The sequence below is a fragment of the Bradyrhizobium ingae genome (assembly GCF_055791185.1).
The window spans coordinates 1-56,413 of the sequence record NZ_JBVUBB010000042.1 but is presented as its reverse complement, the minus strand read 5'-3'; the positions used below and the strand labels follow the sequence as shown (position 1 = coordinate 56,413).

Below are 56,413 nucleotides of genomic sequence, written 5' to 3'. Positions count from 1 at the left end.
GCAGGTAGAGACCCGCAGTCTGTGAGGCAAAGGCGCTTTCGGCCCAGGTCTTGAGGTTCGGGGCGACGAAGCCGCCGAGCGCTCCGAGCGAGTTGATCAGCGCGATGCCACCGGCCGCAGCAGTGCCGCCGAGATAGCTTGTCGGAAACGTCCAGAAGATCGGCTGCACCGCGATGAAGCCGGCGGCGGCGAAGCACAGAGCGAGCAAGGCAAGTGCGGGCGACGAACTCGCGACCGAAGCGCCAATACCGATGCCTGCGACCGCCAGCGTCACCGCGCCGACCAGGCAGCGCTCACCGGTGGCGTCCGACAGGCGCGGGATGAACCAGGCGGCGACCAGCGCGCAGACCCACGGAATGGCCGCCACGAAGCCGACGGTGAGGCCGACGTTTCGACCGAGAAGGCCTGCGACCTGCGTCGGAAGATAGAAGACGACGCCATAGACGCTCATCTGAATGATGAAATAGATCAGGCAGAGGTAAAGCACGCGACTATTGCCGAAAGCTGCCATTACGCTGGCGGGACCGTGTGTGTGCTTGTGGTTCTCCTCGGCATAGATCGCCGCGCCGAGCTCGCGCTTTTCACTCTCCGACAGCCAGCGCGCATTCGCCGGACGATCGTCGAGGTAGAAGTAGGCCCAGACTCCGACGATGGAGGCAAGAAGGCCTTCGACGAGGAACATCCACTGCCAACCCCGGAGGCCTGCGATACCGTCGAATTCCAGCAACAGGCCGGAGAGCGGGCTACCGAAAATGAAGGCGAGCGGGGCGCCGAAGTAGAACAGCCCCATGGCGCGGGCGCGGGCCTGCGAGGGAAACCAGTAGGTGAGATAGAGGATCACGCCGGGGAAGAATCCAGCCTCCGCGATGCCGAGCAGAACGCGCAGGACGTAGAACGTCGTCTCGCCGCGGGCGAACATCATCGCCGCCGAGATGATCCCCCACGTCACCATGATGCGCGCCATCCACAGCTTGGCGCCCACGCGATGCATGATGAGGTTCGAGGGGATCTCGAACAGCGCATAGCCGACGAAGAAGATCGAGGCGCCGAACGCGTAAGCGGCGTTGCTGATGCCGACGTCGGCCTGGAAAGCCGCCTTGGCAAAGCCGATATTGGCCCGGTCCAGGAAGGCCAGGACATACATCAGCAAAAGGAATGGAAGCAACCGCGCCGTCACCTTGGCGTTGATGGCCGTATTCGCGGCAGGCGATCCTGTAGAGGCATCGATCGATATCTGTGAACTCATGGGGTCCTCCTTGTGGTTTTCCTTGTGGTTTTTCTTGGCGTTTTCCCTGGGGTTGCACTTGCGCATGCCGCCTTGTCGGGCGCGCTGGGCAGCACGTCCGGCGGTCTTTGGTCTTGTGAACGGAGCCTTGCTGTGAACCGAGCCTTGGTGTGAACCAAGCCTTGCGGCTGCCTCAGTAGGTGGCCCGTCCGCCGGAGAGGTCGAACGTCGCCCCGGTCGAAAAGGCGCAATCTTCCGATGACAGCCAGGCGATCAGCGCGGCGGCTTCGTCGACCTGGAGGAAGCGGTTCATCGGAATCTTCGACAGCATGTAGTCGATGTGTTCCTGCTTCATCTGATCGAATATCTCGGTCTTCGCGGCCGCGGGCGTCACGCAGTTGACGAGGATGTTCGACGTGGCGAGCTCCTTGCCCAGCGACTTCGTGAGGCCGATCAGGCCGGCCTTCGACGCGGAATAGTGCGAGGCGTTGGGATTGCCTTCCTTGCCGGCGACCGATGCGATGTTGACGATGCGGCCCCAGCCGCCTTTGAGCATCTCCGGCACCGCGGCCCGACAGGTGAGATAGGGCGCGATCAAGTTGACCTCGATCACGCGCCGCCAGACCTCGGGGTCGAGCTGCCAGAGCGGACCATTGCCACCGGTGATGCCGGCATTGTTGACGAGGATGTCGAGCCTGCCGTGTCGGGCGACGGTGGCGCGCACCGCATCGTTGACCGCCACCTCGCTGGTGAGGTCGAGCGCATGGCTGGACACGGCGCCGAATGTCGAAAGCTCTTTCTCGGCATCCTTCAGACGTTCGGCATCAACGTCCCAGAGCGCCACGCGGGCGCCGGACTGCAGCATGCGCCGGGCGGCGGCAAAACCGATGCCGCGGGCGCCGCCGGTGATGACGGCTACGCGGCCGCCCAGATCGATCTTGTTCATGGCTGCCTCACTTGCCTGCGGAAACGGTTGTCTGCGTCTGCTCGCCGAGCCCGGCGATCCCGAGACGCATCACCTGTCCGGCCCTGAGGTAGACGGGCGGCTTCTGCCCGAGGCCGACGCCGGGCGGCGTGCCGGTGGAAATGACGTCGCCTGGCTGAAGGCTCATGAACTGGCTGATATAGGCGACGAGATGCGCGACGCCGAAAACCATGGTGCGGGTCGAGCCGTCCTGATAGCGGCGGCCGTCGACGTCGAGCCACATCGAAAGATCCTGCGGGTCGCGAACCTCATCCGTGGTGACGAGCCATGGGCCGATCGGGCCAAAGGTGTCGCAGCCCTTGCCTTTGGACCACTGGCCGCCACGCTCGAGCTGGAAGGCGCGCTCGGAGAGATCGTTGACGACGCAATAGCCGGCGACATGGGACAGCGCGTCCTTTTCGCTGACATGTTTTGCGGGCTTGCCGATCACGACGCCGAGCTCGACCTCCCAATCGGTCTTTTCGGAGCCGCGCGGAATTTCGACGTTGTCGTTCGGACCGCAGATCGAGCTGGTCGCTTTCATGAACAAGACGGGCTCGCTCGGCACGGCCATTCCGGACTCGGCGGCGTGGTCGGAGTAGTTGAGGCCAACGCAGACGAACTTGCCGACGCGTCCGACGCACGGGCCGATCCGCGGCGAGCCCTCGACACGGGGCAAGGACGCCGGATCGATGGCGCGCAGCCTGGCAAGGCTGTCGGGAAGAAGCGCCTCGCCGGCAATATCCGGCACGACGCCGGACAGGTCGCGAAGCACGCCGCTATTGTCGAGGAGAGCTGGTTTCTCTTGCCCGGCCTGGCCGTAGCGCAACAATTTCATCTGGTTTCCCCCTATCGATTTGTATTTGCGGTGCCGAAGGCGCCGCACTCTTGGGAAACAGACTAGGAGAAGGCGTGATTACCGGATAATGAAAATAAGTGCTCGTCCAATTCCAAACGGTGATCGCATGACGTTGCCGCCCACTGCCCTGCTCGCGCGGATGCGCTTCACGCATCTGCGGCTGCTGGACGTGGTCGCGCGCACCGGCAACATGCATCGCGCCGCCGAGGAAATGCACCTGACCCAGCCGGCGACGACCAAGATCCTGCACCAGATCGAGGACATCCTCGGCGTCGCGCTCTTCGTGCGGACGCCGCGGGGCATGACGGCGACGGAGATCGGCCACGCCGTCGTCGCCTATGCACGCCGCGCATTGAGCGACGGCGAGCGCTTTGCGGTCGGTCTCGACAATCTCAAGCGCGGCGGCTACGGCGCACTGTCGGTCGGTGTCATCCTGTCGACCGCATCGGACCTGCTGCCCAAGGCGGTCGCCGAATTGAAGCGCCGCCGTCCGCTGATGACGATCCGCCTGCTGGCCGCGACGAGCGACCTGCTGATGACGGCACTCGAACGGCGCGAGCTCGAACTCGTCATCGGCCGGCTGACCAACGTCAGGTATGCCGCCGACTTTGCCTTCGAACCGCTGTCGCGCGAGGAGGTTTGGCTGTTCGCTGCCGATACGCATCCCTTTGCGCGGCGCAGGCGCCTTCCGATCGAGGAACTCGCCGCCGCGGCTTGGGTTCGCCAGCCGTCGCCCAGTCCGGCACGCAACCTGCTCGACGCCATGTTCGTCAAGGCGAGCACAAACGTCCCCGATAATGTGATCGAAACAACGTCGGTGTTCGCGACGATCCAGCTCGTGCGTCACGCCGGAATGATCGCCGTGTTGCCGAAATCCATCGTCAAGGAGGAGGTACAACGCGGCGGCCTGATCCGGCTGCCGCTGCCGCTCGATACCGAGCTCGATCCCTATGGGATCATTACGCCGAAGGGCGGCGATCTCAGCGACAACGCCGTTGAATTCCTCGCCATCGTGCGTGCCTTGATTGCCGGCAGAGAAGCATCTTCCTCGCGAACGAGGTGATCGGCCGCGCGCCGACGGTACCCGCGCCGGCGTCCGCATCGCGTCATGCCCTATGCCCGGCCCTTGACCTCATAGTGACCCGACACGCATTTGTAGCGTTCGATCCGCCAGTTCGAATGATACAGCGGATGTTCACCCATCCATTTCGCGAGCGGCGCCTGCGCCCCCTTCATGCAGTCCTGAAACGTGATGTCGGGCGTCATGTTGCTGTCGGTCACGATCTCCTCGACGCAACTGCCCGCGGCGGCGCCGCTGAGGTGGCAGAGAACTGCAACGACGGTCACGAACATGCATCGCATCCCTTCCGGTTCCGCCGGGCCGTCAGCGTGCACGTTTGCCGCGTCTGCGCCCTTCAGCGAACCCGATCTTACCGAGGGCTATCGACGCGTCATCCTACTTAGGTCCTGATCCTACTTTGGTCCTGAATCCACGGGGAATTACGGTGACGTGCCGGACTGCATCAAGCTCCCGCAGGCGCACTATGAAGTCTGCCAAGTCCTGCCCAAGCGGGCAAGTCCTGCCCAAGCGCGGCAATAGCTCCTATTTTCAGCGTGTCGGTCGGCTGCGAAAGCGCGCCCCTAGCCGGCGGCACGGTACTCGCGACGTTTTCGCTGCCCCGACTTTCGAGTTCGCCTAAGCCGACGACGATAGCTGAGCCCTCGGCAGCTCCGCACCAGCTTTGGTCGTTCCGCGGAGGCGTCGGCCCAAAAGGTGACGAGAGAGAAAATCGACTTCGTCGGCAATCACAGCCTCGTGCGACGGGCCATCATAGATGTCGAAATGATCGACGCCCGGATAAATGCGGAGTTCACCTTTCGGCGCTCGCCGTGCTGCGTCAATTGCTGGACCTGGCTTGGCAACCTGATCGTCCGCACCAACACAGACCAGCCAGGGACAGTGAAGCGAGGCGGCATGTTGAATCGGCCGATATGGCGGCCCCAGGAGCCAAGCCGTTGAAACCCGGTTTCGCCACCTAGATTCGTCTCCTATCGCCACGACACGGCGCCAACCGACCTCGGCTCCAGGCGCATAAATCAACGCCGCTTCATCGGGCTGGCCAACGGCAGGCAAATAGCGTCCCTCGGCCGCTGCGGCCTTTATTTCCTCCACGACCCGCTGAGGTCTATTGTACGACTGGGTGTCCCTGTCGAGCATCGGAACCTGGCTAATGGCCGCAGCCACTTTGGGATCCGCCGCCGCCGCGGCAAGCGCATGGCCTCCGCCCGACGAGGAGCCAAATGTTGCAACCTGGCCCGGATCGATATCGGGCAGAGAGCGAGCAAGCGCGATAGCAGCCCGCCAGTCATCCAATTGACGAGAGGGTTCGTAGAAATCCGGCTCGCCCGTGCTGTCGCCAAAACCTCGATAGTCAAACACCAACGCTGCGATGCCAGCGGCCGCAAACCGGTCTGCGAACGCGTTAAAGCGGTCTCGGCGTGTCCCCGTCAATCCGTGGGCCATGACGACGATAGGTCTCGTACCTCTGTCGGCTCCAGCCGGGTAGAACCATGCTGCGCATGTATCACGGCCGGAGGCGAACGTCAGTTCTTCGCGACTCATGCTCATTGGCTATATCCTTCAAGAAAGCTCGCGGGTCTGCCAGAATTCATGAGCCACAACTTTGGCTAGTCCTCGCACGTTCCTCATGAAGTCCGAGACCCTGAATTGCAGAAAGTGCGAGGCCACGGGGAACAAACGGTGCTGCGAGCGCAAAAGTCGATGCCTTGGAACATCCAAGGCGCCGCAACGGGCTCGCTGGAGTGCCTGTGACGCAATCTCGGGGGATGGGAATTAGGAGCGCACACTCATCGGAGCGCATTAGCTCGATGTGTGGGGCAGCAAGAAAGAAGCTCCCGGATGCGGGCTCTATCCTCCCTGGATATGAATATGGGAAGGTCCGCGTTCACCAGTGACGCTGGACGGTTTCAAACGACTACAGGCAGTGGTCGGCTTCACCGCAGATGATCGGCAAGCTCTCCACGATGCCGGCGAGTTGCTTACAACAGATGCTGCAACACTGCATCTGCGACAGCGTCGGGCGCCTCGCGTGTCGGAAAGTGCCCGACACCGTCGAATACGACGCGCTGATAGTGGCCCGTAAAATACTTGTCCTTGGCCTCGGTGCTCTCGGGCAGCACCGTGCCGTCAGTGCCGCCTTGGATCATCAGGGTCGGAACACCGAGATGCTCGGTGGACGCGATTCTTTCGTGCAACGCGTCGTAGCGCGGATCACGCGCTTCATCACGCCAGCGTCCTCGATAGCTACTGAGAGTGATCGCGAGCCAGTCGGGATTCTCAAAACTATGTGCAACCTGCTCGAAGGTCGCGTCGTCGAACCAGCCTCGCGGGCTCCATGTCTCCCACTGCAGGCGAGCAAAGCCCTTCGGGTCTTTGGCAACAGCCTCTGCACCACGATCGAGCGACATGAACCACTGGTACCACCAGGCGCGCGACTGCTCGAACGGTGGCACCGGAAAGGCGCCGCGAGGCGAATAGCCGAGGGAGAGGGCAGTGATCGTGTCCAATCGCTCCGGTGCGATCGCGGCAAGGGCATAAGCCACGCGAGCCCCCCAATCGTGGCCGATAACCGAGAAACGCGCGATCTCAAGCGCGTCCATCAAGTCAAGTGCATCCTGCGCCAGCGCTTCGGTGCGCCCGTCGCGGAATGTCGAATCCGATAGAAAGCGTGTCTGACCAAACCCGCGAAGCCACGGCATTATCGTTCGAATTCCGGCACGTGACAATCGATCGGCTACAGAGAGCCACGTGGTGGCGTCATCAGGCCAACCGTGAAGGAGCAAAGCAACGCTATCCTGCTCTCGCCCGCCCTCGAGCAAGGCTATATCGAGCACATCCGTGGTCGCATTTGCGGCCCGGGGAGTTGATGCAAATCGTGACATCTACAACTAATGTCGGTCAAGTTGATGAGTTCCTATCCCGTTTCGCTCGAGTTCAACTCCGGCAACTCGTAACGAATAATCGACAGCTGTCTGACATCGAGTGTGCGCGACGGCATCTGTCCAAGCAAAGGATTTGCTAAAATCGGCGGGTTCATATCGTTGGTTTTGCGTCAGATGGGGTTAGGTTAAGGAGACCATAAGGATGAGGCTACGCGGCATATTCCTTACTGCCGAAAACCCCGAGAGAACGGCACGATTCTATCAGATGGTTGCGCACCTTCCGATGGAGAGGGTCGGAACGGAAGGTGGCTGCGTCTACTGGCGGCTCGACCGCGGAGATATCCAGCTTGCGATCCACGACACTAGGGCGTTTGCCGACTACTCTTGAATGGATCCAACCTGACCCACCTATATTTCCAGGTCGGGGATAGGGCCGCCCTTCTGAACCACCTTCGAACGGAGGGGCTTGTTCCCTACGCGGCGGATGATGCGTCATCACACTAGTAGATCCGGACGGCCGGAAGGTGACGTTCGGCACAGCCTGAAGAGTCGCTTCCGCCGCTGTGCCTCGCCGATTTGCGCTACAGAGAGACTCGTTCGAACTGAACATCCTTCTCGATCAAAGGTTATACCTTCATCCAGCGTGGAGGTCGGAATGGGCAATCGAGCTGAAATGATCCGTGCCGTCGAAGCGTTCCTTGAGGGCTTGACGCTGAATAACGTTGGAATCATGCCCTTTGCGCCGGACGTCGTTCTGAAGAGTCCTCTCGACCCAGATCATCCTTCAGTTGGACGAGAGGCCGCATTCGAGTTTCTTACCAAGCGGGTATTTCCTCGCATTCCTGTTCGCAGGGCTGACGTCGAGCGTCATGTTGTCGAGGATGATACAGTTGCCACCCTGTGGACCGCCACGTTTTCAATTTCGGGACGAGACGTCGTAGTGCCGATCTTTGATTTCTTCCGTGTGAATGATGGGTTGATCAAGGAGGTCAGACCGTATTTCGATCCAAAGCCTCTGAAAGATGCGACTTAGCTCCGTCCTCGTGCACCAAATCAGCCTGGAACGTAGGCTTTCGGTCTCCTCCTCACGCTGGAGATTGCCTCAATTGAGGAACTCAAATGCTGCTCGGCCACAAAGAGAAAGAGCTGTCTCGCGTCGCTCCAAACGCCATGATTTGTGGCCATATCACCATAGGCTCGAACTGCTCAATCGGCTTCGGTTGCGTGCTGGTCGCAGAAAGTGGACCGATCTACATCGGTGATTATGGATTCCAACCGCCACTACCGTACGGACGTGTAATGATTTCGAGCAGATGCCCGTTCAGATCCTCAAAGTAGAGACAGCTCCGCCGTCGTGATCGTTGATCTCGCCTGGCTTCCGCTGTGCGGGATCAGCCCAGCAGGTTAGCTTCCGCTCCTGAATCCGAGCAAAGATCGCGTCGTGCAGCACCTAGCTGTTCAACATGCGATCGACAGGCCTGGTGCCGGCTGCCTTTCCCGGCGAAGAAAGCTGCTCGCACCAATCTTCCAGCGGAGCAAAGACGTCACGGAGCGTCCTGACGATGCGGCCCGCGCGGTCGTCGACGACGCGATAATAGACGTGCTTCGCATCTCGCCTGGTCGTGACCATGCGCGCTTCACGCAGCTCACCGAGTTGCTGCGACAAGGTCGGCTGCCGAACGCCGAGCTCCCTTTCGATCTCGGCAACCGAACGCTCGCCTTCCAGCAGCAGGCAGATGATCGACAGCCGGTTCGGGTTGGCCAGCGACTTCAGGAGATCGCTGGCCTGTTCGACGCTGCGGCAGCGCCTGGGGCCGCGCCGCCTTTTGTTGTCCGCCATCGCACTGTTCCGATTCGTGTCTTCAAGATGCAATCCAGCAAGCCATGATTTTCCGTGCATCACAACAGCACGCGCCTGGGTTCGAATACCGAAGAACGAATTTTCTTCGACGACCGCGCAATTGAAGAATGAACGTTCGCAAGGCGGCGATAGTTTGGTGCGCACCGACCATTGACGGTCCCAACATTATACAAGAATGTATAATCAAGAATGCGGCGTTCACGGGGGTGTTCAAACACATTTCCTCACGCGACAGACGCATCAAATCGGGGACGGATTCGCCTGCTCTGGCCCTCAAAGAAGTTCGTATGCCGCTCCGAATTGGCGTCCATCCCAGCAATCTCCATCTCACTCTCGCGCAGCACTGGCCAAGCGGTTTTGCTGCGCGCGATGTCGAATTCGTGCCCTATGGCGAAGGCCGGGATACTGGCCGTCAGCTTGCCGAGGGCCTCATCGACATCGGCGGCACCGGTTCGACGCCGCCGATCATCTCGCAAGTCGCGGGCCTTGATGTACTCTATGTCGCCGCATCGGCCCCTCGACCGGCCAATGGTGCCATTGTTGTCGCAAAGCATTCGGCCATCCGAAGCGTGAAGGATCTCGCCGGCAGGACGATCGCGCTGCTCGACGGCTCTTTCCATACCTACCTGCTGGCGCGTGCGCTCGAAGCCGAGCGATTGACGTTGAAGGACGTCAAGCGAATCGAACTCGCGCCGATCCCATCACGCGATGCGCTGATTGCAGGCAAGGTCGATGCCTGGATCGCGATGGCGCCGCTGCTCGATCAGTCGATCGCGGATGGCGGGGTCCGCACGCTCGTTGCCTGCGGCACCGCGATTCCCAACCGATCGGTGTTCTGGACGCTCGGGCGGCGCCAGCTTTCGGCGTCGACGATCAATGGTTTCGTGACGGAGCTCGCCCGCATCGGCAAGGCGATCGCGGCCGAGCCAGATCGGGCAGCGCAGATCCTGGCGGGCCTGAAGCTCGGCGGCGTCGATGCTGCCGGCTGGCGCCGAGCGCTGCGGCATCGCGACTGGAGCATCATCGCGGCGGATGCCGAAGTCATCGCGGAGCAGCAGGACGAAGCCGATACGCTGTTCCGCCACGCCGACATCGCCAAACGAATCGAGCTTGCCGCCGCAATGCATCTGCGGCCGGCATCGTAAGCAACAGGAACATGCAATGAATGTCCTTTGGTATATGTGCGCGCCGGACGGGCCCTATCCCTGGACGGCGGAAGGATCGCGCCCGGTCGACTACGGCTATTTCCAGCAGCTCGCCAAGGCCTATGACCGGCTCGGCTTCACCGGCGCATTGTTTGCGACCGGAGCCCACGATGTGTGGGTGCTGGCGGCCGCGCTGCTGGCGGAAACCGAGCGGCTGCGCTTTCTCGTGGCCGTTCATCCCGGCCTCGTCGCGCCGACGCTGCTCGCGAAGATGGCCGCGACCCTGCAGGAATTCTCGCGCGGGCGATTGCTGATCAATGTCGTGTCCGGTGATGCCAAGATGCTCGGTGCCTATGGCATGAAGTTGCCGCACAACGAGCGCTACGCCATGGCGGATGAATATCTGCAGGTCTGGCACCGCCTGATGGCCGGCGAGAGCGTCACCCACGAGGGAAAATACTTCTCCGTCGAAGGTGCCAAGCTCGCCCTGCCCGCCGGGTCCAGCATTCCGGCGCCGCCGCTCTGGTTCGGCGGCTCGTCGCCGCCCGCGATCGACGTCGCGGCCAAGCATGTCGATACATATTTATCATGGGGCGAGACGCCCGAGCAGATCAAGCACAAGATCGATGAGGTGAAGGAGCGCGCCAAGCATTACGGGCGCACGCTCAGCTACGGAATCCGCCTCTATGTCATCGTGCGAGACACCGATGCCGAAGCCTGGGATGCAGCCAACTGGCTCTACCAGCGGATGGACGAGACGGCGATCAGGGCCAATCAGTCGTTCGTCGGCAAGTCGGACTCGGTCGGCCAGCGCCGCATGACCGAGCTGCATGGTGGCGTGAAGCCGGCCAATCTGCGCGACCTCGAGGTGGCCCCCAATCTCTGGGCCGGCATTGGTCTGGTGCGTCCCGGCCCCGGCACGGCCATCGTCGGCTCACCGGAGACGGTCGTCAGGACGCTCGAAGCCTATCAGGCCGCCGGCGTCGAGACCTTCATCCTGTCGGGCATGCCCCTGCTCGAGGAAGCCTACCGCTTTGCCGAGAAGGTCCTGCCCCGGCTGCCGGTCAACCGGGAGGTCCCGAGCGCCAAGCAGTTCACCTGGTCGACCCTGTTCGATCGCGACCTCAAGGCGAACGCAGCCGGCGCATAGACGATCCGACACGCGCGATCCGCGCCGCATCACTTTCAAGGTCGCAAGACCTGCATCCTCTGGAGCTTCCCTTCCATGTTTCGTCGCTGTCTGCTCGTCGCCCTGTTGGCGCAATTCGTCGTCATGCCCGCATCCGCGCAGGAGAAACTGGCCGATCCGCCGATCACGCTCCGCATCGGCTATCTGAAGGGCACGACCGCTCTGACACTCGCTAAGGCCCATGGCGCCCTCGAAAAGGCCCTGGAGCCGCGCGGCGTGCGGGTGAGCTGGGCGGGTCCGTTTGCGGCCTCGGCGCCGGCCGTCGAGGCGCTCAATGCCGGCGCGGTCGATCTCGTCGGAGGAAGCTCGACCTCGTACATCACCTCGCGCGCAGGCGGCGTGAAGCTCGTGATGTTTGCCTATCAGCCGCAAACGGAAGGCAATGAAGGCATCGTCGTGCGCGCCGACTCGCCGCTGAACGGCGTCGCCGATCTGAAGGGGCGCACTGTTGCGGTGAACCGCGGCGGCACAGGCGAGTATTTGCTGGTGCGCGCACTGGAAAAAGCCGGCGTGCCGCTGGAAACCGTCAATCGCGCCTATCTGCCGCCGGCCGACTCATCAGTTGCCCTGAACAGCGGTCACGTCGATGCCTGGGCGACCTGGGATCCCTTTCTCTCGGTCGCCATCGAGAAACGCAACGCCCGCTTCCTCGCGAATGGCACGGAAGCCGGCTCGGAGAATGCGGTCGCATTCTTCATCAGCGAAGACTTCCTCACCGCGCACCGCAACGTCGTCCGGACGTTCTATGAGGTCTTGAAAGCGGAGAACGACTGGGCGCGTGAGCACAGATTGGAGGCCGGCCAGATCTGGACCAAGGAATTAGGCCTGCCGGAAGAGGTTGCCGCGCGCCTCGGCCAGAACAACACCAATCCGATCGGCCCCGTAACGACGCAAGCCAGGGAGCACATCGAGCATATCGCCGACTGGTACGTGAAGTATCAGATCATTCCCAAACGACCGGACATCGCCAATTACGTGACGGATATCACGAGCGAGCGCTGACGATCATCGCACGCACCTATCCGCCCCGCAGCATGGACGTCCGACGTGGCAAAGCCAACGTGAGCCAAACTACGCGTCGCGCAAGAATCCCACCACGGCCTCCAGAAAGGCGTCCTGCATCTCTACGTTGAGCATGTGGACGCCAGGCAGGAGAACAAGGCTCGATCCAGGAATGGATGCAGCAATCTCACGGCTGTGGTCCGCGAGAGTAACGGTGTCGTCGATGCCACCGATGACCAGCGTTGGCGTCTCTATCAGAGTGTTCGTGCGCCGGAGATCGGCATCGCGCACGACCGCAAAGCATCCCGCGAGGCCCTCAGGCTTCGTCGTTTGAATCGTGCTGCGGAAGGCTTCGACCAATTCGGGCAGGTCGCGAATGACCCGCGGCGGGAACCAGTTGCCGATGAACATGTCTGCCATCGCGGTCATGTTTCTTTCGCGGAGAACCCGACCGATGAGTTCGTCCCAACGTGGCGAGGGACCCAGATAGGGCGACGTGTTCGAAAGGATGAGCCGATCGAGTCGCTCGGGGGCGCGCAAACCCAGCCATTGGCCGACGAAACCGCCGAGGGAAAGACCGCAAAAGTGCGCTCGTTGGATGTTCAACGCGTCCATCAATTCCGTCACATCACGACCAAGGCGATCGAGCGAATATGCGCCCGCCGGCGCGTCCGAGCCTCCGTGCCCGCGCGTGTCATAGCGCAGCACGCGAAAAGACTTCGAGAGTTCGGCGATTTGCCGATCCCACATGCGGTGGTCGGTCGCGATCGAGTTCGCGAGAAGCAAAACCGGATGGTCTGTGTCGCCATCGAACCGATAGGCGATCCGGCAGCCGTCTCCGGCGGTGATGTAGGCGATATCGCTCATGCAATGTCTCGGCTTTGGGTGTCTTCCGGCCATCTAGCTCTCGTGCCGCCGGGAAAAAATTACTAAGATCAAACGATGATTGTCGAAGAAACGAACAAACCAGCCAATTTCAAACTGCATGACCTGCGCTGCTTCGACGCCGTGGCCCGCTTCGGGAGCTTCCAGGCTGCTGCAGATGCCCTTCACCGTTCCCATCCTTCGGTTTTCGCGGCCGTCGCTCGGCTAGAGCAGCATCTCGGGCTGACGCTGCTCGATCGCAGTGGTTATCGTGTGGAGCTGACCGAGGCGGGGCGGATGTTTCATGCCCGTGCAACGGTGTCGTTGCACGACATCGATGGTCTCGACGCCTATGCCCGCCAACTGGCAACTGGTGAAGAAACGATCTTGAGGATCGTGCTGGGAGATCTATGCCCGCGGCCGTTGATCCTAGGCGCCCTCTCGAACTTCTTCGCCGGCCGGCAGCGCACACGGCTGCACCTCGACTATGAAGCGGTGAGCGGTCCCTTCAAACGCCTGCGCGATGGCACCGCCGACCTGATTTTTCATCGCGCCGATCCGTCGAGTTACGATTTCGAGCAGATCGGGCTTTGCGTGATCCGGCTCCTGCCGGTCGCGGCGCCGGGTTTCCTGCCTTACGAACCGGACGTCGAGATGACGCCCCGACTCTTGCAGCCGTTTACGCAATGCGTGATTCGCGACACGGCGGGCAATGTGACCTCGGAGAATCATTTCCTGATCGACGGCGCGCCTCGCTGCTCCGTGCCCGATCATGCCATGAAAAAGGAACTCATCCTGCATCGAATGGCGTGGGGCCATTTGCCCGATTTCATGGTCGAGGACGAGCTGCGCATCGGCTCACTGATCAATCTGCAAGGGCGCTATCTTCCGGGACGGATGGAGACGCTGGCCGCGACGAGACGGAACGACCTGCCTCACGGACCTGTCGCTGAGGAGCTGTGGGAACGGCTTAAGAAAGGCGTTGGAAAGCCTTAGCGCCGCTACGAAGCCTATCCCGAGACAGACATCAGTCTAAAATGGCGCGCCCGTCGGGATAAAGCTGGGCACTCGAATAACTGGGAAATTCTGGTTGATGTATAACTGGCTCACCTGCTTGGGCCGCGCAAGCTTCCTCCATTTCATCAGCTGTCAGTGTGCCCTATTGGGCGCGTGCGCCGCGTTGCTCCCAGGGTCCCGGATTGAGAACCGCGCGGTTGACTTTGCCGGCGGCGTCGCGCGTGAAAGCGATCCGCGTATGATCGCCACTGTCGACGTAGAATTCATCCTTCGAAAGAACCGCCACGGGCGTTGGCTGCCCCTTGTCAAAATCAAGGATCGGCCAGCTGCCTGTTGCTTCAACGACGAGCTTGCCGTCCGCGACACGGACTTGAAGCGCGACGCTGTGCGAGGGGACCGCCTCCCGGGTAAAGGCAACAACGAGCGGATCGGTCTGTCCCTGCCGGGTGATTTTGAGCTTGATCGCGGCGTTGACCGGACCTGAAATCCGGCGAAATGCCGCTTCCAGGGTCAGGCCCTTCGTCGACTGGTCGCCGATCGCCGTGATGAGGTCTCCCGCCAAAACGCCCGCCCGCGCGGCGGGGCCTCCTTCAGCCGGTTTGATCACCCTTAGGCCATCCGTGCCAGCGACAACGGACTCAAGGCCGGTCCAGCCGTTGCCGTCGGCAACAAACATCTGTCTGTCCAGCGAACTTGCGGACCCACCGAAATCGTAACGCCCGACGTAGTCGGTGAGAGCGCCTGCATCCAACTGCCCCGAGGCGACGGGCGCAGGCACTTCAGGAACCTTCAACGCCGCATACGGCAGACGACGGATGGCATTAAAATAGAAACCGTTCTCACTGTACTGCGACCTCTGCATCATCATGACAAGGATCAGCTTCTGAACTGGGTCGACCGAGAAAAATGTGCCCCAGCTTCCCTGCCAGTTGAAGCTGCCGACGGCACCCGGGATCAGACTGAAATCCGGATCGGTGCGGACAGCGAAGCCGAGTCCCCAGCCCGTTCCAAAAGCCGGACCGGCTTCGTGTCCTGCGATGTGCATGTCTGATGGCAGCGAGTTCGTCATCATCAGCCGGACGGTTTCACGCTTCAGGATGCGCACGCCGTCAAGCTCGCCGCCGTTGAGCAGCATCTGGCAGAAGCGCAGAAAATCAGGAACCGTGGAGACGATGCCTCCGCCGCCCGAGAAGAACGTCTGTGGCTTGCCGACGTCGCCGTCCGAAAGGGGTTGGGGCTGCGCGCCCGGCAAGGCGACGAGACGGGCGAGTTTATCCTCCGGCACCGAGAAGCCGCTGTCGACCATGTGCAGTGGCGCGAAGAGGCGGCTTTGCAGAAAATGATCGAAAGTCTGACCCGATACGACTTCGATGACCCGTCCGAGCACGTCGTAGCCGATGGCATATTCCCAGACTTCGCCCGGCTGGTGCAGAAGCGGCAGGGCGCCGAGGCTCGCGACGAAGTCCGCGATAGGCTTGTCGCGTCGGAACGGCGCCCTGGCGCCATAAAGCACGTGGATCGCCGTATTGCCAAATCCAGGATCGGCGAAATCCGGCATGGCGTAAACGAGGCCGGACGTATTGCGTAGCAGGTCCCGGATCGTCATCGCCCGCTTCGCCGGTTCAAAAATCTTCCGCGCAAGATCCGAGAGGATCGGATCACCGGTGATCGGATCCTTTTTGACGACCTGCATATCCCTTAGCTCAGGCAAATACTGCGCCACGGGAGCGTCAAGCTCGAGCTTGCCTTCATCGACCAGCATCATGGTGGCGACGCTGGTGATCTGCTTGGACATCGATCCGATGCGAAAGATCGAATCCGGCCGCATCGGCGTCTTCTTGTCGTGATCCTCGAAGCCGGTGGGCTGCAGATATGCGAGCCTGCCGTCCTTTACGATTCCAACGACAAAGCCTGAGGGATCGCCCTTTTGGCTCTGCGCCTCGAACCAGGAAGTCATGCGCGCCAGCCGCCGCGCCGAAAAGCCGAGACTGTCCGGATCGCCGACGATCTGCAAGTCGTCGGCAAGCGCCACACCCGCCAGACAGAGCTTAAGTGCCGCCAGCGCGGTCAATGAAACGGCAAATCGCTGATATCGCATGGGCAGCCCCGTTGTCGCAGCTATTGCGAGGAAGGATCGCCATCAGTCTGTCAAATGTTTTCGATTCCTTTCTCGCCGATTCCCGCAATCCGGCTAGCCGATTCCTCAACTCGACCGGCCGATTTTTAGTCGGTCGTCCCCGGGGGCTGCATTTCCCGCCATTGCAAGACGGCGAAATTCGGTTGGGGTCAGATCTGTCGCGGCCTTGAAGGCGCGGTTGAACGGCCCGATCGACTGGAAACCTGTGTCCATCGCAATTGTCAGCACCGGGACTTCCACTTGTTCGGGGTCGACCAGCGCTGCCTTGGCTTCCCCGATCCGGTAATGATTGAGAAACGCATTGAAATTGCGGTAACCGAGGCCCTCATTGATGAGCTGCCGCAGCCGGTATTCCGGCACGCGAAGTTCGGCGGATAGCAATCCGATGGTCAACCTCTCACGCCGGTAGATGCGCTCGACGGTCATCAGCTGTTCCAACCGGCGCAAGAGAGCCGATTCAATCGCGGCAGGCTTGCCCTGATCGTCAGACGCCTTGGCTGGCTGGCCTAAGGGGACATTTGTCGCGGGCAGAAGGATCGAACCTTTCCGCGTACCCGCTTCCAGCAGATTCCATGCGCTCAAGCCGACCAACGTGAACAGAGCAAAGGCGTTGGCGACGCTAGCCATGGAAAAAGTGGGAGTCGAGGGCTGCTGCAAGAAGCTCATGTAGGAGTTGAGAACGATTTGGGCCGATGCCCCGATCAAGACGACCAGCCGGAGCCGACGCCGGCCCTGCACCATGTCCGCCCGCCAGGTGAGAAGCGTCTGCGCCACCGCCAACAACGCCAGGCCGAGAGAGGTGAACGACAGCGTGCGTTCGATCGCATGCTCGAGCGCGGCCGATCGTGTGATGCCGCTGGCGTCCAGCCATTGCGCGACGGCGACGGCCGCCCACAAGACGCCATGCCAGAGCCGCGGCACGAAATCGTCATCGAAGGCGGCACGTGCCCATAGCCAGAACACGACACAGTTCGCGCTGGACAACGCCAGCAGCAACAGGCCCCACCACGCAAATGGCCGCGGGAACGTCGGCGCCGTGCAGATCATCGAAGCCGCGGCGCCGATCGCGAGCGCGGCGGCCAGCAGCGCGGCCGTGCTGTCGCGGCGATCGCGCAGCGCCATGGCTGCGATCAGCAGGCACAGTGCGACGACGGCGCCCCGTAACCCCAGATCGACCGACATCAAACCGCTGGTGTGCACGACGGGAAATACTCCGAATGCAATTGTTGACGCGAAAGACGCGTAGGTTCGCTCATACGCCCTTGACGCAGCCGATGTCGAGGCGGCGGATGATTTTGAAGCGGCTACGAACCGGACGGGAGGTGCTGCCTCAAACCAAGAGGTAGTGTGTTCCAACGCCGCGCCGAAAAACCGAGACTGGCCGAATTGCCGACGTTCAAATCGTCGGAGAACAGCCTCCAGGTCGCCAAGAACCGCAATCAGCAGCGTCGTGATATCTTTGCGCAATCAATTCTCGGCGCAATTAATTCTTGGCGTTGCGCCTCTTGCTCGCTCCCCTGAGCGGCGGTGAAGGTGATGGAGCCGGATTGTCCCAGCCCACCATCTGCAGACAGGTGAGCAGATCGACATAGCTTTCTATTCCGCCTGCCGTAGCCTCGCCTTCGCAAGTTTCACGCATCGGAGCGGGAACGGTCAGCCAAGTCGAACTTAGCTGTTGTTGCGCGAGCGTCTCGTCACGCATGCATTCGCCAGCATCCTGCGCCAGGGCGAGCCCCGACGCTTTGTCGTCAGCAGAAACATCCCTGCATAGAGCTTCCACGTTCAGGACGGGCACACGGTCTGAGATCGCTATCGTGGGCTGGCCAAGGAGCGATAACGCCAACAGTGCTGCTTTCATCAGATCCTCCCATCTTCAAGTGGATTGGATGGGCAGCCGACGCGAGGCTAGGCCTGTTTTGTTTCCGGCCGGCTTCGCCTGGCCGATAAAGGGTTTCGTCCCGGCCCGACCTCGAACCCGGCCTGCCGAATGGAGCCCTCATGGCGGACCAGAGATGGCGCGTTCGTCTCGGCGCCGCCGCGGAAGTCGACTTCCGCCAACACCTTCAAATCGACCACTGAAAATTTTGGCGCGCGACAATCTCGCGTCTATCGGGACACAGGTGTTTGGCGAGCTGCCGACGGTCCCAATGTAGCGGGCCCAAGGCGCATGGCGCGACGTGACAGACGGAGGTCAGCCCGAAGTCCTGGTGATTGATGGCATTCGGGGCCGCGCATAGTTCGCTGGCCCGGAAGTTAATTTCGGCCGGAATGTGCATGGCTCGCATGCGGACCAGACCATTGCTGCACTGCAGCAAAATTCTATATTGGTCCGGTGAGGAAGCGCCTGGGAATCGCCAAAATATAGGAGATACCCTTGCTTAATCAACGCGTCATCCGCCTTGTGCAACGCGCTCGCCGAATCTTCGTTGACGCCATCAACGCACATCTGGAAATTTATCAGAAGCACCAAGAACTGTTCAGCCGATATCCACGCGAATAGTCGTGGTTCGGCAGGTGATGGATCAGGTGTGGCGGCGCTTGGCGACGCTTCATCGTGTGCAATGATGGCCTTCATGATCCGTTCGTGAGGGCTTGCCCGCTTCTCGAAACTTGAGGCCGGCTCGTAGCTCTGCCAGAAGCGCCGTGATTACGCAGCAGCGTGCGCATGGCGGACGTCAGGCGGAATTGCGGGCGCCCTCACAAGAGCAGACGGACTTCGAGCATCTTCAGATGCTTGACCGGATCGATGGTTGAGACCCTGCACGCCGCGCCGGCGTGGATTTCCACAAAGCCGATATGCTTGAGACGAGCGATTGCTTCACGGTCCCGTCTGACCCCGACGAGCGCGCCGAATAGAGCTGTCGCATCGCAGGGAACGCCGGCGCGCCTCTGGATACGCCAGCGTGCTCTGGCGTAGAATTGTAAATGGCGCGCCACGGCCGATGAAGATGGGCACTACTGCTTCGCCGTGGCGCTATGATTCCAGAGCCAGCGATGCGCTGCAATCGCCAAATCTGCGATGGCTCACGATCCTGCGCTACGCCTCATGGGCGGCTGTCCGCCCGATTTCGCCGGTGGTCCGGTTACCCTTCGGCTGCCGCCATTTCGATCAAATCCCGGGAACGGCGCGATGGGCCATATAGTGACATTCCGGTGACGCCGATCTGCTGGTTGACGAGGTCGCCTTGTGCTACTTGATCGGGTTAGAGCAATCAGACCGCCAAGGGCTTCCTGTGTGATCCGTGAATTTCCGCCAGACCATGATCTCCTCGCCTTTTTTGAGAGTGAACCGACCGTACTCACTCCCGGCGATCCTTGGGTCTACAATACACTTGAATTTACGACAGTTCGCGCGGAGATCACGATCCGTTGTCGCCTCGTCCCGTCATATGGAAAGATCACGACGCTATTTATAGTGAACGGCCACGAACTGGCGAAGTTCGAACTTCGCGACGCGGAATCAATCCGGATTATCACAAGCGCGCAACAAGAGGCTTTGGTAGCGACTTTCGCGCCGCCGCTACGCCTCGATAACTTCGCAATACAGCTGAAGCCCCGGGTTTGGGCTGGGTGGGGCAACTTACATCAATTCCCCTAGCCACGCCTTTGCGAGGCTAGACGTGGAGCTAACCGCCAGCGTGGAGTGCGTTATCCCGGGAACGGCGCGATGGGCCATAAGCGGTCATTCGGCTTCAAGCTGCCAAACGACGAGGTCAGACGGAAGGCATGGCTCTCTGCGTTCGATGTAGTGTACGAGTTCTGCCAAGCGATCGAAGTTTTCGCGTTCGGAAGAGGCGCGCTCAAGTCTGCAGGAGGCCAAGAGGTCCTTCAGTCGGCCGAGCAGTGCTTTCTCTTCCTCACTTCCGGTCACCATAGGCAAGCAGCCTTCTGGCCGATTGGCTCCGAGAAATTCAAAGAGCCAGCGGTGATGCAGACCATCGCCATCGGGCATTTTGGACCGCTGTAGCCAAATACTGTAAATGAGGCCGTTGTGGTCGAAAGAGGCACCATACGAACCGCCGTCGCGGTAGATGTCCGCGAAATTGAGTTTCGTGAGCTTCACTTCAGCTGGCAGGATAGGTTGCTCATCTAAGGGCATAATTGGAATATTCCCCACTGTGCACGTTGAGGCAGATTTTTCCTTCTAACAGAGCGGATATCTTTTCCTTCGCGTCGATTGGTGCGGGCAGACCATATTTCTTTTGATGATCGAAGCTGCTCAACCGTGCATGTCCGTTTTGGATTAGACGCCAATAGTCGGCCTTCAATACTGTCCCGTCGGAGAATTTCAGAAAAATGGCAGCTGTTCCCTCTTCGTCGGGGATATCGTCGGCCGCAACTGAGATGCCGGTACTTCGGAGGCCGACTAGGCTTTGCTCAAGAGATTTCGTCATTGGCGTTCCTGCCTAGCTACGGTTGCCGTCGTTTCATATCACTCCTTCGTCCACTTTGGGTCGTTCACTCGATATTGCCAAATCCGCCTTCTCGTCCGCGATCGACAATACCCGACCTTACCGACCGAGAGCTGGACGCGGATCTCGACCGATTAGGACGGCAAGATAAAAGCGACGATGTCGCTCCGGCCCGTCGACGGCGTAAGCGTTTGTCTGCACACTGTTTTTGATGGCACTGCAGCGGCACCGTATGAAGCGGCCTGGAGCAGCTCGAACCGAAATAGCATTCAAAATCAACGTTCCGAGCGCCATCGTTCGCAGCATAGCGTCTTGTTGCGCGTGCCCGGCGGGATGTCTGGCCATGATCGCATGGGAGGCCGTTGCCGGACCAACGGTGCGCCGTCAAGGCTCGCGCTGCGCGCGACCGGCTCGGCCGGCTCGCGGCCTTGACTGCGCTCCGCTGGCCCGGCTCTTTTGCTTCCATGCGTTCATGGCCTGCTCTGCGCGATCGCGCTCATGCTGCAGAGAAAGTGCGAGTTCGCAGGGCTGCAGCGTGACCTGGCGTAGACATCGGCCGTTCTGTGGATCGGCCAGTCTTGCCACAGTGGCGCCATGGCTTCCCCTCACAAATCGCAGCCACGGCGTCCGCCGGACCGCGCCCCAATTGACGGTCTCTACGACTATGCGCGTGCACCCGCGCGTCCTGGCCGACGACGGGCGACGCGCGCTCCGATGACATGGGCGGTGTCGGACGACTGTCCGAAGGACGTGCCGGTGACCGAAACCGAGATCGATGTTTTCGAAGCCTGGTTCGGTGATCTGTTCGACGAGTTGTTTGGAAAGGACTGAGGGGACATCGCCATGGCTGCAACGGTTCGTGCGGCGCTCTACCTGCGGGTCTCAACGGGACGGCAGGCGGACAGCGATCTCTCCATTCCCGATCAGCGCCGCCAGGTAAAGGGCTATTGCGCATCGCGCGGGTGGCAGATCGTCGCCGACTATGTCGAGCCCGGCGCGTCCGCGACCGACGATCGGCGGCCGGAGTTCCAGCGCATGATCGACGCGGCGATCACCAAGCCGCCGGCGTTCGACGTAATCGTGGTGCACAGCTTCAGTCGCTTCTTCCGCGACCAGTTCCAGCTTGAGTTTTACGTCCGCCGCCTTGCCAAGAATGGCGTGCGGCTGGTGTCGATCACGCAAGAGCTCGGCGACGATCCGATGAGCAACATGATCCGCCAGATCATGGCGCTGTTCGACGAGTACCAGTCCAAGGAGAATGCCAAGCACACGCTCCGCGCGATGAAGGAGAACGCGCGGCAAGGCTTCTGGAACGGCGCACTACCGCCAATCGGCTACCGCGTCGTGGAAGCCGCCGAGCAGCGCGGCCATCGCACCAAGAAGACGTTGGAGATCGATCCCATTCAAGCCGAAACGGTGCGACTGATCTATCGCCTGGCACGCGAGGGAAACGGCTCATCGGGGTCGATGGGCGTCAAGTCGATTGCCAAACACCTGAATGAATCCGGCATCCGCACGCGCGACGGCGGACGCTGGGGCGTCGATGCCGTGCACAAGGTGTTGACGCGAACAACGTATATCGGTCGCCACCGCTTCAACACCAAATATTGGAAAACGCGCGAGCGCAAACCCGAAGTCGAGGTGGTCGAGATGGCTGTGCCGCCGATCATCGACGCGGCCGAGTTCGAAGCCGTGCAGACGCTGCTCAAGACGCGTAGCCCGGCTCTATCCGCGCCGCGCATCGTCAGCGGGCCGACCCTCCTTACCGGCATCTGCTTTTGCGCCGCCTGCGGTGGAGCAATGACGCTGAGGACCGGGAAGAGTGGAAGGTACAGGTATTACACCTGCTCGACTAAGGCGCGGCAGGGCGAGACCGGTTGCAAAGGCCGCACCGTTCCGATGGAAAAGCTCGACAGCGCGGTAGCCGAGCACATCGAGCAGCGCCTCTTGCAGCCCAAACGTCTCAAGGAAGTCCTATCGGCCGTCCTTCACCGCCGGAAAGAGCGCGCCGAACGCCGAACGGCGCATATCGCCGAATTGCGCAAGCGTGCGACTGAGGCGGAAGCCAAACTCAAGCGACTGTACGACGCGATCGAAAACGGGATCGCTGACGTCTCTGATCCTCTCCTCAAGGATCGCATGACCGAGCTGAAAGCCGTCCGCGACCAGGCCCGCGCCGACGCAGAGCGGGCCGAGGGCGCGCTTGATCGGGCTGGGCCAAGCATCACACCCCAGGCACTCAAAACCTTCGCCAGCCAGGCCCGCAGGCGGATGCGGACCGAATCGGGCGGCTACCGCCGTGACCACCTGCGCGCATTGGCCCAGCGGGTCGAAGTCGACTCGAAGGAAGTTCGCATCATGGGATCGAAAAGCGCGCTCTTGCGCACTCTCGTCGCCGCGTCCAGCGTAAAAACGGCAGGTTTTGGAGTGCCCAGTTTTGTACCGAAGTGGCGCGCCCGGAACGAGGCGAACAAGACACGGCCTTCACATTGAAAAATCAATACAAATCAGCGCGGCTGCTTGCCTGCTCGTACCACCCTCTGTGACCACCTTCAATGGCGTCGCCTCGCCGGTCCATGCTGCTTTGACGCAATACCAACGCATGGGGCATAGGCATTCTGATAGGGCGGCGGAAACTCGGCATCAATCTGCTGACAATGGCCGGTAGATATGACTGGTCGATATCGAACGAAAATGTAAGCCGTATCGGCCTCTCGGGAGCGGTAACTATCTGGACGTTGACTGCAATACCGCCCATGCTATTTCCGACAAGAACAACGTCCAGCCCCTCGTAGCTGTAGAGTTTAGCCTCACCTTTCAGGGCTTCATTAAGCGCGATGAGTTCAGTTCGGAAACGCTCGATACCGATAGTCTCATCCAACACCGCACCTTGAAACGGACCTGCTCGCACATCGACGATGGCGGGATAGCCAAGCTCATTTGCAGGGCCTTGCCTCGTTAAACGAACCGAAAAGCGGCCGTTGCCGATAAGTACGCCTTCGCTCACGTCCAAGCCTCGTGCGCTCTCACAACGCAGCCTCGTGTGTCGTAGGTTATCCCATCGCCACGGTATCTCAGAAGATGATCCAAAGGCTCTCCTTCTTTCTAAAGATGATGTGTCCGCTCTCGTATTGGCCGAGTTCGGTAAAGATGCGCAGGATGGCTCCGCTTGCGAAGGTCAATGACAGGCAAAGCTGCTCTGTATCAACTGCCGTGATCGGATGTTCGAGGAGCTGGTGCAGATAGCCGAGATCAGCGCCAGGATGACCGGCAACTGATTCCCCACCGCTCCCGGAAGGCTGCCCAAAGTAGGGGGGTGTAGCCGCTCTGGTCGTACTCGTTTGGATCGTCGCCTGCATCGAGGAATTCCAAAACGTGTTCTACGTCAGCGTGGTAAGCAGCTAGGTGAAGATCACCCATGGTCTGACAACAATCGGATTGCTCGGCGGCGGACGACGAGTGGTCAAAGGGCACCGACTGTTAGCACGGCGGAGCGAAGACCTACAGAGCGAAAATGAGCCCCTTCGCTAGCCCACTGGCGCTACGCTCCTTTGGGACTCGAAGTGTCGAGGCGGCTCCTATCGGACAAGTTTGCCGCATATTTCTGCGAGCAGTTCCGGAGCAGTCGTCGCTCTTGCCTCAACGAGGAACGATTCCGCGACACATTCGAAGGTGCAGTCGTGGAATCCGAAGATGTAGTGGTTAAGATTGCGCCAGGATTCTGGTCTGTAGCCACTATGTATTGAATTGATCGCCTCCAGTTCCTTGATCCAAAGAGAATTCTTCACTCGCAGCGGACTATATCCTCGCAAGCCCTTGCCGTTTAGCGGATGGCCATGAAACACCTCGTCGTTTGGTGTCCCCATCTTTGTGCATATGCAACGCTTGAACTCGACAACCGCAAGATTGCTTGGACTAGGATTATCAGCGTGACGAATGTTGACGTAGGTGCCATCCCACGCTGGATCAACGTCGCGCAAGAAGAACACGAGAAACGTCCGATAGTCGTTCTGGAGCAAATAAGGAAGCGGAGCACCCGTGTCCCATTGCACGGGAAACTCAATTGGAACGGCATGCGGTTCGTTCTGCGCTGCTGCGAGGGCGCGCTCCGCTTCAAGCAAAGCCTCCTGGGCCGCAGCAAACTCCTCAAGCTCTCCACCCTTATGCTTAGGCGCGAGTGCTTGCACTGCACGTTTGAGCCGCATCTGGGCGGCTTTCAGTGCGCTTTGAAGATCTGCTACGGAGATGCTCATTGACATGCTTGAAATCTACCGACCCGACGTTCACCGAAGTTGTATCAATATCGCTAGCGGAACGACAGCACCCCAGCGACCGATTAGGACGGCTAGATAAAAGCGACGGTGTCGCTCCGGTCCGTCGGAGGTCGCAAGTGTTTGTCTGCACATTGTTTTGGATGGCACTGCAGCGGCACCGTATCAGGCGGCCTGGTGCCGTTCGAACCGAGAAAGCATTCAAAATCAACGTTCCGAGCGCCATCGTTTGCAGCGTAGCGTAGTGTTGCGCATGCTCGGCGTGGATGCCCGCCATGATCGCATGGGAGACCGCTGCCGGACCAACGGAACGCCGTCAAGGCTCGCGCTTCGCGCGACCGGCTCCGCCGGCTTGCGGCCTTGACGGCGCTCGGATGGCCCGGCTCTTTGCTGCCATGCGATCATGGCTTGCTCTGCGCGATTGCGCCCACGCGGCAGAAGAAGCGCGAGGTCGGAGCACCGTAGCGTGACGTGGCGCGCACTTCGGCTGTTCAGTGGATCGGCCATGCTTGCCACAATGGCGCCATGGCTCGCTCTCAAGAATCGCAGCGCCGCGTGTCGACCAACGCGCAATGCGACGATCTCTACGACTATGCAGTGGCGCCCGCACGTCCCAGCCGACGACGAGCGAAGCGCACTTCGGTGACATGGACGGTGACGGATGACTGGCCGGAAGACGTGCCGGTGACTGAAGCCGAGATCGCCGTCTTCGAGGCTTGGTTCGGCGAATTGTTCGACGAGTTATTTGGAGACTGCTGAAGGGGGACATCACCATGGCGGCGACGGTTCGGGCGGCTCTCTACCTGCGGGTCTCGATGGGCCGGCAAGCCGACAATGACCTCTCTATCCCGGACCAGCGCCGCCAGGCGAAGGGTTACTGCGCGTCGCGCGGCTGGGAAATCGTCGCCGACTATGTCGAGCCCGGCGCGCCCGCGACTGACGATCGGCGGCCGGAGTTCCAGCGCATGATCGACGCGGCGACGATCAAGCCGCCGGCGTTCGACGTGATCCTGGTCCACAGCTTCAGCCGCTTCCGAATGAAAAATCTATCTCGCCAAAGCGTGCACGAGCGTGTCCGGCGCCTGGTCGAAACTGGCGACCTCACCACTCGCGGCGAGGGTCGCTCCCTCCGCGTAAACCTTGCGCAATACCATGTTGCGATTGGGTCAACCGGCGATGCTGCCCGGGAGGCCGGCGCGGCGACGAAAGCGATAATCGATGTCGATGCCCCGACCTCTTCTGCCTTCCGAGATGCGCAGACGCGAGAGAAGCAATACGCCGCCGACCTGAAATATCTCGAACTTCAACAGCGGCTCGGCGAGTTGGTGCCGGTTGCCGAGATGAAGGAGGCGGGGGTGAGGCTGGGGGAGATCGTCGTCAACACAATCACGCGCCTTCCTTCGCACGTCGAGGCACTTGCAGCAGCCTTTACGAGGGCGGGCATTCAGGAAATGCGATCCGAATTGAACTCCATCGTCTACAAAATGCGTGTGGAGATCGCGGACGCTTTTGGCGTCATGGCGGAAAGCGCCGAACCGTGGACCATCGATCCAGTTCACGGCATTCAACCGCCTCAACTAAGAAAGGAAAACATTGACGGTGACCGAACCGACGACTGCCACAACCCAGGCATCGAGCAGCGCCCAAGTGATTGACGTTGCCGCGACAGGCCGTGACCGGCGCAGCGGTGACGATGGCCTCGCTCTTCGAATAGTCGCAGCGATCGTGCGCGTGAAGTCGCACGAACGACACATGCTCGATGAAGTTGCGGATCCCAAGCGGGGCTGATCTGTAGAACAGTAGTAGCGTCCGGGATAGGTTGTACCAGAGTTTAACCGCTCTAGCTCTGGCCCCCGCCTGCGGCCTACGCCGGATGCGTAGGAGGCAAACAGCAGGGCGAGGCACTAGGCGTGAGCGCTCGGCCTCGATATGCCCACGTCCTACCGCCCCAACCGCGGACGAGCGCGCAGCGCGCCCCCTCAGCTCGACCGGATGCCGGCGCTGTTGCAGCAAACGCTTAAGTTACACACGATCGCGTGTCATTTTGCGCGCCGCCCCGCCCCTCCTAGCCAATAAAATTGAGAGCCAATCAGCCGTTGCTTTTTCAAAAGGGCCGCTTCACGTCACCACACAAGTGCGGTAAATCTACGATCATGACAGTGGACCAAACATCCGAAAAACGACCGAGCCAGTTGCAGAGGTTTATCGTCGTTTTCGGCTGGTGGATCGCCATCATCGTCTTGCTTCCCGTTTACGTACAAACGGCGTACCCGGCGCCTTCCGTAAACGAATATTTTTTTATTCGGATAGCGTTTGCTGCGGCGGCGGCTTTCGTAGCACTATTGATTCCGATATTCACGCGATCCTTGCCATTCTCCAGCAAGGCTGCCCTCGTTGCCGCAGTTGCGTCGGTGATCTTTGCGGGCTCTTACCTGTACACGCCGGCATCCCTAGTGACGTTGGCTCCGGACCAGCACGTGACAGCATTTACCGTTTGTAGAGGAGAATATCCCGACGGATGCGGCAAGGTCGACTTCAACGTTGGTTGCGGTACGCCTGACCAGATTGTCGCCGATCGGTGTAGCGACCGCGCCAATAGCATTCAGCTTTCCTCTCGTGACGGAAACCGGTGCGGTTACACAATTTGGCAATTTTCATGTCACGCGAAAATAAAATTTTGAACCATTCCGGCTACGCGGTGCTTAGCTAGTTGTTCTCATTCCGCAAGGCGATGAAGCTATCCTGCGTCAGGATTGATTTTGCGCAGGCTTCCATGCGCTCTGCCAATCTTTTGCGATAGCCCTTTGGTTGTTCGGGCAACTTTTGTTGTTCGGCCAAACAATCGGCCTGTGATGCGTTCGGATCGGGACAAGTCGGATAAAGTGCGTTGGAGACTATCTCGGTTACGATTTCTTTTCTGTTTTTGATTGTCTTGAAGTTTTCCGCTTCAGTCTTTCCCGGTAGGCAAACAGTCTCGGCGACTGCGTCCGCCAGCTTGGTTTGCTCGTCAGGCTTGTCCCAGTCCGGCGGGCGTTTCGGTCCGAACAAACCCTTGGCAGAAGCCCAGTCCGACGCCGTATTATCGAGCTGTGCATCGAAAAGATCCGCGCCGTCCAGGATTGCGTCCTTTAGAGTTGATTTGCGGAGAATAGAATGCTGGAGGCCTGCACCTTCGAGGTGAGCTTCCGGCAGTTGAACGCCGGTTAGTTCCGCACGGGTCATAATCGCGCCGGAGAATTCCGCACCTTTTGCAAATGCGACGTTATTTAGCTTTGCTTGAGATAGATCGATACCAACGAACTTTGTCGCCGCGCCTAAATGAACACCGGTCAGCGTCGCGTGGTTCAGCTTAGTGCGATTGAAACTGGCCAGTTCGAGGTGCAGGCCATTCAGCTCAAGTTGGCTTAGGTCAGCGTCGTCCAGAACCACGCCCGACATAATTGTCGTTTGGTCAAAAAAAGAACCCGACAGAGAGGCTCCTTCGAAGTGGGAATCAGTAAGGTTCGTCCGGCGAAAGTCGACACCGACGAACTTGCCGCAAGAGAAATCCCGACGGCTCCAGTCCAACAAGATCGAATGTTCGGATGGATCCTCGACGTTCGCCGCAGCAGCAACTTTCTTGTCAGGCTGTGCAACGTTCGTGTAGTTCAGAGCGATCCGGTCAATGCCGAGGTAGAATCCCGGCGACGCGCCGCATGGGTGGCTCCCGAAACTTTGAAACGTAAGGAGATTCAGTTGCGCCTCGCCCGGATATGAAAAAATGATCCATGACAAGAGCAGAATGAAAGCTGCAATAGCCTTGTAACGCCCGTTTGACCGAAATGCGGGCTGCCAAGGACGCATTTCAATTCCAGTCCAATCGAAGTCCTTGTTGGGATCGAGTACCGCAGGCCAAAGGCAAAAAAAGATCACCAGCTCTGCGCAGATCAGCGCACGGTGCAGCCAAGTGATCAGCAGACTATGATAGGGAAGAAATTTGAGCTGAAAAGTGAGCAGAATGAGGATTGGCGAGGCTATGAGAGTGAACCAAGTTATTGCGAGAAGTATTTTTCCGACCCAACCTTCCCGCTCCCTCGGGGCGCCGGCAAAAGTCTGAGCAAAAATTGTGTTTGCCAAGCGCTCGCGGAAAATCGCGTTGTCGCTTCCCACCTTCAGCGTCTTGTCCAGTTCCTCATTGTAGGCTTTGGCCGTGCGGCCCAGCAGCAACGTCTGCAGCAACACGTAGAATTGCAGAAGCACGAACAGTATGGGCGAAATGACGAAAAAGGCTTTTAGCGGCACTTCGGTCCCGAGCGCAGGCAGCTTCACAGACTCTTCAAGCAGAAGCTGCTTGTCCGTGGCCGTTCCGGCCGAAACGAGCAAGTAAAGGCCGAACAGCAGATAGCTGATCCAGATTGTCGAGACCCGCGTCGCCGAGTCGTTCAATGATTTTTCGAGCCCTTCGACATCGCGAGGGTTCAAAGGCTTATCAGTCATTCACCGCCCCCGGCCCGAAATTGGCCATGTCCAGCATATCCGCTCGGCTTTGGAAGGCGAGGGGACATTTGCAATGTTCCGCGAATCTCGCTGTGAACTAGCTCCGAACTTTCACCGCGTCGGCTTCCAACATGGATGCCTGCGAGGTGAGTTTCCGGTGAACGTCCAATGCTTTCGCTGAGCCTGCCAGGGCCAACCTTCGGCGCGATAGAGCGTGAAACAGCGCGCCGAGTCACATGGGGCGCATCGTTCGTACCTTCGATTGTATCCTCGCGCGGCGCGCGCTTTTATTGGCGCGTCTTGCTGCGTGTGTGACCGCATCGCTCGCGGCACGCCGGGGAGAGGCCGCCGGTCGCTGGTCGCGCGACCCCGCCCCCCTTCCGCTCGTGAACGGCACGCTGCCCCAGGATGACGGCATTCGCGTTGTCTTGGCGGCGCGTTGATCGTCGCCAACCGCGCGCGCTCAGGATGCTGGGCGCGCGCCGACTCTGAGGTGCAACACTGGGCGATCGACCGCAGCGGGGGATCACTCCTTCGCGGGTCCTTCCCGGGCACCCACCCCCTACGGCACGAGTGCGCCCCGAAAACGCGCCAGCCGCTCAATTTCAATCCTCACCTGACGACCCTGACATATCGCGCTCGGCATGCCGTCCAGCGTCAGGATCGATGCAATCGCGCCTGACGATCTCGATCTTTGCGGACGACTCGGGCGGCACCGGACGGCAAACCGCACGCATGAGAAACCCGCATGGCTATAGCGTTTCGGACGGCTTGGGCGACTTGGGCGGCCGGATTCCTAATCTGAAGAAAAAGGCTTCACGGAGAAAGTGCGAGCACCAGATACCATGCCACGTTCGCATGGCTCGGACGGCGCGTCAGCCCCGGCCAGCGGTGCGGCAAAGATGTGGGCAAGGGAGCGGGATCGACTTTCGAAGGCCGTGAAATTTATCCGTCAGCTTGCACCGTGCTTGCACGGACACAGTGCAAAATTACCTAGCCTCGCGGCCGAAAAGCTAAGACGTTGAATTAACAGTGAAAGAATGGCGCGCCCGGAACGATTCGAACGTCCGACCCTCAGATTCGTAGTCTGATGCTCTATCCAGCTGAGCTACGGGCGCGTGTTTCGCAAACAGTAGTGCGGGCGAACCCACACGCAGCCTCCGGACGGAGCCGGAGGGGGTGCGAAAGAGCGCTCTGACTAACCGCTCTTGTCCCGATTGGCAAGGTCTGGAAGGACGGTATTTGGGGCATTTCCAGACCGCGCTCCACCCCGTCATTCCGAGGCCAGCGAAGCGAGAACCCGGAAATCTCGTGCCCAAACCTCTGGATTCCGGGTTCGGCGCGGAGCGTCGCCCCGGAATGACAGATCGACAAGCCCCCTCGAAATGCGGCCCCGGTCGGCCGCTGGCCGACCCTACGCCCTCGCCCGCTCGTTGCGGATGGAGAGGAGTTCCACGGGGCGGTCGGGGATCACGATCCGGAAGGTGGCGCCGATGGTGCCTTCCACGAGATGGATGTCACCGCCATGGGCGCGGACGAGCTCTGCGGCGATCGCCAGCCCGAGCCCGCTGCCGCCGGGGCGGCCCGAGGTCTGGAACGCCTCGAACAGGTGCTCGCGGGTCTTTTCCGGCACGCCTGGACCGGTGTCGGAGACCTCCAGAATCGCAACCGCGCCCTCGCGCTTGCCGGTGATCCGGATCTGCTGCGGGCCGACCGCGCCCGCGGCATGCGTTTCCAGCGCCTGCGCCGCGTTGCGGACGAGGTTGAGGAGCACGCGGAACAGCTGGTCGGGATCGGCATCGATCGACAGCCCGCGCTCGATCGCGGCAACCCAGGTGATCGAGGCATCGGAGGCGAGGCCCGCGGTCTCGCGCACCTCCACGACCACCGGCTCGATCAGGATCAGGCGGCGATCCGGCGCGGCCTCCTGGGCGCGGCCGTAGGACAGGGTCGACTGGCAGAATGCGATGGCGCGCTCGAGCGAGCGCACCAGCTTTGGCGCAAAGCGCTGCACCCGCGGATCGGGCACGCTGGCAAGCTGGTCGGACAGAAGCTGCGCGGACGCTAGGAGGTTGCGCAGATCGTGGTTGATCTTGGAAACGGCAAGGCCAAGCGCTGCGAGCCGGCTCTTCTGATGCAGCATCGACATCAGGTCGCGCTGCATGTCCGACAGCTCGCGCTCGGCAACCCCGATCTCGTCACCGCGCTGGCTCGGCACGATGATTCCGGCTGAGCTCTCGGGGTTTTCATGGAAGCCGACCAGGCTCGCTGTCAGCCGCCGCATCGGCCGCACGAACAGATAATGGAGCGCGAGATAGACGAGGCCCGCGGTCAGAACCGCGATGAACAGGGCGACCACCACGACGTTGCGCGAGAAGCGGTACATCGCCTGCCGCAGCGGCAATTCGTCGGTGACGACCTCGATGAATTGCGCGTTGCCGCTCGCCGGGCCGACGATGCGGATGGCCTGGTTGCCGGTCTCAAGCATCATCTGGAAGGAGCCGGTGATCGCCTGCCATGCCGTCATCTCGCGCAAATCGATGTCGTGCTCGATCGCGGCCGGCAGTTCGGCGCTGGCGAGCAGACGGCGCTGCTGGCCCATCTTGATCGCCACCGCGCGCGCATTGATGCTTCTGAGAATCTGCCGCGACAGCGAGTCCGGGACCATGCCGAGCGGCGCGGCGTCGAGCACCAGAGCCGCGGTGTTCGCCGCGGCGACGCGGTCGTTCAGCCGGTTGACCCAGAAGTTGGCGATCGCGGGCACGTAGAGCATGCTCGCCGCGATCATCACCAGAGGGACGGTCAGCAGCAGCAGCTTGCCGGAGAGGCCGAGCCGGCGCGGGGCGCGCGGCCGCGCGGCCGCCGACGACCCCAGGCCTTGGCGCTCCGGCTCTTGGTCCCGGGGCTCCAGGTCTTGCAGGCCCCTCTGGGTCGGCTGAAGGTCTGTCGCTGACACGAATTTCGCCTTCGTTGGCCTCGACTTGTGCAGGATGCGGCCCGTCGGGCCGGCCGGTCAAATTACGGATCGCTAATCTACCGAGGTAGGATCTAGGCGCGGAAACGGCGAGTCGCTACCTCCATAGGCAAAAACCCCGCGGAAACAGCGATATTCACCAATTGGACCCGCCTCGCAGCGTTGACGAAAAGGGGACACTCCCTTATAAGCCGCGCCGAATTGTCCGCGATGACCCGGTGTGACACCGGGAGCGGCTCTTTTGGGGCCGGAAAGGGCCCGTTTTGGGCCGCATCTTTCGGACGTATCCATCAATTCCAAAGGCAAATTGCCCGGTCAGCGGAGAACAACCCGTGAAGCGGACTTATCAACCCAGCAAACTGGTGCGCAAGCGCCGTCACGGCTTCCGTGCCCGCCTCGCCACCGCCGGCGGCCGCAAGGTCCTCGCCGCCCGCCGCGCCCGCGGCCGCAAGCGTCTGAGCGCCTGAGCCGGACTGGCCCTTTTTGGGATTTCATCATGGATCGGCTGAGGCAGCGGGCGGATTTCCTCGCCGTTGCCAATGGCGCGCGGGTGAACAGGCCCGCGTTCGTCCTGCAAAGCCGTCGCCGCGATGACACCGGCCCGATTCGGGTCGGTTTTACCGTTACCAAGAAAAACGGCACTGCCACCGAGCGCAATCGCATCCGGCGCAGGCTTCGCGAACTGGTGAAGCGCTGCGACCCAGTGTCGATGCACCCCCACCATGATTATGTGCTAGTCGGCCGCAGGGACGCGCTCACGCGCGACTTCGCGGTCATGCTCGACGACCTTCGCGCGGCGTTCGCCCAGTCGCAGCGCCCAGCGACGAAGGGACGAGGGCAGAAGCCCTCACTCACGGGCCGCAAACCGGACTGATGACGAGAATCCAGAGATGACCGACAATCGCAACACCATCATCGCCGTCATTCTGTCCGGCCTGGTGCTGATCGCCTGGCAGTATTTCTACAATGTGCCGCAGATGGAGAAGCAGCGCGCGCAGCAGCAGGCGCAGGCCGAGCTGCAGAAGGGCACGCCGCAGCCGAGCTCGACGGCCTCGCCTCAGCCCGGAACCCCGACGACCACGCCGCAGGCCGGCGCGACGCCGGCACCGGCGGCGCCTTCCGCCACCAACCAGCCGGCCGTTGCCCGCGACGTCGCGATCGCAGCCAGCCCGCGCGTGAAGATCGATACCCCGCGCCTTGCCGGCAGCATCGCGCTGAAGGGCGGCCGCATCGACGATCTCGCGCTGGTGCAGTACCGCGAGACGGTCGACCCGAGCTCGCCGCCAATCATCCTCTATTCGCCGTCCGGCACCGCGCAGCCCTATTACGCCGAGTTCGGCTGGGTGCGGGGACAGGGCGTCACGGCCAAGCTGCCGGACGCCTCGACGGTCTGGCAGCAGGACGGCTCGGGCAACCTGACGCCGTCGACGCCGGTGACGCTGAAATATGACAATGGCGAGGGCCTGACCTTCCGCCGCACCATCGCGGTCGACGACCACTATCTCTTCACCATCAAGGACGAGGTGACCAATGTCGGCAACGCGCCGGTCACGCTCTATCCTTATGCGCTGATCTCGCGCCACGGCACGCCGCAGGTCTCCGGCTACTACATCCTGCATGAAGGCCTGATCGGCTATCTCGGCGAGCATGGCTTGCAGGAATACGCCTACAAGAAGATCGACGAAGCCAAGCAGGTGAACTTCAAGGCCACCGACGGCTGGCTCGGCATCACCGATAAATACTGGGCCTCGGCGCTGTTGCCCGACACGAACGCGCAGCTCCAGGCGCGCTTTTCGTCGGATCTCGCCAACAATATCCGGAGCTACCAGACCGACTATCTGCTCGATCCCGTGACCGTCGCGATCGGCGGCAGCGCGACCGCCAATGCGCGGCTGTTTGCCGGCGCCAAGGAAGCCGGCGTCGTCGGCGTGTTCCCGTTCGCGGGCCTCGGCGGCTACAACAAGGATCTCGGCCTGAACCATTTCGATCTGTTGATCGACTGGGGCTGGTTCTACTTCATCACCAAGCCGATGTTCCTGGGGCTCGACTTCTTCTACCGCTTCTTCGGCAATTTCGGCATCTCGATCCTGCTCGTGACCGTGATCGTGAAGCTGCTGTTCTTCCCGCTGGCGAACAAGTCCTACGCCTCGATGGCGAAGATGAAGTCGATCCAGCCGCAGCTTCAGTCGCTCCGCGAGCGCTATCCCGACGACAAGGTGAAGCAGCAGCAGGAGATGATGGAGATCTACCGCAAGGAGAAGATCAATCCGGTCGCCGGCTGTCTTCCCGTGGTGATCCAGATTCCCGTGTTCTTCTCGCTCTACAAGGTGCTGTTCGTCACCATCGAGATGCGCCACGCGCATTTCATCGGCTGGATCAAGGACCTCTCGGCGCCGGATCCGACCAATTTGTTCACGCTGTTCGGGCTGATCCCCTTCGATCCGACGACGATCCCGGTGTTCGGCCACTATCTGGCGCTCGGCATCTGGCCGATCATCATGGGCATCACAATGTGGTTCCAGATGAAGCTGAATCCGACGCCGCCGGATCCGACGCAGAAGATCATCTTCGACTGGATGCCCTTGATCTTCACCTTCATGCTGGCGGGCTTCCCCGCAGGCCTCGTGATCTACTGGGCCTGGAACAACACGCTCTCGGTGATCCAGCAGAGCTTCATCATGCGCCGCAACGGCGTGAAGGTGGAGCTGTTTGACAATCTCAAGGCGACGTTCGCAAAGAAGGCGACGTAGCCTCGTCGTCTTTTGCTGCCAGGCGCAACCGCCTCCACACCGTCATGCCCGGGCTTGTCCCGGGCATCCACGTTTAGAGGCTTGCTCCGTGGTGAGACGTGGATGGCCGGGACAAGCCCGGGCATGACGAGCGGTGAGACCTTCACATGAACGCAGAAACCGACGACAGGCTGATCGAAGCGGGGCGAAAGCTGTTCGCGCGCGACTGGCAGTTCATCTGGGCTTCGCCCTCGATTCAAACGCTGCCACCGATGGCGGGACTGGAGATCGCCTTTGCCGGGCGCTCGAACGTCGGCAAGTCGAGCCTGATCAACGCGCTGACCGGGCGCAACGCGCTCGCGCGCACCTCGCATACGCCGGGTCGCACCCAGGAGCTGATCTTCTTCGAGGTCCCGGGCAAGGCTGAGCTGCGCCTCGTCGATATGCCCGGCTATGGCTACGCCAAGGCCCCCAAGAGCCAGGTCGCGTCCTGGACCGAGCTGATTCACAAATTCCTGCTGGGACGCGCCTCGCTCGCCCGCGTCTACGTGCTGATCGACGCGCGGCACGGGCTCAAGGACGTCGATCTCGAAGTCCTCAAGACGCTCGACCGCTCCGCCGTCAGCTACCAGATCGTGTTGACCAAGGCCGACCAGGTGAAGGCGTCCGAGCTCCAGACCCGCATCGCCGAGACGGAAGCCTCGCTCGCCAAACATCCGGCCGCGTTTCCGAACGTCATCGCGACCTCGTCGCGCAGCTCGACCGGAATGGCCGAATTGCGCGCCGCGATGGCGAAGCTGCTGGAAGAGCGGAGCACGTGATGCCCCGCCTGCTGATCGGGCTTGCCGGTCTGATGGGCGCCGCCGGCGTGGCGCTGGCCGCGGCTGGCGCCCACGGCGCGGAGGCAAGCCGGCTCGCCACCGCAAGCGCAATGCTGCTGTTTCACGCAACTGCCATATTGGCGCTGGTTGCCTTGCTCGCGCGCGGCCTTCTGCACGGCGGAATTGGCCTCGGCGCGGCGTTCGGCTTCGTGATCGCGGCCACATTGTTCGCAGCCGACCTGACACTGCGCCAATATGCCAGCCATTCGCTGTTTCCCTATGCGGCGCCGACGGGCGGAACGCTGATGATCTTGAGCTGGCTGGCGGTGACGCTGGCGGCGGCGGTGGTACCGCGGAAATAGTGCTCTTTCTTCCTTCCCCTTGCGGGAGAAGATGGCGCGAAGCGCCGGATGAGGGGTCTCCATCCGCTCATTCTCGTTAGGGTCATTCGCGGATAGAGACCCCTCACCCGCCTCGCTTCGCTCGGCACCCTCTCCCGCAAGGGGCGAGGGTAACAACGCGCACTTTGCGCCTCGCCCGCCAATCGGATAGAACGCAGGCCGCGTTAGTCCCGCCAGCGAGATCAGTTTCATGACCGACATCTCTCCGCTCGACCAGGCCCGCATCCTGTCCGAAGCGCTGCCGCATATGCAGCAGTACGACGAGGAAACCATCGTCATCAAATATGGCGGCCATGCCATGGGCGACGAGGAGACCGCGAAGAATTTTGCCCGCGACATCGTGCTGCTCGAGCAGACCGCGATCAACCCGGTGGTCGTGCATGGCGGCGGCCCGCAGATCGCGACCATGCTCAAGCGCCTCGGCATCGTCTCGGAATTCGCAGCCGGGCTGCGCATCACCGATGCCGCAACCATCGAGATCGTCGAGATGGTGCTGGCCGGCTCCGTCAACAAGCAGATCGTCGGCTACATCAACGAAGCCGGCGGCAAGGCCGTGGGGCTGTCCGGCAAGGACGGCAACATGGTGAAGGCGTCGAAGACAACGCGCACCATCATCGATCCGGACTCGCATATCGAGAAGGCGGTCGATCTCGGCTTCGTCGGCGACCCCGAGAAGGTCGACCTCACGCTGCTCAACCAGCTGATCGGCTACGAGCTGATCCCGGTGCTGGCGCCGCTCGCGACCTCCAAGGAAGGCCTGACGCTGAACGTCAACGCCGACACCTTTGCGGGTGCGGTGGCCGGCGCGCTGAAGGCAAAGCGCCTTCTGCTGCTCACCGACGTGCCGGGCGTGCTCGACAAGTCGAAGAAGCTGATCCCGCAGCTCTCGGTGAAGGATGCGCGAAAGCTGATCGCCGACGGCACCATTTCCGGCGGCATGATCCCGAAGGTCGAGACCTGCATCTATGCGCTCGAACAGGGCGTCGAGGGCGTCGTCATCATCGACGGCAAGATGCAGCATGCGGTGCTGCTCGAGCTCTTCACCAACCAGGGCACGGGAACGCTGATCCACAAGTGATGGAAGAGCGCGAGCAGCGGAGAAAGGTCGTCATGCCCGGGCTTGACCCGGGCATCCACGCCCCTTCACACGCGCGGGCGCACGTGGATGGCCGGGACTTGTTCGTCGAGACGTGCTCCGCGCTTTCGCCCGGCCATGGCGAGCTGAGAGAGCAGCGGCACCGTCGCTCGGTATTGAGCCGCATCCTGATGACTTTGCCGGCGGCGGCCGTCTCGTTCTTCTTCTCCTCCGCCCCGGCTCTCGCCGATCTCAAGATCTGCAATCGCATGTCCTATGTCGTGGAAGCCGCGATCGGCATCGACGACAAGGCGGCGACCGCGACGCGCGGCTGGTTCCGGATCGATCCCGCCGCATGCCGCGTGGTGGTGCAGGGTACGCTGGCCGCGGACCGTATCCTGCTCCACGCCCGCGCGCTCGGCGTCTATGGCGCCTCGCCGATCCCTCAGAACGGCAGCGACATGCTGTGCATCGCGCAGGAGAATTTCGTCATCGCCGCCGCGCGCCAATGCCGCAAGACGCAAGCCGCGTTCACCCAGGTGATGCCGACGCAGGGCGACGACGGCAACCTCGTCGCCTACCTCGCCGAGGACTCCGAGTATGACGACGAGCAGGCGCGGCTCGCAGGCATCCAGCGCCTGCTGGCGATCGCCGGCTATGACGCCGGCGCGATCGACGGCGTCGATGGCCCGAAGACGCAATCAGCGCTCGCCGCCTTCCTGAAGAGCCGCGGGCTGCCATCCGACATCGCGCAGTCGCCAAACTTCTTCAAGACCATGGTCGACGCGGTGCAGACGCCGTCAACGAGCGGCCTCACCTGGTGCAACGACACCCCGCACAGGGTGATGGCAGCGGTCGCGACCGACGACGGCAAGGTGGTGACGAGCCGCGGCTGGTACCGCATCGATCCCGGCAAGTGCCTGCACCCCGACGTGGCCGGCCAGCCGAAACAGATTTTCAGCTTTGCGGAAGCCGTCGACGACGACAACCGCACCATCAAGCTGAAGGACAAACCGCTGAACTGGGGCGGCGAGAAGCAGCTCTGCACGCGCGAGACCAAGTTCGAGACCAACGAGCAGGCCGATTGCGGAACGCGCGGATTTGTGGCGTCGGGATTTGGCGTGGTGGACATGAGCAGCGGTGGCAAGACGCTGCGCTTTGCGATGCCGTGAGCGCTGTGAGTGCGCGAGTGCTATGATGATGACGGCGCCGCATCCTCTGTCGTCGTCCCGGCGAAGGCCGAGACCCATTACCACAGGATTGTGTTTGACGAAGAACGACGACCAGAGTGCCCCATTGATGGATCACGCGGTATGGGTCCTGGCTTTCGCCAGGACGGCGGTTGAGGCTGGGGCCGCTGCCGCAGTCAACGTATAGAGACTTGAAATGACCTCCCCCCGCTCCTTCACCCACATCGACACCTGGGTGTTCGACCTCGACAACACGCTCTATCCGCATCACGTCAACCTGTGGCAGCAGGTCGACGCGCGGATCGGAGAGTTCGTCAGCAACTGGCTGAACGTGACGGCTGAGGAAGCGCGCAATATCCAGAAGGACTATTACCGGCGCTTCGGCACCACCATGCGCGGCATGATGACACTGCATGGCGTGCGCGCCGACGACTACCTCGCTTATGTGCACAAGATCGACCACTCGCCGCTGGAGCCGAACCCGGCGCTCGGCGAGGCCATCGCAAAGCTTCCGGGGCGCAAGCTGATCCTGACCAACGGCTCGGTCGACCACGTCGATGCCGTGCTGTCGCGGCTCGGTCTCGCCACGCATTTCGATGCGGTCTTCGACATCATCGCGGCCGAGTTCGAGCCGAAGCCGGCGCGGCAGACGTACCAGAAATTCCTCTCCGATCACGCGGTCGACCCGACCCGGGCCGCGATGTTCGAGGACCTCGCTCGCAACCTCACCGTTCCGCACGAGCTCGGCATGACCACGGTGCTGGTGGTGCCCGACGGCACCAAAGAAGTGGTCCGCGAGGACTGGGAACTGGAAGGCCGCGGTGCCGCCCATGTCGACTATGTCACGGATGATCTGGCCGGGTTTTTGGCGGGGCTGTCACGTTGAGGCCGTAGCGGCGGTGACGCCCCAATGAAACGTCATACCCCGCGAAGGCCTTCGCGGGGCATGACGGCGAACCAAGCTTGACTCTCTCCCCTCAAATCCCGAAAAAGCCCCCCAATCCGTCACAAGTCCAGCCTTCCCGAGAGGAAATCCCGATGTCCCTCCAAGCCCTCGAATCCACCATCAACGGCGCCTTCGAGGCGCGCGACGGCATCTCGACCTCGACAAAGGGCGAGGTGCGAGAGGCCGTGGATCATGCGCTGGAGATTCTGGACAAGGGCGAGGCGCGCGTCGCCGAGCGCGAGACCGGCGGCAAGTGGAAGGTCAATCAGTGGCTGAAGAAGGCGGTGCTGCTGTCCTTCCGCCTCAACGACATGAGCGCCATTCCCGGCGGCCCCGGCAAGGCCTCGTGGTGGGACAAGGTGCCCTCGAAGTTCGACGGCTGGGGCGAGAACCGGTTTCGCGATGCCGGCTTTCGCGCGGTACCCGGCGCGATCGTGCGCCGCTCGGCCTTCATTGCCAAGAACGTCGTGCTGATGCCCTCCTTCGTCAATCTCGGCGCCTATGTCGATGAAGCGACCATGATCGACACCTGGTCGACCGTTGGCTCCTGCGCGCAGATCGGCAAGCGCGTGCACATCTCCGGCGGCGTCGGCATCGGCGGCGTGCTCGAGCCGCTGCAGGCCGAGCCGGTGATCGTCGAGGACGATTGCTTCATCGGCGCGCGCAGCGAAGTCGCCGAGGGCGTCATCGTGCGCAAGGGCGCAGTGCTGGCGATGGGCGTGTTTTTGGGCGCCTCCACCAAGATCGTCGACCGCGAGACCGGTGAGGTCTTCATCGGCGAAGTGCCGGAATATTCGGTGGTGGTGCCCGGCGCGCTGCCCGGCAAGCCCATGAAGAACGGCCAGGTGGGCCCGAGCACCGCCTGCGCCGTGATCGTCAAGCGCGTCGACGAGCGCACGCGGTCGAAGACCAGCATCAACGAGCTGCTGCGGGATTAACTTCGCGCCGCGAACGCCAAACTATAACCGTCACACTGAGGTGGCCGCTCCTTCAGCGGCCCTCGAAGGGCGATGGCCCGGCTGCATCCCGGCGATATCTCGGCCGTTCATCCTTCGAGGCTCGCTACGCGAGCGCCTCAGGATGACGGATTGGCAGGATCGAACCCAGCAATCCAATCAAGCGACCAATCACCGGGCGGCCTGCGCTGCCCGGAGCTTCTCGCATGGACTGGACCCGGTATCTCTTCCGCTTTGACGGCCGCATCTGTCGCGGCGAATTCTGGTTTGGCCTGGTCTGCCTGTTCTGCGGTCTGATGCTGGCTCTTGTGCTTGCCGCGGCTCTGATCTTCACGATCTCCGATATAAGATCGTTCAACCTCAACGTCGACGACGTCTTCAAGATCGCCGATCCCGCGGCCTGGCGGCAGCTGCGCGCGATCGAGCTTCCAATTCTCTTGATCGAAACGGTCGGGACCGGTCTTCTGCTCTGGACCTATCTGGCGATTTCCATCAAGCGTCTGCATGACCGCAACAAGAGCGGCTGGTGGATGCTGGCGTTCTTCGTCTATCCGGGCCTCTACAACCAGTTCGCAGATCGTTTGCCCGACTCCAACTGGCTCGTGCCTTTCGCCATGGCCGCGGGCATGCTGCCTTTCTGGGGCCTCATCGAGATGGGCTTTCTTCGCGGCACCCCGCGCGAAAACCGCTTCGGGCCCGACCCGCTGACGGAAGCCGAGGAGGCCGCCAAGGCTCGCTCGGCGCGGCCTTGGGACCAGCAGAGCGAGCTTCAATTTGTCCCGCCCAGCGCTAGCCCGCCCGGCGGCATGCATGTTAAGCGGGAGGCATGACCGATGCCCTATCCATTGCCCGCGATCTCATCCGCTGCCCCTCGGTAACCCCGGCCGATGCCGGTGCGCTGGGGGTGCTTGAAACGGCGCTCACGAGCGCCGGCTTCACCTGCCACCGCGTAACCTTCTCCGAAGAAGGCTTTGCCGACGTCAACAATCTCTACGCGCGGATCGGCAGCGAGGGCCCGCACATCACCTTTGCCGGCCACACCGACGTGGTGCCGCCGGGCGACGAGAGCGCCTGGAGCGTCGGCGCGTTCTCCGGCGAGGTGAAGGACGGCGTCCTGCACGGCCGCGGCGCGGTCGACATGAAGGGCGGCATCGCCTGCTCCGTCGCCGCCGTGCTGGAGCATCTCGCGGCCAATGGCGGCCAACCGCGCGCCGATGGTACTGGCTCGATCTCCTTCCTGATCACCGGCGACGAAGAAGACGTCTCGATCAACGGCACCATCAAGCTGCTGGAATGGGCCGCAGCGCGCGGCGAAAAGTTCGATCACTGCGTGCTCGGCGAGCCCTCCAATGTCGAGGCACTCGGCGACACCATCAAGGTCGGCCGCCGCGGCTCGCAGTCCGGCACGCTCCATGTCGAGGGACGACAGGGCCACGTCGCCTACCCGCACCGCGCGTCCAATCCCGTGCCCGATATCTCCCGCCTGATCGTGGCGATCTCCGACGAGCCGCTCGATCATGGCAGCGCGCAATTCCAGGCCTCCAACCTGGAATTTACCTCGGTCGATGTCGGCAATCCCGCCTACAACGTGATCCCCGGCCAGGCCCGCGCCAAGTTCAACATCCGCTACAACGACAACCACACGCAGGCGAGCCTGCGCGAGCTGGTCGAGGCGCGGCTTGCCAAAGCCTGCGGCAACCGCATCCGCGCGCATATCGTCTGGGAGCCCTCGAACTCCAACGTGTTCGTCACCAAGCCCGGCCCCTTCACCGATCTCGCAGTCGCCGCGATCGAGGAGGTGACCGGACGCAAGCCCGAGCTGTCGACATCAGGCGGCACCTCGGATGCGCGCTTCATTTCCAGCTATTGCCCGGTGATCGAGTTTGGCCTCGTCGGCCAGACCATGCACCAGATCGACGAGCGCGTGCCGGTTACGGACCTGGAGAAGCTGACGAAGGTCTATCGCGGGATTTTGGCAAGGTATTTTGCTTAGGGCGCTATTGCCGCCGTTCACTCCGCCATCGCCACCCACTCCTCCGTCATCGCCCGCGAAAGCGGGCGATCCAGTATTCCAGAGACAGTGACGATTACGGATGGGCCGCGGCGTACTGGATGCCCCGGTCAAGCCGGGGCATGACAATGGAGGGCGTGGCAAAGCCCCGTCCTCGCCCCCCTCAATAATCCACCCGCACCAGATACAGCCCCTCAGGCGGAGCGACGATGCCGCAGGCGGCGCGGTTGCGGGCGGCTAGCGCTGCGGAGAGGTCGTCGGCGCTCCAGCGGCCTTCGCCGACCCACACCAGCGAGCCTACCATCGAGCGGACCTGGCTGTGCAGGAAGGAGCGCGCCGAGGTGAGGATCGTCACCTCGCGCCCGTCGCGCAAGACGTCGAGCTGATCGAGCGTCTTCTCCGGCGACTTCGCCTGGCACTCGGTATCGCGAAAGGTCGTGAAATCGTGCTTGCCGATCAGGCGCTGCGCGGCCGCATGCATCGCATCGGTATCCAGCCTGCGCGACACGCGCCAGGCGTGGCCGACGTCGAGCGCGAGGTTGGCGCGGGTGTTGACGATGCGATAGCGGTAGTGGCGCTTGATGGCCGAGAAGCGAGCCTCGAAGGTCTCGGGCACGATCGCAGCTTCAAGCACCGCGATCGGATGCGGACGCAGATGTGCATTCAGACCGTCGCGAAGGCGATCCGGCGCAAAGGGCTTTTCAATATCGACATGCGCGACCTGGCCGAGCGCGTGCACGCCGGCATCGGTGCGGCCCGCGCCATGCACCCGCACCTCCGTGCCGCACATCGCCTTCACGGCCGTCTCGAGCGCACCCTGCACGGAAGGTTGCGTCGCCTGCACCTGCCAGCCGCAGAACGGCGCGCCGTCATATTCGATGGTGAGCTTGTAGCGGGGCATCTTGTCCAATTTCGCTGTCATCGCCCGCCGTGTGCGCAATGCGCACTGGGGCGGGCGATCCAGTACTCCGCAGCATCTTCGTTCAACCGAGAAGCCTCGGCGTACTGGATACCCCGCCTTCGCGGAGTATGACAGTGTTACGTAAATCGAGCGCCAGCCTTCAACGGCACGCCGTGCAAGAAGTCCGCCGCCTGCATCCGCGCCTTGCCCTCGCGCTGCAGCTCGATGATGCGGATCGCGCCCTCGCCGCAAGCGATGGTGAGCTGGTCGTCGAGCACGTCACCCGGCGAGCCCGAGCCCTTTGCGAGCTCACAGCGCAGGATTTTCACGCGCGCGTTTTCGCTGGCTCCCGCAAGCTCGGTCCAGGCGCCGGGAAACGGCGACAGGCCGTGGATGTGGCGCAGCACGTCGCGCGCGGGCTTGGTCCAGTCGATCCGCGCCTCAGCCTTGTCGATCTTGGCGGCGTAGGTAACGCCGTCCTCGCTCTGCTTCTTGAGCTGGAGCCCGCCGCGTTCGAGCGCGGCCGTCGCACGCACCATCAGGTCCGCCCCCAGCCGGGACAGGCGATCGTGCAGATCGGCTGCGGTCATGGTGTCCGAGATCGCAAGACGCTCGGCCATGGCGACGTCGCCGGTGTCCAGCCCCACGTCCATTTTCATGACCATCACGCCGCTCTCGGCATCGCCGGCCATGATCGCGCGGTTGATCGGCGCGGCACCGCGCCAGCGCGGCAGCAGCGAGGCATGCAGATTGTAGCAGCCGAGCTTCGGCGCATCGAGGATCGCCTGCGGCAGGATCATGCCGTAGGCGACGACGACAGCCGCATCCGCGTCGAATGCGCGAAATTCGTCGAGCGCTTCCGGCGTCTTCAGCGTCTTTGGCGTCAGTACGGGAATGCCGAGCTTTCGCGCGGCGTCTTCGACCGGCGTCGGTTGCAACTGCAGCCCGCGCCGCCCGCCCGGCTTCGGCGCGCGGGTGTAGACCGCCACGATCTCGTGGCCATGCGCGACGAGCTCGAGGAGCGTCGGCACGGAGAAGTCGGGCGTACCCATGAAGATGAGACGGAGAGGCATGACAACAACTCGGTACGTTCCCTCCCCCCTTGCGGGGGAGGGCTAGGGAGGGGGGTGCCACACGGCACACACTCGCAGCTTGAGCGCAGACTAGTTCTTCGCCCCAGATAGACTATTTCCTGGGCTACCCCCCTCCCCTGCCCTCCCCCGCAAGGGGGGAGGGAGTACAGGGGAGCACGGGCAACACCGAAATCACTCCACCGCGCGCTTGGCGGCTTTCTCGAACTTCTTGAACACGCGGTCGCGCTTGAGCTTCGACAAATAGTCGACGAACAGCACGCCGTTGAGATGGTCGATCTCGTGCTGGATGCAGGTGGCGTAGAGGCCTTCGGCATCCTCCTCGTGCAGCTTGCCGTCGAGATCGGTGAAGCGCACGCGTACCTTCGCAGGCCGCTCGACCTCCTCGTAATATTCGGGGATCGAGAGACAACCCTCCTCGTAGACCGACAGCTCCTCGGACGAGGCGACGATTTCCGGATTGATGAAGACGCGCGGCTCACGCGCGGTCTCGCCGTTCTCGTCGCGCTTGGCGAGGTCCATGGTGATCAGGCGCAGGGGTTGCGCGATCTGGATCGCCGCCAAGCCAATGCCGGGCGCGTCGTACATGGTCTCGAACATGTCGTCGGCAAGCTTGCGGATCTCCGCCGTGACCTTCTCGATCGGCTTGGAGACCAGACGCAGCTGCTTGTCGGGCAGGATGATGATTTCTCTTAAGGCCATGGCGGCGATTTAAGCCGCGCGCCGGATGCGGTCAATGCGGCCGGGAACGCCGTTAAGGATTCGCTAACCATAAAAATTAGGACTTCGTTAACCATAAAAATTCACTGCTGGTTAACCATAAACGTTCCCTCTTCGTTCGTGCCCGGCCGCGAATCGGCTAGAAGGGCTGGCATGAACGAGATCATTTTTACCGCTGGCGACTGGCCGGTGCGCACCGGCGACGCCTTGATCGGTTTCGGTATACTGGCCCTCATCCTGCTCCTGGTGATCGCCATCGTGATCGCGCGCGGCTCGCGGCGTGGCGCGGAACTCGCCATGGCCCAGACCATCCGGGCCGACGAGCTGGAGGAGCGGCTGAGCCAGATGCTGCGCGTCCAGAGCGAGGCGTCGGGCCGCGTCGACGCCATGGCGCAGACGCTCGCCGGCCGCCAGGCCGAGATGGCGCGCGCGGTCAACGAGCGGCTGGACTCGGTCACGCATCGAGTCGGTCAGTCCATGGAGCACTCGACCCGCAACACCATGGAAAGCCTGCGCGCGCTGCACGAGCGGCTCGGGATCATCGACAGTGCGCATAAGAACCTCACCGACCTCACCACGCAGGTGACGACCTTGCGCGACGTGCTCGCCAACAAGCAGTCGCGCGGCGCCTTCGGCCAGGCGCGGATGGAAGCGATCGTCCAGGACGGACTGCCGAAGGGTTCCTACGAGTTCCAGTTCACGCTCTCGACCGGCAAGCGGCCCGACTGCGTGGTGTTCCTGCCCGACCAGCGGCCGCTCTGCATCGACGCGAAATTTCCGCTGGAGGCGATGACCGCGCTGCACGATGCCCGCACCGACGAGGAGCGGCGTATCGCCACCCAGCGGCTGCGCGGCGACGTGATGAAGCATGTCACCGATATCGCCGAAAAATATCTCGTCACCGGCGAGACCCAGGAGATGGCGCTGATGTTCGTGCCATCGGAATCGGTCTATGCCGAGATCCATGACGGCTTCGATGACGTGATTCAGAAAGCCTATCGCGCCCGCGTCGTGCTGGTGTCGCCCTCGCTGCTGATGCTCGCGATCCAGGTGATGCAGCAGATCATGAAGGACGCGCGCATGCGCGATGCCGCCGACCAGATCCGCACCGAGGTGATCAAGCTCGGCGACGATCTCGGCCGCCTGCGCGACCGCGTGCTGAAACTGCAGAAGCATTTTGCCGACGTGAACGAGGACGTGCGCCAGGTCCTGATCTCCGCCGACAAGATCGAAAAGCGCGCCGGCCGCATCGAGGAGCTCGATTTCAGCAAGACGGATGCACCGGAGGGGCCGCGGCTCGTCGCGACCACGCCCGAGCTATTCCCGCGCAAGCTGCAAGCGGGGGAGTGATTGTCTTAGATGAAGTAACCAGCCACCCGCTGTCGTCGCCCGGCTTGACCGGGCGACGACACCTCACTTCTGGCAGCCAGAATCTGCTAACACCCCTCCATGACCGCACCCGACGCGACTTCCGGAACTGCCCCTGCAACCACCGACGCTCCCGCCAGTTCCTGGCGCGAGAGCCTGGCCGTGTATCTGCAGCCGCGGGTGCTGATCGTGCTGTTTCTCGGCTTCTCTTCCGGCCTGCCGCTGGCGCTGTCGGGCTCGACGCTGCTGGTATGGATGCGCGAATCCGGCGTCGATCTCGGGACCATCGGGCTGTTTGCGCTGGTCGGAACGCCCTACACGCTGAAATTCCTGTGGGCGCCGCTGGTCGATGCGCTGCACGTGCCGCTCTTCACCCGCGCCTTCGGGCGCCGTCGCGGCTGGCTGTTGTTCTCGCAGCTCCTCCTGATCGTCTCGATCCTGCTGCTGGCGCTGACCGATCCCGCGCGTTCGCCGTTCTATGTGGCGCTTGGCGCTCTGCTGGTGGCGACGACGTCCTCGACGCAGGACATCGTGGTCGACGCCTTCCGTGTCGAGAGCCTGCCCGAGAGCGAGCAGGCCGCCGGCATGGCGTCCTATGTCGCGGCCTATCGCATCGGCATGCTGGTCTCGACCGCGGGCGCGCTGTTCATCGTATCCGGCTTCGAAAGCGCCGGCCTTCCGAAGCCCTCCGCCTGGATGTGGGGCTATGTGGTGATGGCGGCGATGGTGCTGATCGGCACGATCACCGCGCTCCTTGCAACCGAGCCCGCACAATCGGCAAAGGCGGAAGCCGCAACGCAGACCGAGACCGCTTTCGCGCGCGTCCTGCACGCCGCAATCGGCGCCTTCTCGGAATTTCTGTCGCGCAAGGATGCGCTCGCCGCGCTCGCTTTCGTCGTGCTGTTCAAGTTCACCGACGCGTTCTCCGGCACGATGACGGCGCCCTTCGTGATCGACCTCGGCTTCTCCCGCAACGACTACGCGGCGATCGTGAAGGGCGTGGGGCTTGCCGCAACCCTGATCGGCGGATTTGCCGGCGGCTTCGTCGCGCGGCGCTATTCGTTGGCGACGAGCCTGTGGATCGGCGGCCTGGTGCAGGCGATCGCGAACCTGTCCTTCTCATGGCTCGCGCTGGTCGGCACCAATCAATGGGCGCTCGCCTTTGCCATCACCTGCGAGAACTTCACCAGCGCCATCGGCACCGTGATCTTCGTCGCCTATCTCTCCGCGCTGTGCCAGAACCCGCTGCACACGGCGACGCAATACGCGCTGCTCACCGCGCTCGCGGCGGTCGGGCGCACCTATCTGTCGTCAGGCGCCGGCTTCGTCGCCAAGCTGACGGGCTGGCCGATGTTCTTCATGATCTGCGTGGTTGTCGCGGTGCCCAGCCTGATCCTGCTCGCATATCTGCAGAAGCGCGGACATTTCGAGACGCTGGGGCCGATACGGGTGTAGCGGCAACCGTCATTGCGAGCGAAGCGAAGCAATCCAGACTTTCTCCGCCGTGACAATCTGGATTGCTTCGCTTCGCTCCTCGCAATGACGCCGGAGAGAATAAAGCGAGCCGTCCCCCGACTACTTCTTCACCAGGCTCCATTTCGTGATCACGGCTTCGCTCATCTGGCCGGGATCGCTCGCGCAGGTGACTTCGTCGACCTTCACGGAGATTTCCTTGCCGACGAATGATTTCAACTGCGTGGCCTGCGCGTCGCTGCTTGTGACCAGCTGGAACGTCTCGGGACCGGTCTCGAGATCGCACAGCCCGCTCGGCGCCGGCAGACGGCGCGGCTCGGACGTAATCTGATAGGTCGCAACCTTCTTGCCGTTCTTGACGTCACGCACGCGCATGGTGTTCAGCTCGCCCGAGAGCACTTCGCCGGTGTTGATCGGCTTGCCGGGCTTTGACGGCGGCGGCGCCTCATCCCCCTGCTGCGCGGCGACGGCCGGCGTCACCAGCGTCATCATCGTCGCGACCAAAGCCAGCCGTTTGGCGAATCGTTTCGTCATGTCGTCCGTTCCGTCGTCTTAAGGGAATAGCTAGAACAGGGTCCGCTGCCGCATTGCTGCCGATAGCGTACCTTCATCGAGATAATCAAGTTCTCCGCCAACCGGCACGCCATGGGCGAGCCGGGTCACCTTGACGTTGGCGTCCTGGAGCAGGTCGGTGATGTAGTGCGCCGTGGTCTGGCCGTCCACCGTCGCGTTCAGCGCCAGTATGATTTCGTGCACCTGCGGATCATGCGCGCGGGCGACCAGCGCGTCGATGGTGAGATCCTGCGGGCCGACGCCATCGAGCGGCGACAATGTCGCGCCAAGCACGTGATAGCGGCCTTGCGTCGCGTTGGCCCGCTCCAGCGCCCAGAGATCGGCGACATCGGCGACCACGACGATGATGGCGCCATCGCGACGCGGGTCGGTGCAGACCGTGCAGGGGCTTTGCGTATCGATATTGCCGCAGGTCTTGCAGACCTGAACCTTGTCGAGCGCGACCTGCAAGGCGCCCGACAGCGGCATCATCAGCGCTTCGCGCTTCTTGATCAGGTGCAGCGCGGCACGGCGCGCCGAGCGCGGCCCCAAGCCGGGCAGTCGCGCCAGAAGCTGGATCAGGCGTTCGATCTCGGGACCGGCAACGGCTCCCATGTCACTGGCCGAACAGTCCCGGCGGCAGGCCGAGCCCGCCGGTGAGCGCCTGCATCTTCTCCTGCATGGCGGCCTCCGCCTTGCGGCGCGCATCGCCCAATGCGGTGACGAGCAGATCCTCCAGCACCTCGCGCTCCTCAGCCTTCATCAGCGAAGGATCGATCCTGATGCCCTTGACGTCCATCTTCGCGGTCATGCGCACCGCAACCAGGCCGCCGCCGGAAATGCCCTCGACCTCGACATTGCCGAGCTCGTCCTGCATCGCCTGCATCTTGGATTGCAGCTGCGCCGCCTGCTTCATCATGCCGAGAAAATCAGCCATGGGTGTTCGTCCTTGGAAAGATAGGCTCAGAGATCGTCGTCGCCGTCGGAACCGTCGGGCGGATCGTCACTGCCATAGTCCGAGTTAATATTGGATTCCGGCGTCTCGGGGGCAAGCCTGCGAACCTCGACCACCTTGGCGCCGGGGAAGCGCGACAGCACCTCCTGCACGCGCGGATCGGCCTCGGCGGTGCGGGCGTGCTCCTGCTTGGCGGCCTGGTTGACCGAACGCAGCGTCGGCTGGCCCTGCTCGTTGGACACGATCACCGTCCAGCGGCGACCGGTCCAGAGCTCGAATTTGCGCGCGAGCTCGGTGATGGTGGACTTGGAGGCGTTGGGCTCGAGTGCGATCTCCAGCCGGCCCTCCTCAAAACGGACGAGGCGCAAGTCGCCTTCGAGTGCGCCCTTGGTCATGAGGTCGCGCTTTTGCCCGGCAAGCGCGACGAGCTGGGTAAAGCTCGTGATGCGCAGCGCGGGCGCCGAGCCTTGGATCTCTGGCGCGGGCGCTGCCATTTGCGGCCGCGCGCCACCGCCGAACGAGGGCGGCGACGATGAAGGCGCGCGCACCGGCGCTGCGGAGGCAACCGGCGCGGTCGGCGCACTGCGCGCGGCGCTTCCGCCGCTCACGACCGGCGAACCACCGCCGTTCTGCTCCAGCATCCTGATCGCTTCGTCCGGCGTCGGCAGGTCAGCGACATAGGCAATGCGGACCAGCACCATCTCGGCGGCGGCTGCCGGGCGCGTCGCGGCCTGCACCTCGGTGATGCCCTTGAGCAGCATCTGCCACATCCGCGACAAGACTCGCATCGAGATCTTGGATGCAAAGTCGCGCGCACGCAGCCGCTCGGTCTCGCCATAAGCGACGTTGTCGGCGGTGGCCGGCACGATCTTCACGCGGGTGACGAAGTTGACGAATTCGGCAAGGTCCGAGAGCACGACGATCGGATCGGCGCCGGTGTCGTACTGGTCGCGGAACTCCTTGAAGGCCGAAGCGATGTCGCCGCGCACCAGCGAATCGAAGAGGTCGATGACGCGGGTGCGGTCGGCGAGGCCCAGCATCTGCCGCACGGCCTCCGCTTTCACCTGGCCCGCCGCATGGGCGATCGCCTGGTCGAGCAGCGACAGCGAATCGCGCACGGAACCTTCCGCCGCGCGTGCGATGATGCCGAGCGCCTCGGGCTCGATTTCGACGCTTTCCTTCGCCGCGATGCTGGCGAGGTGCTTCATCAGCACATCCGCCTCGACGCGGCGAAGATCAAAACGCTGGCAGCGCGACAGCACGGTGACCGGAACCTTGCGGATCTCGGTGGTCGCGAACACGAACTTGGCGTGCTCCGGCGGTTCCTCCAGCGTCTTCAGAAAGGCGTTGAACGCCGCCGTCGACAGCATGTGGACTTCGTCGATGATGTAGACCTTGTAGCGGGCGCTGGCCGGGGCATAGCGCACGCTGTCGTTGATCTGGCGAACGTCATCGACGCCGGTGTGTGACGCGGCGTCCATCTCCAGCACGTCCATGTGCCGGCTTTCCATGATCGCCTGGCAATGCACGCCCAGCGTCGGCATGTGGATGGTCGGGCCCTTCACCGAGCCGTCCGGCATCTCGTAGTTGAGCGCGCGGGCAAGAATGCGCGCGGTGGTGGTCTTGCCGACGCCGCGGACGCCGGTGAGGATCCAGGCCTGCGGGATGCGCCCGGTCTCGAACGCGTTGGAGACGGTGCGGACAACGGCCTCCTGGCCGATCAGATCGTCGAAGCTGGAGGGGCGGTATTTTCGCGCCAGCACCCGGTACGGCGTTCCCGGCTGGGCACCGAGTGCAAAGCCAGGCTGGCTGGCGCTGTCGGGGTTTGTCGGGGCGCCGGCGTCGGTCATCGGTCGATCCGCAATGAAATGTCTCTCGGCCGGCTTTTGCGGAAAGGAGCGCGCTGGCGGGGAGCCCGCCGGCGCAATTCGCTCGAAAAAACAGGTAGGAGACTGACGAGCGACCCGATCCGGACCTCGTTAGGGCTGCTTCCTTCCGGACCTGACCCGGTTGGCGAGTGGCTCGTCCACCGCCAATCTCCCGGTCCCTATTTGGGGCCAAAAGGGTCGGAAAGCAAGCGGGTATCGGGCGGCTATCAGCCTGCCCAGCATGCGGGCATCTCCCTGCTCCTGCCGCCGAGAGGCTGTGCTTTCGCGGACGGGGCTGCCTTGGTAAGAAACCTGCCGGAACTTCACCCAACCAGAAAAGCGATACAAAAAATGGTTACACGTCGTGATGTTGCATCGATTGTCGGGCTTGGCGCGGTCGGCGCGGCAATAGCGGCGGGCGCGTCCCCGGCGGCGGCGCAGACGGCCCCCGATTCCAATGAATCCACTTTCGCGCGCATCCGCCGCACCAAGAAGATGCGGATCGGCGCAGTCAATGGCGGCGCGCCCTACTACATGAAGGACCTCGCCAGCGGGCAGTGGAAGGGTTTTTACATCGACATCGCCAAGGCGCTCGCCGACGACATGGAAGCCGAACTTGAGATCACCGAGACGACCTGGGGCAATTCGGTGCTCGATCTCCAGTCCAACAAGATCGACATCTTCTTCGGCCTCAACCCGACCCCAAAGCGCGCACTTGTGGTCGATTTCTCGATTCCCGTCTTCAACAACGCCTTCGGCTTCCTTGCGAAAAAGGATTTCAAGCCGAAGACCTGGGCCGAGCTGAACTCGCCCGACATCAAGATCGCCGTCGACCAGGGCTCCTCGCACGACCAGGTCGTGAGCCGCCTGATCCCGAAGGCGCAGATCTCGCGCCTGAAGACGGCGGATGATGCCACCGCCGCGCTGCAGACCGGCCGCGTCGACGCGCAGTGCCTGATCACCATGCTGTCGCTGACGGTGCTGAAGAAGAATCCCTCGCTCGGCCAGTTCGTGCTGCCGACGCCGATCTTCGCCACCACCTCCAACGCCGGCTTCCGCCGCGAGACCGACAAGACCTGGCGCGACTACGTCAACACCTGGATCGACTTCAACAAGGGCCTCGGCTTCATCCGCACCGCGATCCTCACCAACATGGAGCTCGTGGGCGTGACGGAGGCCGACATCCCGCCGGGCGTGACGTTGTAGCTTTGATGAAGCGAGGACGAACTCGATCCGCGGATGGTGCTGCGCCCCCTCTCCCGCTTGCGGGACAGGGTTGGGGTGAGGGTGCCTCCACAATCGAGAACCCCAAGATGGGGAGAGCCCTCACCCGGCGCTTCGCGCCGACCTCTCCCGTAAGCGGGAGAGGTGCAACGAGCGCGTGGCGCGACCGTTGCAACCTTTCGAGCGGCTGAGTGAGTTAGGCGCACATGTATCAGTGGGACTTCGGTATCCTCTGGAGCTATCGCTGGCTCTTCCTGAACGGGCTCGGCGTCACCGTCGGCTTCACCGTGGTCATCGTGCTGCTCGGGCTGGTGTTCGGCCTCATCGCCGCGCTCGCGATGCTGTCGCGCTTTGGTTGGCTGCGCGGCATTGCACTGACCTTCGTCGAGGCGTTCCGCTGCACGCCGATCCTGGTGCAGCTGATCTGGTTCTACTACGCGCTGCCGATCCTCGCCGGTGTCGAGATGACGCCGATCACGGCCTCGGCGCTGGCGCTGTCGCTCTATGGCGGCTCGTTCTATTCCGAAATCATCCGCGGCGGCATCGTCTCGATCGACAGCGGCCAGTCGGAAGCGGGCGCCGCGCTCGGCATGACGCCGCGCCAGGCCATGATGCGCATCGTCCTGCCGCAGGCGATCAAGCGCATGATTCCGGCGCTGATGAACCAGTCGATCATCCAGTTCAAGAACACCTCGCTGGTCTCGGTGCTGGCGGTGCCCGACCTCGTTTATCAAAGCCAGGTCGCCGCGCATGACAGCTACCGGCCGCTCGAGACCTACACGGCGGTGGCACTCGCCTATGCCGCGATCCTGATCCCCCTGACCATCATCGTGCGGCGGGGCGAGAAGCGTCTGGCGGTCAGCGAATGAGCGAGACGTCAAAAATCGAGATCCACGGCTTGCGCAAAAGCTTCGGCAGCAACGAGGTGCTGAAGAACATCAACCTCGACGTCGCCAAGGGCGGCGTGGTCGCGCTGATCGGGCCTTCGGGCTCCGGCAAGTCGACCCTGCTCCGCTGCATCAACCTGCTGGTTGTACCTGATGGCGGCAGCGTCCGCGTCGGCGAGACGCGGTTCGCGTTCGGTGAAGGTGCGAAGTTGCCTGACGTGAAGACGCTGGCAAAATTCCGCGCCACCACCGGCATGGTGTTCCAGCATTTTAATCTCTTCCCGCACATGACAACGTTGCAGAACGTGATGGAGGGACCGGTCACGGTGCGCCGCATGCCGAAGTCAGACGCCGAGAAGCTGGCCCGAGCGCAACTGGCAAAGGTCGGGCTCCTGGAAAAAGCCGATCAGTATCCGGCAACGCTGTCGGGCGGACAGAAGCAGCGTGTCGCGATCGCGCGGGCGCTCGCCATGGAGCCGGAAGTGATGCTGTTCGATGAAGCGACCTCCGCGCTAGATCCCGAGCTCGTCGGCGAGGTGCTGGGCGTGATGCAGCAGCTCGCCTCCGAAGGCATGACCATGGTGATCGTGACTCACGAGATCGCCTTTGCCCGCGAGGTCGCCGATCGCGTCGTGTTCATGCGCGACGGTGTCGTGGTCGAGGACGGCCCGGCGCGGCAGGTGATCGACAGCCCGCGCGAGGCCGCGACGCGCGCCTTCCTCAGCCATTTCCACCGCACCGGCGCGTTGCCGCCGGCCACCACAGCATCCTGATGTCAGATATCGATCGCGTCTATCTCGTCACCGGTGCCGCCAGCGGTATCGGCCGCGCCACGGCAAAGCTGCTCGCCGCGCCCGGCATCGGGCTCGTTCTGCATACGCGTTCGAACGAGGACGGACTTAGGGCGACCGCGGCGGACGCCGAAGCATGCGGTGCGGTCGTTGCAACATGTCTCGGCGATCTCGCCAATGAAGTGGCTGTGACGCTTGCATGCGCGACTGCGCATCTCAATTTTGGCCGGCTTGACGGATTGATCCTGGTTGGAGGCCACGCCCGGCGCGGCAGTGCGATCGGCACGCCCGCGGATCAATTCCAGCAGGCGATGGACGAATCCGCTCTCGCCTTCACGCGTTTCGTCAAGGTCGCGCTTCCGCAGCTGCGTGCTGGGCGAGATGCGCGGATCGTCGCCGTTTCCTCCTTCGTCGCGCATGCGATCCGGCCCGAATTTGCACCGTTTGCAGCGACAGCCGCGAGCCGCTCCGCGCTGGAAGCCTTGGTGCGCCTCACCGCGGTCGAGCTGGCCGGCGACGGCATCACCGTCAATGCGGTTTCGCCTGGTCTCATCGTCAAGGACAAGCCAAACGAGAGCAGGCTTTCGCCCGAGCAGATCGCCGCGACCGAAGCGCTGATCCCGATGCGCCGCCGCGGGCGTCCGGAGGAAGTGGCCGAGATCATCGCCTTCCTGGCGTCACCGAAGGCATCCTACGTCACCGGCCAAGTCTGGCACGTCAATGGAGGCCTGACATGACAGAAGTGACCGTCGAGCGTCTCAGGCTGTTCCTGATCGAAAGCCCGATCAAGATGGCCCGCCTTCAGGGCGTCGGCAACGTCAAGGGCACGGTGAAGCGCGTGCTGCTCGAGCTCACCGCAACCGACGGCGTGGTCGGCTGGGGCGAAGCGGCGCCGTGGGAAGTGTTTACGGGAACGCCGGAGGCGGCGTTTTCGGCGCTCGACATCTATCTGCGACCGATCGTGCTCGGCAAACCGGTGCGCCGCATCCGCGCGCTGATGGCCGAGCTCGATCGCGCGCTGGTCGGCCACGTGGAAGCAAAAGCCGCGATCGAGATGGCGCTGCTCGACATCGTCGGCAAATCGGCGGGACTTTCGGTCGCCGACCTGCTCGGCGGCCGCGTGCGCGACACGATCCCCCTCTCCTTTTCGATTGCCGATCCCGATTTCGTCGCCGACCTCGAGCGCATGCGCAGAATGGTCCCGGACGGCAACGTCATCTACAAGGTCAAGACCGGCGTGAAGCCGCATCGCGAGGACCTCGATCACCTCGCGGCGATCAGAAAAGAATTCGGCGACAAGGTCGATCTTCGCGTCGACTACAACCAGGCCCTGGCGCCGTTCGGCGCCATCAAGATCTTGCGCGACGTCGAGCAGTCTTCGCCGACCTTCATCGAGCAGCCGGTGCCGCGCAGATATCTCGACGTGATGGCACAGCTGACGTCGGCGCTGGAAACGCCCGTTCTCGCCGACGAGAGCTGCTTCGATCGCCGCGACATGATGGAGGTGGTGCGCCGGCAAGCCGCGGACGCCGTGTCCATCAAGCTGATGAAGGCCGGCGGCCTGTTCGAGGCGCAGGCCATCATGGCGATCGCCGACGTCGCAGGCCTGCCCGGCTATGGCGGCACGCTGTGGGAAGGCGGCATCGGGCTCGCCGCCGGCACGCAGCTCATTGCGGCAACGCCCGGCATCTCGCTCGGCTGCGAATTCTACATGCCACATCACGTGCTGACCGAGGACGTGCTGGAGGAGCGCATTCCCAACCGCGCCGGCCATGTCGTCGTGCCCGACGGTCCAGGCCTCGGCATCCGCGTCAGCGAAGCCTCGGTCCGTGCCAACGCGCGCGTGATCGCGGAGGGGTAGCCGCAATTTCGCTGTCGTCCCGGGCAAGCGTAAGCGCAGACCCGGGACCCATAATCACAGGATTGGGTTTGGCGAAGACTCGGGGTTACCAACTCGCGCCATAACTCCTCCCTGGGGTGATGGTGTGGACGGCCCCCTACGGCATCAGTGTGCCAGAATGAGGTTGTCAGAAACTCATTCACAGGAGCCGTCCGTGAGCCAGATTATCCGTATTGGGATGGATACGTCGAAGTA

The 56,413-nt window shown here is 62.5% G+C and carries 54 protein-coding genes, 1 tRNA gene and 1 other RNA gene (1 of these 56 cut by a window edge); 29 read left to right on the top strand and 27 right to left on the bottom strand.

The genetic code is table 11. The features are described 5' to 3' along the window. The 3 genes from ACV1FX_RS36100 to ACV1FX_RS36090 form a co-directional block, all read right to left on the bottom strand. Positions 1–1,246: the 5' portion of an MFS transporter gene (locus tag ACV1FX_RS36100; protein WP_473122297.1), read on the bottom strand. The gene continues 95 nt to the left of window position 1, outside the view; 1,246 of the gene's 1,341 nt are visible here — the first part of the coding sequence; its start codon is at positions 1,244–1,246; its stop codon lies off the left edge, out of view. Between the two features lie 172 nt (positions 1,247–1,418). Then, positions 1,419–2,171, bottom strand: a complete 753-nt coding sequence (locus tag ACV1FX_RS36095) for an SDR family NAD(P)-dependent oxidoreductase (protein WP_473122296.1) — start codon at positions 2,169–2,171, stop codon at positions 1,419–1,421. Positions 2,172–2,178: 7 nt separating this feature from the next. Next, on the bottom strand, positions 2,179–3,027 hold the full coding sequence (locus tag ACV1FX_RS36090) for a fumarylacetoacetate hydrolase family protein (protein WP_473122295.1): 849 nt from the start codon (positions 3,025–3,027) through the stop codon (positions 2,179–2,181). A 127-nt stretch (positions 3,028–3,154) separates the two neighbouring features. On the opposite strand from ACV1FX_RS36090, the gene ACV1FX_RS36085 reads away from it, so the two are divergent. Further along, positions 3,155–4,111, top strand: coding sequence for a LysR family transcriptional regulator (locus ACV1FX_RS36085; protein ID WP_473122294.1), 957 nt, complete (start codon positions 3,155–3,157; stop codon positions 4,109–4,111). A 50-nt stretch (positions 4,112–4,161) separates the two neighbouring features. On the opposite strand, the gene ACV1FX_RS36080 is transcribed toward ACV1FX_RS36085, so the two are convergent. From ACV1FX_RS36080 to ACV1FX_RS36070, 3 genes are all read right to left on the bottom strand, one after another. Continuing rightward, positions 4,162–4,401, bottom strand: a complete 240-nt coding sequence (locus ACV1FX_RS36080; protein WP_473122293.1) for a hypothetical protein — start codon at positions 4,399–4,401, stop codon at positions 4,162–4,164. Positions 4,402–4,744: 343 nt separating this feature from the next. Beyond that, on the bottom strand, positions 4,745–5,677 hold the full coding sequence (locus ACV1FX_RS36075) for an alpha/beta hydrolase (RefSeq protein WP_473122292.1): 933 nt from the start codon (positions 5,675–5,677) through the stop codon (positions 4,745–4,747). Positions 5,678–6,108: 431 nt separating this feature from the next. Further along, positions 6,109–6,948 (bottom strand): alpha/beta fold hydrolase, encoded by an 840-nt coding sequence (locus ACV1FX_RS36070; RefSeq protein ID WP_473122291.1) that lies wholly within the window; start codon positions 6,946–6,948, stop codon positions 6,109–6,111. Positions 6,949–7,666: 718 nt separating this feature from the next. Here ACV1FX_RS36070 and ACV1FX_RS36065 point away from each other — a divergent pair. Both ACV1FX_RS36065 and ACV1FX_RS36060 read left to right on the top strand, forming a co-directional pair. Further along, positions 7,667–8,044, top strand: coding sequence for a nuclear transport factor 2 family protein (locus ACV1FX_RS36065; RefSeq protein ID WP_473122290.1), 378 nt, complete (start codon positions 7,667–7,669; stop codon positions 8,042–8,044). 86 nt (positions 8,045–8,130) lie between these two features. Then, complete coding sequence (locus ACV1FX_RS36060; protein ID WP_473122289.1) at positions 8,131–8,349, top strand: hypothetical protein; 219 nt, start codon at positions 8,131–8,133, stop codon at positions 8,347–8,349. A 112-nt stretch (positions 8,350–8,461) separates the two neighbouring features. On the opposite strand, the gene ACV1FX_RS36055 is transcribed toward ACV1FX_RS36060, so the two are convergent. Beyond that, the gene (locus tag ACV1FX_RS36055; RefSeq protein ID WP_473122288.1) at positions 8,462–8,851 is read right to left on the bottom strand and encodes an ArsR/SmtB family transcription factor; all 390 of its coding nucleotides are present in this window, start codon (positions 8,849–8,851) and stop codon (positions 8,462–8,464) included. A gap of 308 nt (positions 8,852–9,159) precedes the next feature. On the opposite strand from ACV1FX_RS36055, the gene ACV1FX_RS36050 reads away from it, so the two are divergent. The 3 genes from ACV1FX_RS36050 (at position 9,160) to ACV1FX_RS36040 (ending at position 12,208) form a co-directional block, all read left to right on the top strand. Continuing rightward, positions 9,160–10,017 carry an ABC transporter substrate-binding protein gene (locus ACV1FX_RS36050; protein WP_473122287.1) on the top strand — a complete coding sequence of 286 codons (858 nt, stop codon included), beginning with the start codon at positions 9,160–9,162 and terminating at the stop codon, positions 10,015–10,017. A gap of 16 nt (positions 10,018–10,033) precedes the next feature. Then, positions 10,034–11,167 (top strand): LLM class flavin-dependent oxidoreductase, encoded by a 1,134-nt coding sequence (locus ACV1FX_RS36045; protein ID WP_473122286.1) that lies wholly within the window; start codon positions 10,034–10,036, stop codon positions 11,165–11,167. Between the two features lie 75 nt (positions 11,168–11,242). Then, positions 11,243–12,208: an aliphatic sulfonate ABC transporter substrate-binding protein gene (locus ACV1FX_RS36040; RefSeq protein WP_473122285.1), complete on the top strand. Its 966-nt coding sequence runs from the start codon at positions 11,243–11,245 to the stop codon at positions 12,206–12,208. A 69-nt stretch (positions 12,209–12,277) separates the two neighbouring features. Here the strand turns inward: ACV1FX_RS36040 and ACV1FX_RS36035 are convergent, their stop codons facing one another. After that, positions 12,278–13,075: an alpha/beta fold hydrolase gene (locus tag ACV1FX_RS36035; RefSeq protein WP_473122284.1), complete on the bottom strand. Its 798-nt coding sequence runs from the start codon at positions 13,073–13,075 to the stop codon at positions 12,278–12,280. Positions 13,076–13,150: 75 nt separating this feature from the next. Here ACV1FX_RS36035 and ACV1FX_RS36030 point away from each other — a divergent pair, with 75 nt between their 5' ends. Then, positions 13,151–14,068, top strand: a complete 918-nt coding sequence (locus ACV1FX_RS36030; RefSeq protein WP_473122283.1) for a LysR family transcriptional regulator — start codon at positions 13,151–13,153, stop codon at positions 14,066–14,068. A 163-nt stretch (positions 14,069–14,231) separates the two neighbouring features. Here the strand turns inward: ACV1FX_RS36030 and ACV1FX_RS36025 are convergent, their stop codons facing one another. The 5 genes from ACV1FX_RS36025 to ACV1FX_RS36005 all read right to left on the bottom strand — a co-directional run bounded on the left by ACV1FX_RS36025 (position 14,232) and on the right by ACV1FX_RS36005 (position 20,620). After that, positions 14,232–16,160, bottom strand: coding sequence for a serine hydrolase (locus ACV1FX_RS36025; RefSeq protein WP_473122282.1), 1,929 nt, complete (start codon positions 16,158–16,160; stop codon positions 14,232–14,234). 132 nt (positions 16,161–16,292) lie between these two features. Next, positions 16,293–17,693 carry an AraC family transcriptional regulator gene (locus ACV1FX_RS36020; RefSeq protein ID WP_473122281.1) on the bottom strand — a complete coding sequence of 467 codons (1,401 nt, stop codon included), beginning with the start codon at positions 17,691–17,693 and terminating at the stop codon, positions 16,293–16,295. 16 nt (positions 17,694–17,709) lie between these two features. Continuing rightward, positions 17,710–18,084: a hypothetical protein gene (locus ACV1FX_RS36015; protein ID WP_473122280.1), complete on the bottom strand. Its 375-nt coding sequence runs from the start codon at positions 18,082–18,084 to the stop codon at positions 17,710–17,712. 1,824 nt (positions 18,085–19,908) lie between these two features. Continuing rightward, positions 19,909–20,325, bottom strand: coding sequence for a hypothetical protein (locus ACV1FX_RS36010; protein WP_473122279.1), 417 nt, complete (start codon positions 20,323–20,325; stop codon positions 19,909–19,911). Next, entirely contained in the window at positions 20,312–20,620 is a 309-nt protein-coding gene (locus ACV1FX_RS36005) for a hypothetical protein (protein WP_473122278.1), read from the bottom strand. Before ACV1FX_RS36005 ends, ACV1FX_RS36010 begins: the two co-directional genes overlap by 14 nt. 861 nt (positions 20,621–21,481) lie before the next feature. Here ACV1FX_RS36005 and ACV1FX_RS36000 point away from each other — a divergent pair. Then, complete coding sequence (locus tag ACV1FX_RS36000) at positions 21,482–23,131, top strand: recombinase family protein (RefSeq protein WP_473122277.1); 1,650 nt, start codon at positions 21,482–21,484, stop codon at positions 23,129–23,131. Positions 23,132–23,135: 4 nt separating this feature from the next. Here the strand turns inward: ACV1FX_RS36000 and ACV1FX_RS35995 are convergent, their stop codons facing one another. The 3 genes from ACV1FX_RS35995 to ACV1FX_RS35985 form a co-directional block, all read right to left on the bottom strand. After that, entirely contained in the window at positions 23,136–23,645 is a 510-nt protein-coding gene (locus tag ACV1FX_RS35995) for a WapI family immunity protein (protein ID WP_473122276.1), read from the bottom strand. A gap of 67 nt (positions 23,646–23,712) precedes the next feature. Beyond that, on the bottom strand, positions 23,713–23,997 hold the full coding sequence (locus ACV1FX_RS35990; RefSeq protein ID WP_473122275.1) for a hypothetical protein: 285 nt from the start codon (positions 23,995–23,997) through the stop codon (positions 23,713–23,715). 219 nt (positions 23,998–24,216) lie between these two features. Then, a complete protein-coding gene (locus ACV1FX_RS35985) occupies positions 24,217–24,897 on the bottom strand; it encodes a hypothetical protein (protein ID WP_473122274.1) in 681 nt (226 codons plus the stop codon). A gap of 483 nt (positions 24,898–25,380) precedes the next feature. On the opposite strand from ACV1FX_RS35985, the gene ACV1FX_RS35980 reads away from it, so the two are divergent. The 3 genes from ACV1FX_RS35980 to ACV1FX_RS35970 all read left to right on the top strand — a co-directional run bounded on the left by ACV1FX_RS35980 (position 25,381) and on the right by ACV1FX_RS35970 (position 27,590). Beyond that, positions 25,381–25,668 (top strand): hypothetical protein, encoded by a 288-nt coding sequence (locus ACV1FX_RS35980; RefSeq protein ID WP_473122273.1) that lies wholly within the window; start codon positions 25,381–25,383, stop codon positions 25,666–25,668. Positions 25,669–25,682: 14 nt separating this feature from the next. After that, on the top strand, positions 25,683–26,564 hold the full coding sequence (locus ACV1FX_RS35975) for a recombinase family protein (RefSeq protein WP_473122272.1): 882 nt from the start codon (positions 25,683–25,685) through the stop codon (positions 26,562–26,564). A 504-nt stretch (positions 26,565–27,068) separates the two neighbouring features. Next, the gene (locus ACV1FX_RS35970; protein ID WP_473122271.1) at positions 27,069–27,590 is read left to right on the top strand and encodes a hypothetical protein; all 522 of its coding nucleotides are present in this window, start codon (positions 27,069–27,071) and stop codon (positions 27,588–27,590) included. Between the two features lie 25 nt (positions 27,591–27,615). Here ACV1FX_RS35970 and ACV1FX_RS35965 read toward each other — a convergent pair whose 3' ends face one another. The 3 genes from ACV1FX_RS35965 to ACV1FX_RS35955 form a co-directional block, all read right to left on the bottom strand. Beyond that, a complete protein-coding gene (locus ACV1FX_RS35965) occupies positions 27,616–29,385 on the bottom strand; it encodes a pentapeptide repeat-containing protein (protein WP_473122270.1) in 1,770 nt (589 codons plus the stop codon). Positions 29,386–30,426: 1,041 nt separating this feature from the next. Then, positions 30,427–30,503 (bottom strand) — tRNA-Arg (locus ACV1FX_RS35960). 296 nt (positions 30,504–30,799) lie between these two features. Continuing rightward, entirely contained in the window at positions 30,800–32,341 is a 1,542-nt protein-coding gene (locus tag ACV1FX_RS35955) for an ATP-binding protein (protein ID WP_473122269.1), read from the bottom strand. A gap of 350 nt (positions 32,342–32,691) precedes the next feature. On the opposite strand from ACV1FX_RS35955, the gene rpmH reads away from it, so the two are divergent. From rpmH to dapE, 11 genes are all read left to right on the top strand, one after another. After that, positions 32,692–32,826, top strand: a complete 135-nt coding sequence (rpmH, locus tag ACV1FX_RS35950; RefSeq protein ID WP_008542748.1) for a 50S ribosomal protein L34 — start codon at positions 32,692–32,694, stop codon at positions 32,824–32,826. A 29-nt stretch (positions 32,827–32,855) separates the two neighbouring features. Further along, positions 32,856–33,233, top strand: a complete 378-nt coding sequence (gene rnpA / locus ACV1FX_RS35945; RefSeq protein WP_473122268.1) for a ribonuclease P protein component — start codon at positions 32,856–32,858, stop codon at positions 33,231–33,233. A 16-nt stretch (positions 33,234–33,249) separates the two neighbouring features. Further along, positions 33,250–35,109 carry a membrane protein insertase YidC gene (yidC, locus tag ACV1FX_RS35940; protein WP_473122267.1) on the top strand — a complete coding sequence of 620 codons (1,860 nt, stop codon included), beginning with the start codon at positions 33,250–33,252 and terminating at the stop codon, positions 35,107–35,109. A 146-nt stretch (positions 35,110–35,255) separates the two neighbouring features. Next, entirely contained in the window at positions 35,256–35,909 is a 654-nt protein-coding gene (gene yihA, locus ACV1FX_RS35935; RefSeq protein WP_473122266.1) for a ribosome biogenesis GTP-binding protein YihA/YsxC, read from the top strand. Next, a complete protein-coding gene (locus ACV1FX_RS35930; protein WP_473122265.1) occupies positions 35,909–36,271 on the top strand; it encodes a DUF423 domain-containing protein in 363 nt (120 codons plus the stop codon). The genes yihA and ACV1FX_RS35930 overlap by 1 nt, the downstream gene beginning before the upstream one ends. 229 nt (positions 36,272–36,500) lie before the next feature. Further along, positions 36,501–37,388, top strand: coding sequence for an acetylglutamate kinase (gene argB, locus ACV1FX_RS35925; protein ID WP_270163739.1), 888 nt, complete (start codon positions 36,501–36,503; stop codon positions 37,386–37,388). A 188-nt stretch (positions 37,389–37,576) separates the two neighbouring features. Next, positions 37,577–38,557 (top strand): DUF1036 domain-containing protein, encoded by a 981-nt coding sequence (locus ACV1FX_RS35920; protein ID WP_473122305.1) that lies wholly within the window; start codon positions 37,577–37,579, stop codon positions 38,555–38,557. A 214-nt stretch (positions 38,558–38,771) separates the two neighbouring features. Then, positions 38,772–39,461: a pyrimidine 5'-nucleotidase gene (locus ACV1FX_RS35915; RefSeq protein ID WP_473122264.1), complete on the top strand. Its 690-nt coding sequence runs from the start codon at positions 38,772–38,774 to the stop codon at positions 39,459–39,461. Positions 39,462–39,613: 152 nt separating this feature from the next. After that, the gene (gene dapD / locus ACV1FX_RS35910) at positions 39,614–40,459 is read left to right on the top strand and encodes a 2,3,4,5-tetrahydropyridine-2,6-dicarboxylate N-succinyltransferase (RefSeq protein WP_473122263.1); all 846 of its coding nucleotides are present in this window, start codon (positions 39,614–39,616) and stop codon (positions 40,457–40,459) included. A gap of 224 nt (positions 40,460–40,683) precedes the next feature. Beyond that, positions 40,684–41,307, top strand: coding sequence for a DUF805 domain-containing protein (locus tag ACV1FX_RS35905; protein WP_473122262.1), 624 nt, complete (start codon positions 40,684–40,686; stop codon positions 41,305–41,307). Next, complete coding sequence (gene dapE / locus ACV1FX_RS35900) at positions 41,304–42,470, top strand: succinyl-diaminopimelate desuccinylase (RefSeq protein WP_473122261.1); 1,167 nt, start codon at positions 41,304–41,306, stop codon at positions 42,468–42,470. The genes ACV1FX_RS35905 and dapE overlap by 4 nt, the downstream gene beginning before the upstream one ends. Positions 42,471–42,651: 181 nt before the next feature. Here dapE and truA read toward each other — a convergent pair whose 3' ends face one another. The 3 genes from truA to def form a co-directional block, all read right to left on the bottom strand. Continuing rightward, positions 42,652–43,389: a tRNA pseudouridine(38-40) synthase TruA gene (gene truA / locus ACV1FX_RS35895; protein WP_473122304.1), complete on the bottom strand. Its 738-nt coding sequence runs from the start codon at positions 43,387–43,389 to the stop codon at positions 42,652–42,654. A gap of 137 nt (positions 43,390–43,526) precedes the next feature. After that, positions 43,527–44,462, bottom strand: a complete 936-nt coding sequence (gene fmt / locus ACV1FX_RS35890) for a methionyl-tRNA formyltransferase (protein ID WP_473122260.1) — start codon at positions 44,460–44,462, stop codon at positions 43,527–43,529. Between the two features lie 192 nt (positions 44,463–44,654). After that, positions 44,655–45,182, bottom strand: coding sequence for a peptide deformylase (gene def, locus ACV1FX_RS35885; RefSeq protein WP_473122259.1), 528 nt, complete (start codon positions 45,180–45,182; stop codon positions 44,655–44,657). Positions 45,183–45,353: 171 nt separating this feature from the next. Between def and ACV1FX_RS35880 the strand changes: the two genes are divergently transcribed. Both ACV1FX_RS35880 and ACV1FX_RS35875 read left to right on the top strand, forming a co-directional pair. Beyond that, positions 45,354–46,550: a DNA recombination protein RmuC gene (locus tag ACV1FX_RS35880; RefSeq protein WP_473122258.1), complete on the top strand. Its 1,197-nt coding sequence runs from the start codon at positions 45,354–45,356 to the stop codon at positions 46,548–46,550. A 99-nt stretch (positions 46,551–46,649) separates the two neighbouring features. Further along, positions 46,650–48,023: an AmpG family muropeptide MFS transporter gene (locus ACV1FX_RS35875; RefSeq protein WP_473122257.1), complete on the top strand. Its 1,374-nt coding sequence runs from the start codon at positions 46,650–46,652 to the stop codon at positions 48,021–48,023. Between the two features lie 120 nt (positions 48,024–48,143). On the opposite strand, the gene ACV1FX_RS35870 is transcribed toward ACV1FX_RS35875, so the two are convergent. From ACV1FX_RS35870 to ffs, 5 genes are all read right to left on the bottom strand, one after another. Then, on the bottom strand, positions 48,144–48,575 hold the full coding sequence (locus tag ACV1FX_RS35870) for a hypothetical protein (protein ID WP_473122256.1): 432 nt from the start codon (positions 48,573–48,575) through the stop codon (positions 48,144–48,146). 30 nt (positions 48,576–48,605) lie between these two features. After that, complete coding sequence (gene recR / locus ACV1FX_RS35865) at positions 48,606–49,208, bottom strand: recombination mediator RecR (RefSeq protein ID WP_473122255.1); 603 nt, start codon at positions 49,206–49,208, stop codon at positions 48,606–48,608. A gap of 1 nt (position 49,209) precedes the next feature. Next, complete coding sequence (locus ACV1FX_RS35860) at positions 49,210–49,530, bottom strand: YbaB/EbfC family nucleoid-associated protein (protein WP_254100560.1); 321 nt, start codon at positions 49,528–49,530, stop codon at positions 49,210–49,212. Between the two features lie 26 nt (positions 49,531–49,556). Further along, on the bottom strand, positions 49,557–51,398 hold the full coding sequence (locus ACV1FX_RS35855; protein ID WP_473122254.1) for a DNA polymerase III subunit gamma/tau: 1,842 nt from the start codon (positions 51,396–51,398) through the stop codon (positions 49,557–49,559). Positions 51,399–51,492: 94 nt separating this feature from the next. After that, positions 51,493–51,589: signal recognition particle sRNA small type (ffs, locus tag ACV1FX_RS35850), an RNA gene on the bottom strand. A gap of 178 nt (positions 51,590–51,767) precedes the next feature. On the opposite strand from ffs, the gene ACV1FX_RS35845 reads away from it, so the two are divergent. The 5 genes from ACV1FX_RS35845 to ACV1FX_RS35825 all read left to right on the top strand — a co-directional run bounded on the left by ACV1FX_RS35845 (position 51,768) and on the right by ACV1FX_RS35825 (position 56,179). Then, positions 51,768–52,622, top strand: coding sequence for a transporter substrate-binding domain-containing protein (locus ACV1FX_RS35845; RefSeq protein WP_473122253.1), 855 nt, complete (start codon positions 51,768–51,770; stop codon positions 52,620–52,622). Positions 52,623–52,846: 224 nt separating this feature from the next. Next, positions 52,847–53,509, top strand: a complete 663-nt coding sequence (locus ACV1FX_RS35840) for an amino acid ABC transporter permease (RefSeq protein ID WP_473122252.1) — start codon at positions 52,847–52,849, stop codon at positions 53,507–53,509. Further along, entirely contained in the window at positions 53,506–54,300 is a 795-nt protein-coding gene (locus ACV1FX_RS35835) for an amino acid ABC transporter ATP-binding protein (RefSeq protein ID WP_473122251.1), read from the top strand. The genes ACV1FX_RS35840 and ACV1FX_RS35835 overlap by 4 nt, the downstream gene beginning before the upstream one ends. Further along, complete coding sequence (locus ACV1FX_RS35830) at positions 54,300–55,055, top strand: SDR family NAD(P)-dependent oxidoreductase (protein WP_473122250.1); 756 nt, start codon at positions 54,300–54,302, stop codon at positions 55,053–55,055. The genes ACV1FX_RS35835 and ACV1FX_RS35830 overlap by 1 nt, the downstream gene beginning before the upstream one ends. Further along, entirely contained in the window at positions 55,052–56,179 is a 1,128-nt protein-coding gene (locus ACV1FX_RS35825) for a muconate cycloisomerase family protein (RefSeq protein WP_473122249.1), read from the top strand. Before ACV1FX_RS35830 ends, ACV1FX_RS35825 begins: the two co-directional genes overlap by 4 nt. The last annotated feature ends 234 nt before the right edge of the window (positions 56,180–56,413 follow it).

Coding starts and splice junctions, on each gene's coding strand:
- ACV1FX_RS36095 (WP_473122296.1), bottom strand. CDS start 2,171: ATGAACAAGATCGATCTGGGCGGCCGCGTAGCCGTCATCACCGGCGGC.
- ACV1FX_RS36090 (WP_473122295.1), bottom strand. CDS start 3,027: ATGAAATTGTTGCGCTACGGCCAGGCCGGGCAAGAGAAACCAGCTCTC.
- ACV1FX_RS36085 (WP_473122294.1), top strand. CDS start 3,155: ATGACGTTGCCGCCCACTGCCCTGCTCGCGCGGATGCGCTTCACGCAT.
- ACV1FX_RS36080 (WP_473122293.1), bottom strand. CDS start 4,401: ATGTTCGTGACCGTCGTTGCAGTTCTCTGCCACCTCAGCGGCGCCGCC.
- ACV1FX_RS36075 (WP_473122292.1), bottom strand. CDS start 5,677: ATGAGCATGAGTCGCGAAGAACTGACGTTCGCCTCCGGCCGTGATACA.
- ACV1FX_RS36065 (WP_473122290.1), top strand. CDS start 7,667: ATGGGCAATCGAGCTGAAATGATCCGTGCCGTCGAAGCGTTCCTTGAG.
- ACV1FX_RS36060 (WP_473122289.1), top strand. CDS start 8,131: ATGCTGCTCGGCCACAAAGAGAAAGAGCTGTCTCGCGTCGCTCCAAAC.
- ACV1FX_RS36055 (WP_473122288.1), bottom strand. CDS start 8,851: ATGGCGGACAACAAAAGGCGGCGCGGCCCCAGGCGCTGCCGCAGCGTC.
- ACV1FX_RS36050 (WP_473122287.1), top strand. CDS start 9,160: ATGCCGCTCCGAATTGGCGTCCATCCCAGCAATCTCCATCTCACTCTC.
- ACV1FX_RS36045 (WP_473122286.1), top strand. CDS start 10,034: ATGAATGTCCTTTGGTATATGTGCGCGCCGGACGGGCCCTATCCCTGG.
- ACV1FX_RS36040 (WP_473122285.1), top strand. CDS start 11,243: ATGTTTCGTCGCTGTCTGCTCGTCGCCCTGTTGGCGCAATTCGTCGTC.
- ACV1FX_RS36035 (WP_473122284.1), bottom strand. CDS start 13,075: ATGAGCGATATCGCCTACATCACCGCCGGAGACGGCTGCCGGATCGCC.
- ACV1FX_RS36030 (WP_473122283.1), top strand. CDS start 13,151: ATGATTGTCGAAGAAACGAACAAACCAGCCAATTTCAAACTGCATGAC.
- ACV1FX_RS36015 (WP_473122280.1), bottom strand. CDS start 18,084: ATGAAAGCAGCACTGTTGGCGTTATCGCTCCTTGGCCAGCCCACGATA.
- ACV1FX_RS36010 (WP_473122279.1), bottom strand. CDS start 20,325: ATGCCCTTAGATGAGCAACCTATCCTGCCAGCTGAAGTGAAGCTCACG.
- ACV1FX_RS36005 (WP_473122278.1), bottom strand. CDS start 20,620: ATGACGAAATCTCTTGAGCAAAGCCTAGTCGGCCTCCGAAGTACCGGC.
- ACV1FX_RS36000 (WP_473122277.1), top strand. CDS start 21,482: ATGGCTGCAACGGTTCGTGCGGCGCTCTACCTGCGGGTCTCAACGGGA.
- ACV1FX_RS35990 (WP_473122275.1), bottom strand. CDS start 23,997: ATGCAGGCGACGATCCAAACGAGTACGACCAGAGCGGCTACACCCCCC.
- ACV1FX_RS35985 (WP_473122274.1), bottom strand. CDS start 24,897: ATGTCAATGAGCATCTCCGTAGCAGATCTTCAAAGCGCACTGAAAGCC.
- ACV1FX_RS35975 (WP_473122272.1), top strand. CDS start 25,683: ATGGCGGCGACGGTTCGGGCGGCTCTCTACCTGCGGGTCTCGATGGGC.
- ACV1FX_RS35965 (WP_473122270.1), bottom strand. CDS start 29,385: ATGACTGATAAGCCTTTGAACCCTCGCGATGTCGAAGGGCTCGAAAAA.
- rnpA (WP_473122268.1), top strand. CDS start 32,856: ATGGATCGGCTGAGGCAGCGGGCGGATTTCCTCGCCGTTGCCAATGGC.
- yidC (WP_473122267.1), top strand. CDS start 33,250: ATGACCGACAATCGCAACACCATCATCGCCGTCATTCTGTCCGGCCTG.
- yihA (WP_473122266.1), top strand. CDS start 35,256: ATGAACGCAGAAACCGACGACAGGCTGATCGAAGCGGGGCGAAAGCTG.
- ACV1FX_RS35930 (WP_473122265.1), top strand. CDS start 35,909: ATGCCCCGCCTGCTGATCGGGCTTGCCGGTCTGATGGGCGCCGCCGGC.
- argB (WP_270163739.1), top strand. CDS start 36,501: ATGACCGACATCTCTCCGCTCGACCAGGCCCGCATCCTGTCCGAAGCG.
- ACV1FX_RS35920 (WP_473122305.1), top strand. CDS start 37,577: ATGACTTTGCCGGCGGCGGCCGTCTCGTTCTTCTTCTCCTCCGCCCCG.
- ACV1FX_RS35915 (WP_473122264.1), top strand. CDS start 38,772: ATGACCTCCCCCCGCTCCTTCACCCACATCGACACCTGGGTGTTCGAC.
- dapD (WP_473122263.1), top strand. CDS start 39,614: ATGTCCCTCCAAGCCCTCGAATCCACCATCAACGGCGCCTTCGAGGCG.
- ACV1FX_RS35905 (WP_473122262.1), top strand. CDS start 40,684: ATGGACTGGACCCGGTATCTCTTCCGCTTTGACGGCCGCATCTGTCGC.
- dapE (WP_473122261.1), top strand. CDS start 41,304: ATGACCGATGCCCTATCCATTGCCCGCGATCTCATCCGCTGCCCCTCG.
- truA (WP_473122304.1), bottom strand. CDS start 43,389: ATGCCCCGCTACAAGCTCACCATCGAATATGACGGCGCGCCGTTCTGC.
- fmt (WP_473122260.1), bottom strand. CDS start 44,462: ATGCCTCTCCGTCTCATCTTCATGGGTACGCCCGACTTCTCCGTGCCG.
- def (WP_473122259.1), bottom strand. CDS start 45,182: ATGGCCTTAAGAGAAATCATCATCCTGCCCGACAAGCAGCTGCGTCTG.
- ACV1FX_RS35880 (WP_473122258.1), top strand. CDS start 45,354: ATGAACGAGATCATTTTTACCGCTGGCGACTGGCCGGTGCGCACCGGC.
- ACV1FX_RS35875 (WP_473122257.1), top strand. CDS start 46,650: ATGACCGCACCCGACGCGACTTCCGGAACTGCCCCTGCAACCACCGAC.
- ACV1FX_RS35870 (WP_473122256.1), bottom strand. CDS start 48,575: ATGACGAAACGATTCGCCAAACGGCTGGCTTTGGTCGCGACGATGATG.
- recR (WP_473122255.1), bottom strand. CDS start 49,208: ATGGGAGCCGTTGCCGGTCCCGAGATCGAACGCCTGATCCAGCTTCTG.
- ACV1FX_RS35860 (WP_254100560.1), bottom strand. CDS start 49,530: ATGGCTGATTTTCTCGGCATGATGAAGCAGGCGGCGCAGCTGCAATCC.
- ACV1FX_RS35855 (WP_473122254.1), bottom strand. CDS start 51,398: ATGACCGACGCCGGCGCCCCGACAAACCCCGACAGCGCCAGCCAGCCT.
- ACV1FX_RS35845 (WP_473122253.1), top strand. CDS start 51,768: ATGGTTACACGTCGTGATGTTGCATCGATTGTCGGGCTTGGCGCGGTC.
- ACV1FX_RS35840 (WP_473122252.1), top strand. CDS start 52,847: ATGTATCAGTGGGACTTCGGTATCCTCTGGAGCTATCGCTGGCTCTTC.
- ACV1FX_RS35835 (WP_473122251.1), top strand. CDS start 53,506: ATGAGCGAGACGTCAAAAATCGAGATCCACGGCTTGCGCAAAAGCTTC.
- ACV1FX_RS35830 (WP_473122250.1), top strand. CDS start 54,300: ATGTCAGATATCGATCGCGTCTATCTCGTCACCGGTGCCGCCAGCGGT.
- ACV1FX_RS35825 (WP_473122249.1), top strand. CDS start 55,052: ATGACAGAAGTGACCGTCGAGCGTCTCAGGCTGTTCCTGATCGAAAGC.